Annotated in this window: 55 protein-coding genes and 1 tRNA gene; 14 read left to right on the top strand and 42 right to left on the bottom strand. The window is 60.2% G+C overall.

What is annotated here, in order from left to right; all coding sequences use genetic code 11:
- Nucleotides 1–98: 98 nt before the first annotated feature.
- Nucleotides 99–180, bottom strand: a tRNA-Tyr gene (locus HMPREF2849_RS01165).
- A 180-nt stretch (nt 181–360) separates the two neighbouring features.
- Nucleotides 361–1,416 (bottom strand): polyprenyl synthetase family protein, encoded by a 1,056-nt coding sequence (locus HMPREF2849_RS01170; RefSeq protein WP_016422037.1) that lies wholly within the window; start codon nt 1,414–1,416, stop codon nt 361–363.
- 118 nt (nt 1,417–1,534) lie between these two features.
- Between HMPREF2849_RS01170 and HMPREF2849_RS01175 the strand changes: the two genes are divergently transcribed.
- Complete coding sequence (locus HMPREF2849_RS01175; RefSeq protein ID WP_168168064.1) at nt 1,535–2,887, top strand: geranylgeranyl reductase family protein; 1,353 nt, start codon at nt 1,535–1,537, stop codon at nt 2,885–2,887.
- A 51-nt stretch (nt 2,888–2,938) separates the two neighbouring features.
- Here the strand turns inward: HMPREF2849_RS01175 and HMPREF2849_RS01180 are convergent, their stop codons facing one another.
- The 5 genes from HMPREF2849_RS01180 to HMPREF2849_RS01200 all read right to left on the bottom strand — a co-directional run bounded on the left by HMPREF2849_RS01180 (nt 2,939) and on the right by HMPREF2849_RS01200 (nt 8,486).
- Nucleotides 2,939–3,631, bottom strand: coding sequence for a demethylmenaquinone methyltransferase (locus HMPREF2849_RS01180; RefSeq protein WP_070767423.1), 693 nt, complete (start codon nt 3,629–3,631; stop codon nt 2,939–2,941).
- Nucleotides 3,632–3,641: 10 nt separating this feature from the next.
- A complete protein-coding gene (locus tag HMPREF2849_RS01185; protein ID WP_070862488.1) occupies nt 3,642–4,850 on the bottom strand; it encodes a glycosyltransferase family 4 protein in 1,209 nt (402 codons plus the stop codon).
- A 4-nt stretch (nt 4,851–4,854) separates the two neighbouring features.
- The gene (locus HMPREF2849_RS01190) at nt 4,855–5,346 is read right to left on the bottom strand and encodes a DUF3592 domain-containing protein (protein WP_070566364.1); all 492 of its coding nucleotides are present in this window, start codon (nt 5,344–5,346) and stop codon (nt 4,855–4,857) included.
- A gap of 43 nt (nt 5,347–5,389) precedes the next feature.
- Complete coding sequence (gene menD / locus HMPREF2849_RS01195; RefSeq protein ID WP_168168065.1) at nt 5,390–7,114, bottom strand: 2-succinyl-5-enolpyruvyl-6-hydroxy-3-cyclohexene-1-carboxylic-acid synthase; 1,725 nt, start codon at nt 7,112–7,114, stop codon at nt 5,390–5,392.
- Nucleotides 7,115–7,460: 346 nt separating this feature from the next.
- Entirely contained in the window at nt 7,461–8,486 is a 1,026-nt protein-coding gene (locus HMPREF2849_RS01200; protein ID WP_070862489.1) for an o-succinylbenzoate synthase, read from the bottom strand.
- Between the two features lie 13 nt (nt 8,487–8,499).
- Here HMPREF2849_RS01200 and HMPREF2849_RS01205 point away from each other — a divergent pair, with 13 nt between their 5' ends.
- The gene (locus HMPREF2849_RS01205; protein WP_016422029.1) at nt 8,500–9,480 is read left to right on the top strand and encodes a 1,4-dihydroxy-2-naphthoyl-CoA synthase; all 981 of its coding nucleotides are present in this window, start codon (nt 8,500–8,502) and stop codon (nt 9,478–9,480) included.
- A gap of 108 nt (nt 9,481–9,588) precedes the next feature.
- Here HMPREF2849_RS01205 and HMPREF2849_RS01210 read toward each other — a convergent pair whose 3' ends face one another.
- From HMPREF2849_RS01210 to HMPREF2849_RS10900, 5 genes are all read right to left on the bottom strand, one after another.
- Nucleotides 9,589–10,248, bottom strand: coding sequence for an ABC transporter ATP-binding protein (locus tag HMPREF2849_RS01210; protein ID WP_080969612.1), 660 nt, complete (start codon nt 10,246–10,248; stop codon nt 9,589–9,591).
- A 179-nt stretch (nt 10,249–10,427) separates the two neighbouring features.
- Nucleotides 10,428–11,564, bottom strand: a complete 1,137-nt coding sequence (locus HMPREF2849_RS01215; protein ID WP_016422027.1) for a FecCD family ABC transporter permease — start codon at nt 11,562–11,564, stop codon at nt 10,428–10,430.
- An 8-nt stretch (nt 11,565–11,572) separates the two neighbouring features.
- Nucleotides 11,573–12,694 (bottom strand): ABC transporter substrate-binding protein, encoded by a 1,122-nt coding sequence (locus HMPREF2849_RS01220; protein WP_224783767.1) that lies wholly within the window; start codon nt 12,692–12,694, stop codon nt 11,573–11,575.
- Nucleotides 12,695–12,908: 214 nt separating this feature from the next.
- Complete coding sequence (locus HMPREF2849_RS01225) at nt 12,909–14,309, bottom strand: MATE family efflux transporter (protein WP_065421727.1); 1,401 nt, start codon at nt 14,307–14,309, stop codon at nt 12,909–12,911.
- Nucleotides 14,306–14,554 (bottom strand): hypothetical protein, encoded by a 249-nt coding sequence (locus tag HMPREF2849_RS10900; protein WP_241482443.1) that lies wholly within the window; start codon nt 14,552–14,554, stop codon nt 14,306–14,308. The genes HMPREF2849_RS01225 and HMPREF2849_RS10900 overlap by 4 nt, the downstream gene beginning before the upstream one ends.
- Nucleotides 14,555–14,560: 6 nt before the next feature.
- Here HMPREF2849_RS10900 and HMPREF2849_RS11275 point away from each other — a divergent pair, with 6 nt between their 5' ends.
- Nucleotides 14,561–14,710 carry a hypothetical protein gene (locus HMPREF2849_RS11275; RefSeq protein ID WP_241482441.1) on the top strand — a complete coding sequence of 50 codons (150 nt, stop codon included), beginning with the start codon at nt 14,561–14,563 and terminating at the stop codon, nt 14,708–14,710.
- Nucleotides 14,711–15,164: 454 nt separating this feature from the next.
- Here the strand turns inward: HMPREF2849_RS11275 and HMPREF2849_RS01235 are convergent, their stop codons facing one another.
- The 7 genes from HMPREF2849_RS01235 to arfB form a co-directional block, all read right to left on the bottom strand.
- Nucleotides 15,165–15,917 (bottom strand): ABC transporter ATP-binding protein, encoded by a 753-nt coding sequence (locus tag HMPREF2849_RS01235; RefSeq protein ID WP_016422021.1) that lies wholly within the window; start codon nt 15,915–15,917, stop codon nt 15,165–15,167.
- Nucleotides 15,914–16,864, bottom strand: a complete 951-nt coding sequence (locus HMPREF2849_RS01240; protein WP_016422020.1) for an ATP-binding cassette domain-containing protein — start codon at nt 16,862–16,864, stop codon at nt 15,914–15,916. Before HMPREF2849_RS01240 ends, HMPREF2849_RS01235 begins: the two co-directional genes overlap by 4 nt.
- Nucleotides 16,861–17,688, bottom strand: a complete 828-nt coding sequence (locus tag HMPREF2849_RS01245; RefSeq protein ID WP_016422019.1) for an ABC transporter permease — start codon at nt 17,686–17,688, stop codon at nt 16,861–16,863. Before HMPREF2849_RS01245 ends, HMPREF2849_RS01240 begins: the two co-directional genes overlap by 4 nt.
- The gene (locus tag HMPREF2849_RS01250) at nt 17,681–18,619 is read right to left on the bottom strand and encodes an ABC transporter permease (protein WP_224783768.1); all 939 of its coding nucleotides are present in this window, start codon (nt 18,617–18,619) and stop codon (nt 17,681–17,683) included. Before HMPREF2849_RS01250 ends, HMPREF2849_RS01245 begins: the two co-directional genes overlap by 8 nt.
- Nucleotides 18,620–18,754: 135 nt before the next feature.
- On the bottom strand, nt 18,755–20,425 hold the full coding sequence (locus HMPREF2849_RS01255) for an ABC transporter substrate-binding protein (protein ID WP_016422017.1): 1,671 nt from the start codon (nt 20,423–20,425) through the stop codon (nt 18,755–18,757).
- A gap of 220 nt (nt 20,426–20,645) precedes the next feature.
- The gene (gene pdxY, locus HMPREF2849_RS01260; RefSeq protein ID WP_246822076.1) at nt 20,646–21,572 is read right to left on the bottom strand and encodes a pyridoxal kinase PdxY; all 927 of its coding nucleotides are present in this window, start codon (nt 21,570–21,572) and stop codon (nt 20,646–20,648) included.
- Between the two features lie 41 nt (nt 21,573–21,613).
- Nucleotides 21,614–22,057, bottom strand: coding sequence for an alternative ribosome rescue aminoacyl-tRNA hydrolase ArfB (gene arfB / locus HMPREF2849_RS01265; RefSeq protein ID WP_070862490.1), 444 nt, complete (start codon nt 22,055–22,057; stop codon nt 21,614–21,616).
- A 139-nt stretch (nt 22,058–22,196) separates the two neighbouring features.
- On the opposite strand from arfB, the gene HMPREF2849_RS01270 reads away from it, so the two are divergent.
- The 6 genes from HMPREF2849_RS01270 (at nt 22,197) to HMPREF2849_RS01295 (ending at nt 27,991) form a co-directional block, all read left to right on the top strand.
- On the top strand, nt 22,197–22,979 hold the full coding sequence (locus HMPREF2849_RS01270; protein WP_048759274.1) for an SDR family oxidoreductase: 783 nt from the start codon (nt 22,197–22,199) through the stop codon (nt 22,977–22,979).
- 16 nt (nt 22,980–22,995) lie between these two features.
- Nucleotides 22,996–23,676 carry an alpha-ketoglutarate-dependent dioxygenase AlkB family protein gene (locus HMPREF2849_RS01275; protein ID WP_070862491.1) on the top strand — a complete coding sequence of 227 codons (681 nt, stop codon included), beginning with the start codon at nt 22,996–22,998 and terminating at the stop codon, nt 23,674–23,676.
- Nucleotides 23,677–23,709: 33 nt separating this feature from the next.
- A complete protein-coding gene (locus tag HMPREF2849_RS01280) occupies nt 23,710–24,939 on the top strand; it encodes a sensor histidine kinase (RefSeq protein WP_070862492.1) in 1,230 nt (409 codons plus the stop codon).
- 52 nt (nt 24,940–24,991) lie between these two features.
- Nucleotides 24,992–25,699 (top strand): response regulator, encoded by a 708-nt coding sequence (locus HMPREF2849_RS01285; protein ID WP_070862493.1) that lies wholly within the window; start codon nt 24,992–24,994, stop codon nt 25,697–25,699.
- A gap of 118 nt (nt 25,700–25,817) precedes the next feature.
- The gene (locus tag HMPREF2849_RS01290; RefSeq protein WP_070862494.1) at nt 25,818–26,561 is read left to right on the top strand and encodes an ABC transporter ATP-binding protein; all 744 of its coding nucleotides are present in this window, start codon (nt 25,818–25,820) and stop codon (nt 26,559–26,561) included.
- The gene (locus HMPREF2849_RS01295; RefSeq protein WP_070862495.1) at nt 26,558–27,991 is read left to right on the top strand and encodes an ABC-2 family transporter permease; all 1,434 of its coding nucleotides are present in this window, start codon (nt 26,558–26,560) and stop codon (nt 27,989–27,991) included. The genes HMPREF2849_RS01290 and HMPREF2849_RS01295 overlap by 4 nt, the downstream gene beginning before the upstream one ends.
- A gap of 34 nt (nt 27,992–28,025) precedes the next feature.
- Here the strand turns inward: HMPREF2849_RS01295 and HMPREF2849_RS01300 are convergent, their stop codons facing one another.
- Together HMPREF2849_RS01300 and msrA are read right to left on the bottom strand one after the other, a co-directional pair.
- The gene (locus HMPREF2849_RS01300; RefSeq protein ID WP_070653442.1) at nt 28,026–29,207 is read right to left on the bottom strand and encodes a YkvI family membrane protein; all 1,182 of its coding nucleotides are present in this window, start codon (nt 29,205–29,207) and stop codon (nt 28,026–28,028) included.
- A gap of 99 nt (nt 29,208–29,306) precedes the next feature.
- The gene (gene msrA / locus HMPREF2849_RS01305) at nt 29,307–29,963 is read right to left on the bottom strand and encodes a peptide-methionine (S)-S-oxide reductase MsrA (RefSeq protein ID WP_070862496.1); all 657 of its coding nucleotides are present in this window, start codon (nt 29,961–29,963) and stop codon (nt 29,307–29,309) included.
- 148 nt (nt 29,964–30,111) lie between these two features.
- Here msrA and menE point away from each other — a divergent pair, with 148 nt between their 5' ends.
- The 3 genes from menE (at nt 30,112) to HMPREF2849_RS01320 (ending at nt 33,423) form a co-directional block, all read left to right on the top strand.
- The gene (gene menE, locus HMPREF2849_RS01310; protein ID WP_070862497.1) at nt 30,112–31,278 is read left to right on the top strand and encodes an o-succinylbenzoate--CoA ligase; all 1,167 of its coding nucleotides are present in this window, start codon (nt 30,112–30,114) and stop codon (nt 31,276–31,278) included.
- Nucleotides 31,279–31,356: 78 nt separating this feature from the next.
- A complete protein-coding gene (locus tag HMPREF2849_RS01315; protein WP_016422005.1) occupies nt 31,357–32,253 on the top strand; it encodes a 1,4-dihydroxy-2-naphthoate polyprenyltransferase in 897 nt (298 codons plus the stop codon).
- Nucleotides 32,254–32,262: 9 nt separating this feature from the next.
- The gene (locus HMPREF2849_RS01320) at nt 32,263–33,423 is read left to right on the top strand and encodes an alpha/beta fold hydrolase (protein WP_049192983.1); all 1,161 of its coding nucleotides are present in this window, start codon (nt 32,263–32,265) and stop codon (nt 33,421–33,423) included.
- On the opposite strand, the gene HMPREF2849_RS01325 is transcribed toward HMPREF2849_RS01320, so the two are convergent.
- On the bottom strand, nt 33,420–33,779 hold the full coding sequence (locus HMPREF2849_RS01325; protein WP_016422003.1) for a DUF4229 domain-containing protein: 360 nt from the start codon (nt 33,777–33,779) through the stop codon (nt 33,420–33,422). The genes HMPREF2849_RS01320 and HMPREF2849_RS01325 overlap by 4 nt on opposite strands.
- Before the next feature lie 193 nt (nt 33,780–33,972).
- Here HMPREF2849_RS01325 and HMPREF2849_RS01330 point away from each other — a divergent pair, with 193 nt between their 5' ends.
- On the top strand, nt 33,973–34,239 hold the full coding sequence (locus tag HMPREF2849_RS01330) for a hypothetical protein (protein ID WP_016422002.1): 267 nt from the start codon (nt 33,973–33,975) through the stop codon (nt 34,237–34,239).
- On the opposite strand, the gene rfbA is transcribed toward HMPREF2849_RS01330, so the two are convergent.
- From rfbA to HMPREF2849_RS01415, 17 genes are all read right to left on the bottom strand, one after another.
- Complete coding sequence (gene rfbA, locus HMPREF2849_RS01335; protein ID WP_016422001.1) at nt 34,236–35,111, bottom strand: glucose-1-phosphate thymidylyltransferase RfbA; 876 nt, start codon at nt 35,109–35,111, stop codon at nt 34,236–34,238. The two genes, HMPREF2849_RS01330 and rfbA, sit on opposite strands and share 4 nt — an antisense overlap.
- A 20-nt stretch (nt 35,112–35,131) precedes the next feature.
- Entirely contained in the window at nt 35,132–35,821 is a 690-nt protein-coding gene (locus HMPREF2849_RS01340; protein WP_016422000.1) for a dTDP-4-dehydrorhamnose 3,5-epimerase family protein, read from the bottom strand.
- A 102-nt stretch (nt 35,822–35,923) separates the two neighbouring features.
- Nucleotides 35,924–36,916, bottom strand: a complete 993-nt coding sequence (gene rfbB, locus HMPREF2849_RS01345; protein ID WP_016421999.1) for a dTDP-glucose 4,6-dehydratase — start codon at nt 36,914–36,916, stop codon at nt 35,924–35,926.
- Nucleotides 36,917–36,968: 52 nt separating this feature from the next.
- The gene (gene ccsB, locus HMPREF2849_RS01350) at nt 36,969–37,979 is read right to left on the bottom strand and encodes a c-type cytochrome biogenesis protein CcsB (RefSeq protein WP_016421998.1); all 1,011 of its coding nucleotides are present in this window, start codon (nt 37,977–37,979) and stop codon (nt 36,969–36,971) included.
- A 172-nt stretch (nt 37,980–38,151) separates the two neighbouring features.
- A complete protein-coding gene (locus tag HMPREF2849_RS01355; protein ID WP_070862498.1) occupies nt 38,152–39,840 on the bottom strand; it encodes a cytochrome c biogenesis protein ResB in 1,689 nt (562 codons plus the stop codon).
- Between the two features lie 14 nt (nt 39,841–39,854).
- Nucleotides 39,855–40,715, bottom strand: a complete 861-nt coding sequence (locus tag HMPREF2849_RS01360; protein ID WP_070862499.1) for a cytochrome c biogenesis CcdA family protein — start codon at nt 40,713–40,715, stop codon at nt 39,855–39,857.
- 23 nt (nt 40,716–40,738) lie between these two features.
- Nucleotides 40,739–41,353 (bottom strand): TlpA disulfide reductase family protein, encoded by a 615-nt coding sequence (locus HMPREF2849_RS01365; RefSeq protein WP_016421995.1) that lies wholly within the window; start codon nt 41,351–41,353, stop codon nt 40,739–40,741.
- Between the two features lie 55 nt (nt 41,354–41,408).
- Nucleotides 41,409–42,107 carry a histidine phosphatase family protein gene (locus tag HMPREF2849_RS01370; RefSeq protein ID WP_076772585.1) on the bottom strand — a complete coding sequence of 233 codons (699 nt, stop codon included), beginning with the start codon at nt 42,105–42,107 and terminating at the stop codon, nt 41,409–41,411.
- A gap of 7 nt (nt 42,108–42,114) precedes the next feature.
- Nucleotides 42,115–43,461 carry a glutamate-1-semialdehyde 2,1-aminomutase gene (gene hemL, locus HMPREF2849_RS01375; RefSeq protein WP_049190552.1) on the bottom strand — a complete coding sequence of 449 codons (1,347 nt, stop codon included), beginning with the start codon at nt 43,459–43,461 and terminating at the stop codon, nt 42,115–42,117.
- Nucleotides 43,462–43,496: 35 nt separating this feature from the next.
- Nucleotides 43,497–46,088 (bottom strand): heavy metal translocating P-type ATPase, encoded by a 2,592-nt coding sequence (locus tag HMPREF2849_RS01380; protein ID WP_016421992.1) that lies wholly within the window; start codon nt 46,086–46,088, stop codon nt 43,497–43,499.
- A 19-nt stretch (nt 46,089–46,107) separates the two neighbouring features.
- A complete protein-coding gene (locus HMPREF2849_RS01385; RefSeq protein ID WP_016421991.1) occupies nt 46,108–46,488 on the bottom strand; it encodes a hypothetical protein in 381 nt (126 codons plus the stop codon).
- Nucleotides 46,485–47,129: a hypothetical protein gene (locus tag HMPREF2849_RS01390; protein WP_016421990.1), complete on the bottom strand. Its 645-nt coding sequence runs from the start codon at nt 47,127–47,129 to the stop codon at nt 46,485–46,487. Before HMPREF2849_RS01390 ends, HMPREF2849_RS01385 begins: the two co-directional genes overlap by 4 nt.
- A 45-nt stretch (nt 47,130–47,174) precedes the next feature.
- Complete coding sequence (hemB, locus tag HMPREF2849_RS01395; protein ID WP_016421989.1) at nt 47,175–48,233, bottom strand: porphobilinogen synthase; 1,059 nt, start codon at nt 48,231–48,233, stop codon at nt 47,175–47,177.
- A 47-nt stretch (nt 48,234–48,280) separates the two neighbouring features.
- A complete protein-coding gene (locus tag HMPREF2849_RS01400) occupies nt 48,281–49,948 on the bottom strand; it encodes a bifunctional uroporphyrinogen-III C-methyltransferase/uroporphyrinogen-III synthase (RefSeq protein ID WP_070862500.1) in 1,668 nt (555 codons plus the stop codon).
- Between the two features lie 204 nt (nt 49,949–50,152).
- Entirely contained in the window at nt 50,153–51,085 is a 933-nt protein-coding gene (gene hemC, locus HMPREF2849_RS01405; protein ID WP_070566381.1) for a hydroxymethylbilane synthase, read from the bottom strand.
- A gap of 15 nt (nt 51,086–51,100) precedes the next feature.
- Nucleotides 51,101–52,543 (bottom strand): glutamyl-tRNA reductase, encoded by a 1,443-nt coding sequence (locus tag HMPREF2849_RS01410; RefSeq protein WP_083307895.1) that lies wholly within the window; start codon nt 52,541–52,543, stop codon nt 51,101–51,103.
- Nucleotides 52,544–52,767: 224 nt separating this feature from the next.
- Nucleotides 52,768–53,010 (bottom strand): glutaredoxin family protein, encoded by a 243-nt coding sequence (locus HMPREF2849_RS01415; protein ID WP_070566382.1) that lies wholly within the window; start codon nt 53,008–53,010, stop codon nt 52,768–52,770.
- Nucleotides 53,011–53,174: 164 nt separating this feature from the next.
- On the opposite strand from HMPREF2849_RS01415, the gene HMPREF2849_RS01420 reads away from it, so the two are divergent.
- A complete protein-coding gene (locus HMPREF2849_RS01420) occupies nt 53,175–54,299 on the top strand; it encodes an HAD family hydrolase (RefSeq protein ID WP_070566384.1) in 1,125 nt (374 codons plus the stop codon).
- A gap of 241 nt (nt 54,300–54,540) precedes the next feature.
- On the opposite strand, the gene HMPREF2849_RS10905 is transcribed toward HMPREF2849_RS01420, so the two are convergent.
- From HMPREF2849_RS10905 to proC, 3 genes are all read right to left on the bottom strand, one after another.
- Nucleotides 54,541–54,642, bottom strand: a complete 102-nt coding sequence (locus HMPREF2849_RS10905) for a 30S ribosomal protein bS22 (protein WP_003855542.1) — start codon at nt 54,640–54,642, stop codon at nt 54,541–54,543.
- Nucleotides 54,643–54,883: 241 nt separating this feature from the next.
- The gene (locus HMPREF2849_RS01425; RefSeq protein WP_005509751.1) at nt 54,884–55,075 is read right to left on the bottom strand and encodes a helix-turn-helix domain-containing protein; all 192 of its coding nucleotides are present in this window, start codon (nt 55,073–55,075) and stop codon (nt 54,884–54,886) included.
- Between the two features lie 263 nt (nt 55,076–55,338).
- Entirely contained in the window at nt 55,339–56,148 is an 810-nt protein-coding gene (gene proC, locus HMPREF2849_RS01430) for a pyrroline-5-carboxylate reductase (RefSeq protein WP_070595090.1), read from the bottom strand.
- Between the last annotated feature and the right edge of the window lie 36 nt (nt 56,149–56,184).

Below are 56,184 nucleotides of genomic sequence, written 5' to 3' on the forward strand. Positions count from 1 at the left end.
CCGGAAAAGACACACTTTTCTTTACTTAACCCCCGCATCCCCATCAACGGGCCCTACAAAAAAATCACCGCGAGAAAATTCTCGCGGTGATTTCACTGTGCCAGATGATGGATTCGAACCAACGAAGGCAATGCCGACGGATTTACAATCCGCTCCCTTTGGCCGCTCGGGCAATCTGGCGTGCACTCTTAAACGGTGCGAATGGAATGCTACCCACTACTCTGTCATTTACACAAATCGGCAGGTCGAGAGGATATTTCCCTACCTGGATTCACCCCTCAGCAGAACTCACCCCAGAGCAGAGCTCACCTCAGAGCAGTGCTCACCCCTAGGCCCATCTCGCCGATGGAGCTCAATCCACTACCCCACGCGCTCCACGGTGTAGCGAGCAACGTGACGCAGGGACTCCTTGGCCGCACAGTCAGGAAGGTCAGCGATGACGCGGTCGGACTCATCCAGCAGTTCATTGACCTTCTCCATCGCGCGAGCCACACCGTTGGTCTGAGCCAGGAGCTCGAGGGCCTCGTCGACAAGCGCGTCGTCGGAGACTGGGCCGACAAGAATCTCACGGAGACGGTCAGCGGCTGGGGTGTCCTCCTGCAGCGCGTAGAGAACCGGCAGTGTGAAGACGCCCTCGCGCAAGTCAGTGCCCGGAGTCTTGCCGGACTGATCGGTATTGGAGGAGATGTCGATAATGTCGTCGACAATCTGGAAAACGATACCGATTAGTTCGCCATAGCGGCGCAGTGCGTTGGAAATCTCGGCCGACGCACCGGCGTGATAGGCGCCGAGATAACCGGCCGATGCGATGAGCACACCGGTCTTTTCGGCAATGACCTTCAGGTAGCGCTCGATGCGCTCTTCAATCGGCAGGTCCAAGTCGTTGAGGCACTCGCGCATCTGGCCTGTGACAAGAACACCGAAGGTCTCAGCGAAGTGAGCCACGCTCTCGGAGCCGAGCTCTGCCAGCAGGCGGGACGCAGCAGCGAAGAGGTAGTCACCGGCCAGAATGGCGACGGTGTTGTCCCAGCGCGAGTTTGCGGAGGGCACGCCGCGGCGCTTATCCGCTTCATCCATGACGTCGTCGTGGTAGAGCGTCGCCAGGTGCGTCAGCTCCAGCACCGTCGCGGCGGTGATGACCTTATCGCTCTCCGGGTTCTCCCCGAACTGCGCGGCCAGCATGGTAAACATCGGGCGGAAGCGCTTACCACCAGCGTGAGCTAGGTGGGAAACCCGTTCGACTAGGAAGTCCTCGCCGCGCCCCAGCTCGGTTATCAGGAGGTCCTCGCTCTTGCGCATTCCCTCGGTGATTGTTGCTTCCAGCGCCTCATCAACGAAGTGAGAACTAGTGGCGGTGTGCTCACCAGTGCCCTGAGCACTTCCGGAACTAAGCCCGGAGTAGTCTCCAGTACGCATTCGAGACCTGCCTAACTGACGATAAAAGATAAGAAACTGCTAAATAAACTACCTTACGAGCATAGTGGCTAGCAGACCAGTTCCCATATTTGTTTCAACGTCGTTATACGCTGGGGCAATGACCTCAAGCCCGATTTCGCGAGTTTCCCCCACGTTCGACGGCACCGTCGCTCTACCCAGCAGCACTGACGTGCTCATTGTTGGCGCAGGCCCCACCGGCTCCGCAGCCGCAATTCACGCCGCCCGCGCCGGTTTTTCGGTCACTGTGGTCGACTCCCAGCGCTTCCCGCGCGACAAAACTTGTGGCGACGGGCTCACTCCTCGTGCCATCGCTGAGCTACGTCGTCTAGGGCTTGACGACGAGCTCCTGCGCCGCAACCGCAACCGCGGACTCAAGCTGCACGGCTTCGGCGGCTCCATCACCGCACCTTGGCCAGATGATGCCTCCGGCACTTTTCCCGCTGTCGGATCCGCGATGCCGCGAGTTGAGCTCGACACCTTCTTGCTCAATGCCGCCGCCGATGCCGGTGCACAGGTCTTCGATGGGGTCGCTGCGCGGAAGGTAATTCTCGGAGCGCTGAACACTGGCGGCACGCGAGGGCACGGTGTGCGCGCGGTGGAGCTTTCCGACCGCGAGGGCAAGCCACACACCATCTCGGCCCGCTGGTTGCTCGTGGCCGATGGGGTCCGCAGTACCGTCGGCAAGCAGCTGGGGCGCGCGTGGCATCGGGATAGCGTCTTTGGCGTGGCCGCGCGGTCGTATGTCAGCTTCGACAGCTCGGACGTAGCGGATGACTGGATTCACTCGCACCTGGAACTGCGCAGCTCCGATGGGCAGACGCACCCGGGCTATGGCTGGATTTTCCCGCTGGGAGAAGGCCGGGCGAATGTGGGGTGTGGGGCGCTGGCGACATCGGCACGCCCGGCGCGCACGAATGTGAAGAAGTTGCTGCGCGAGTACCACGGACAGGTGCGCGATCAGTGGCAGATGAGCGAGCCGGAGCACGTGACGTCGGCGCTGCTGCCGATGGGCGGTGCTGTATCGAATGTGGCGGGGCCCAACTGGGCGTTGCTCGGTGATGCTGCGTGCTTAGTCAACCCGCTCAACGGTGAGGGCATTGACTACGGCATGGAGTCGGCGCGACTGGCAGTGGAGCTGATTAGTTCGATTGGTGCGGGCCGCGATGGGCTGACGCACTCCTGGCCCGCCCTCCTTCGCGAGCACTACGGCACCGGCTTCTCGCTGGCTCGCAAGTTGGCGCTGACGCTGACGTACCCGAGCTTCCTTCCCACGGTCGGCCCGCTGACCATCGGCGCCCCGTGGGGAAGCCAGCTCATGGGTGTTGCCGCACGCCTGATGGGAAACCTGGTCACGGAACACGACCGCGACGTAGTGGCGCGACTCTGGCGCGCTTCGGGGAGAGCAGCGCTGGCCTCCGATAAGTGCTTCGGACGCCAGCCCTGGCAGTAGGAATCGCTTTACGACGGACCCTGCGACCCAGCCCGACTGAGAGCTAGCGAGCTACTGCACGGGCTTGGTTGCCGAGTGCAGCGCTGCGATACCGAAGGTGAGATTCTGCCAACCGGCATCCTCCCAGCCAGAGGCATTGATGTCGCGGGCAAGCTGCGGCTGGTTTGGCCAGGCGCGAATCGACTCCGCCAAGTACACGTAGGCCTCCGGGTTCGAGGAGACAACCTTGGCAATCTGCGGCAGTGCCCGCATCAGGTATTCCTTGTAGAAGGTGCTGAACACCGGCATCACGGGGGTGGAGAACTCGCAGACTGTTAGCTGGCCTCCGGGCTTGGTCACGCGAGCTAGCTCAGCGAGGCCCGCCTTGTAGTCCACGATGTTGCGCAGACCGAAGCTGATGGTCACCGCGTCGAAGGTGTTGTCCGGGAATGGCAGCTTCATGCCGTCACCGCAGACCTTGGGAACATCGCGGTGTGCACCGGCCTTGAGCATGCCTCGGGAGAAATCACAGGCAACGACGTATGCGCCAGACTTTGCCAACTCCACTGATGAAACAGCCGTACCGGCGGCCAGGTCGAGGACTTTCTGGCCAGGCTGCAGGTTCAGGCGCTTTGCCGTGCGCACGCGCCAGTAGTGGTCAATGCCACCGGTGAGCACGGTATTAGTGATGTCGTAATTCTTCCCCACGCCATCGAACATCGAGGCGACTTCGCTGGGATTTTTCGTTAAATCAGCCCTAGACACGATGTCCAGATTACGCGACCGACTTCTGACGCGTAGCAGCACCTGCATGGGAGGCATCAATCGCATCTGCTGCGACCTTGCTTGACGTCTCGGCCGCGGAAACCCCAGAAACCTCCTCGTAGTGGCGAACCAGGTCTGCACACAGTGCTTCCCAGGTGCGCTCGGTCACGGTGTCGCGGCAGCGGTTGCGCAGCTGCTTACGTGCCAGCTCATCGTCAACGAGCAGCAGCTTGTCGACCGCCTCAGCCAAATCGCGGGTGAAAGTCTTGGGTTCCAGCAGGTAGCCGTTGACGTCGTTGGTAATCAGGTCGCGCGGGCCGCCTGCGTTCGGAGCGATGGCCGGCACACCGGAGGCGTGGGCTTCCTGTACCGCCTGGCAGAAGGTTTCAAAGTCACCGGTGTGGACGAACACGTCCAGACTGGCGAATGCCGCTGCCAACTTATCGCCGGTGAGCTGTCCGGTAAAGACGGCATTCGGCATCTGCTTCTGCAGCTTCTGCAGCTCCGGGCCATTGCCGACAATGACCACCTGGATATCATCGCGGCCGTTCAGCGCCGCCAGCCGCTCTACGGACTTCTCCGCCGCGAGCCTGCCGACATAACCAACAATCGGCTTGCCCTCCGGGCTCCACTGCTTCCTGAGCTCTTCACTACGCTTTGTCGGGGTAAAGCGAACCGCATCAACACCGCGGCCCCAGCGGTAGACGTCACGAATTTTGTGATTCTGCAGGTCCTCAATAGTCGGCGACGACGGCGCCAGCGTTCGGGCGCAGGAGTTGTGAATCACGCGCGTCCACAACCATGCTGCCGTGGAGAGCCCCGCCAACTTGTAGTTCTTGGCAAAACCCGCAACGTCCGTCTGATAGATGGCCACAGCCGGGATGCCCAGTGCCTTGGCAGTCAGCGCGCCCGCACCACCGAGCACAAATGGCGAAGCCAAGTGGACAACATCCGGCTTAAACTGCGTCAGCGCCGACGCTACCCGACGGTTCGGCACACCAATCGGCAACGAATCAATCAACGGCACCATCACAGTGGGCACACGCTCAATGCGGTAGTCGCAGTAGAACTCTGCCTCTTCCTGCCAGTCCCGAGCACCCGGCGCAATCACCAGCGCCTCGTGTCCTTCACGGCGTAAGTGTTCCAACACCCGCAGCACGGAGTTTGTCACTCCATTGATGTTGGGCAAGAAGCTTTCAGCAATGATGGCAACGCGCATGGTGCTAGTTTTCCATCTCGTCGGAAAGCGAAAGTGACCCTCTGTTTACCTTTTGGGGATCTCTTTGTAAACGACGGGTTGCGCGCAACGACGACCACCACAACGGCGCGACAACGAGAAATGTAACCACAGCGATACTGGTCGCCGGGAGAAGTGACAGCGTCCATGTGCGCCCGGCGACGCGGACGACATTGGGATCAGTGCGGTCGTATTCGACGCGGACGCGCTGCCCCTCTTCCAGACCAACGGGATAGAGCAAACCGGTTGGTGGCGACTGAAAATCACCATTCTCGTCGACGAAATCAACCGTGGTGCGAAGGAGCTCGACCGAGCGCACATTGGCTACGGACTGCCCCATGTTCGACTCGATATTGCGGTCATTAATGAAACAGCCAACCACCATGGCCAGGCACGACAGCAACAGGCAAATCATCAGAAAAAGCAGTACCTGACGAAGGAAGCGCGGCCAATTGGCCAGGGCAGCTTTCCACTGCATGGCGGTCGCGACCTCCTATTTTTCTGTCCCTGATTGTTTCCAGCTAGTGCTTATCCAGCACCCCAATCTCCGCATTGTATGCCAGCTTGTGATGCAACTGCCGACGCGTCGCACGCGTGGTCGCCACCTCAATGACGCGGATGCCATCGACGTCGGTATCCGGGTGCAACTGCGCGAGCAGATCTGGGAGGCGGTCAACGCGCACGTGCTCGACCCCGTAAGCCTGGCAGATGCCCTCAAAGTCCACGTCCTGCGGGGTGCCGAAGATGCGCTCAAAGCTTCCCCGCAGAACCGGGCTGCCCGCCTCCAGCGTCTCGAAAATACCGCCACCGGCATCATTGGCCACCACGATGGTGAGGTTTTCCGGCCTCGGCTCCAGCGGCCCAATCGCCAGCGCTGCGGAGTCGTGCTGGAACGTCAGGTCCCCCATAAGCGCAATCGTCCGCGGCGGGCGGATCTCGTCGGCATGCTCGCGGTCGGACGCCAGCGCAATACCGATTGCCGTGGCCACCGTGCCGTCGATACCCGCGGCACCTCGCCCCGCATACGTGTTCACCCCCGGGAATGGCAGGCCCGTGTACGACGCATCGCGCACCGGGTTCGACGCGCCCAGCACCATATTGTCACCCGTGCGCAGGCTATCCGTCAGAGCCGCCGCCACATGAAATCCGGTCAGCGGTTCCTCCGCTTCAATCGACTCGGTAAGCGTCTCTCGCACGGACTTCACCGCCAATTCGCTGGCAGCCTCACAGATTTTCGTCCACTGCGGGTCCTGCTCCCCCAAAGTCTGCACATGCTTTACGACGGCCCTTGCGTTCGCCGTCACATCCGGGAACTCCACCCCAAAACCGTGGTTTTCCGCTTCGGAGACAACGGTCAGCTCGATATCCGGATTGGCCAGCAGCTTAGAGATACCTCGGTGCAGCGTCGGCCTGCCGACCAACACAATCTGCTCCGGCGGAATCTGCGCGAAAGTGCCCGCCGCAAGCGGGTGCACCGGGTGCGCCGGCGCATATGCATTCGGCTCAGCGATGGTTGGCAAATCCTCCAGCGCCGGCAGGTGCGGGGCATTCGAACCCGCAATCACGAGTGTGCGGCGGCTGATGTCAATTGTGGCTGTGCTAGCCGCGTTGGCCGGGCCGGTTGCGGTGGCGGCCACGCCGACGTTGTTGCTGTTGGTAGGCGCAATCGTGGTCCAGGGGCCGCCATCGGCGCGGCCCTCGGGGATGTCGGCGACGGAGTCGTCGTCAGGCACGAGCGGTTCGACAAAACGGACGTTAAGGTGGCCGGCGCCGGATGCCATGGCGGCGACAACGCGATCGATGCGGGCGCGGATCTGCGCGGCGGTGGCCTTCGTGACCGGGGCGGTGCCGTCCAGATCGAACTCGACGACGGAGGCATCAGCGAACAGGCGGTCCTGGACGATGGTCTGGTTCGCGCCAGTGCCTCGATAATGCGCGGGGCGGTCGGCGGTCAGTGCCAGCAGCGGAATGCCCGACGCGGTGGCTTCCACCATGGCGGGCACGAGGTTCGCCACTGCTGTGCCGGACGTTGTAATTACCGGGGTCACCTTGCGGGTGCGCGAGGCCAGGCCGAGGGCGAGGAAGGCGGCGGAGCGTTCATCGATACGTACGTGGAGGCGAACCTTCGCCGCGTCGGCGGCCTGGACCAGAGCGCGGGCGAGCGGGGCGGACCGGGAACCCGGGCACACCACGGCATCGACCATGCCGAGACGCAGCAGCTCATCGATGATGAGGCCCGCTACCACTGCGGATGGGGCCGCGGGGGCCGCGGGGGCTGTATGGGCTGCGGAGGTGTGGGGCGTGGCGTCGGTTGCCGAGGCTGGGGTGCCAGCATCGGTGGCGGCGGCATTGGTGATGTTGGTGCCCTGAGCGTGCGTAGTCTGGGAGGTGTCCTGGTTGTCGTTCACACTCAATAGGCTACTTGTCAGGTCGGATATCGGGCTCGTTGGGAGTTACTGACCCCGTTTATGACAGTTTGGAGCCGTTTTTCGAACTCAAAGTGTCATAAACGGGGTCAGTATCTCTGGATGCTCCGTGAGTTGGAGCAGGTTGTAGAGCAGCTACAGGTGGGATAGGCCGCCAGGTGCGCCACTACAGGTGGGCGTACGCCGCGCGGAGGCGGTCGAACCACCAATCGCGGCGGGGATCCGGCGCGGCGAGCTCGGCCAGGCGGGAAGGGTCGGGCGCGGGGTTGGTGACGGGCAGTCGGCCATCGATAAGTGGGCGGGGCTCGATGACGTCCTCGATAAACAGCGAGGACGTGGCCAAACCCGCCGCGTTCGGCTCCGGCTGCAGCTCGGTAGTAGGCAGGGCCGCCGCCGCGAACAAGCCGGCAGCCATGCCAACGCCGGTGTCCAACGCGCTGGCGACGGTCACCTTCATCTCCAGCTCCTCGGCCAACCGAAGCAAACGGCGTGGCCCACCAAGTGGCGCGACCTTCATTACGCCCACGTCAGCCGCCTGCTCGCGCGCAACCAAATACGGATCCTCAGCCTTGCGGATCGACTCATCGGCCGCAACCGGGCAAAACTCCCCCACTGCGTCGCGGACCTCGCGGAGCTCGGCGACAGTCGCAACGGGCTGTTCCATATACTCCAGCGGGCCCAACTCATGAGCGGCGCGGATGGCCTGCTCCACCGACCAGCCACGGTTCGCATCCACCCGCACCACAGGTTCATAGCCATAGGCTTCGGCCACCGCGGTGCGGACGGCGGCTACGCGCTCGATGTCGTCGTTAAGCGATTGGTCGCTCTCTGCGACCTTGACCTTGAACGTGCGGCACCCGGGGTAGCGCCCCACGACCTCCGGCACCTGCTCGGGCGTGACAGCGGGGATGGTGGCGTTGACCTCGACGAACTCGCGCTTCGGGGTGGGCAGGCCAACGTATGCGCATTCGATGGCCGAGCGCAGCCACGCGGCAGCTTCGGGCGCCTCGTATTCCAGGAAGGGCGCGAACTCGCCCCAGGTGACGGGGCCGTCGATGAGGAGCGCCTCGCGAGTGGTGACGCCACGGAATTTCACTGCCATGGGCAGAGCCACGACGTGGGCGCGGCCGAGGATGTCGTCGATTGGCGGAAGCTGGATGTTGGGCGCAGCGGACACAGACATACCCCTCATGCTAGAGACCTTTATGCTGGAAGCCATGACTGATACCGCGAAGTACTCGACCGATAACCCCTTCCGCCCCGAGCAGTGGAAGACGGTTGATGGTTTTGAGGATTTGACCGACATCACCTACCACCGCCACGTCGGCGAGGGCCGCGAAAACGGCATTGTGCGTATTGCGTTTGATCGCCCGGAGGTTCGTAACGCATTCCGCCCGCATACCGTCGATGAGCTCTACCGCGCGCTCGACCACGCGCGTCGCACCCCGGATGTCGGCGTTGTGCTGCTGACCGGTAACGGCCCGAGCACCAAGGACGGTGGCTGGGCATTCTGTTCGGGTGGTGACCAGCGCATTCGCGGTCGTTCCGGCTACCAGTACGCCACATCCCACGAGCATGACGACGCTACCGCGGACGCATCCACCATCGATACCGCGCGTGCCAAGGTCGAGGGTGGCCGCCTGCACATCCTGGAGGTGCAGCGCCTGATTCGCACTATGCCGAAGGTTGTCATTGCCGTGGTCAATGGTTGGGCCGCAGGTGGCGGACACTCCCTGCACGTGGTGTGTGACCTGACACTGGCATCCCGCCAGGAGGCCCGCTTTAAGCAGACCGACGCTGACGTGGGATCTTTCGATGCCGGCTATGGCTCGGCCTACCTGGCGAAGCAGGTTGGTCAGAAGTTTGCCCGCGAGATTTTCTTCCTCGGCCGTTCCTACGACGCTGAGACCATGCACCGCATGGGCGCTGTCAACGAGGTCGCCGACCACGCTGAGCTGGAAGATGTCGCGGTGGAGTGGGGCCGCATGATCAACGGTAAGTCCCCAACGGCGCAGCGCATGCTGAAGTTCGCTTTCAACCTGACCGATGACGGACTGATGGGCCAGCAGGTCTTCGCGGGCGAGGCTACTCGCCTGGCGTACATGACCGACGAGGCCGTCGAGGGCAAGGAAGCGTTCCTGGAAAAGCGTGACCCGAACTGGGACGAGTTCCCGTTCTACTACTAGGGGCAGTTAGGGGGGGCGCCGGCTGGGGCGCTCGTCGGGCCCTGCACTTTAGCGCTCATTCGTGGCTGTAGAACAGCCGAGAGCGTGCGCTACAGTCACGGGTCTGCGCTAGAGTGCCTCCGACGCTTCGACCGCCAGCCCGCCATTGCGAGTCGGGAGCACCGCACCTTCTACCTGATAAACCTCTCGCAGCATAGCTTCATTAATGACCTCTGCCGGAGGCCCTGCACTGCTGACCCGACCATCGGCTAGAACAACCACATGTTCGCAAAAGCGCGCCGCTTGCCCCAGGTCATGAAGTGTCATCACTACCGCGCAGGGCAATTCCCGCGCACACTTGCGTACCTGCCCGAGAAGCATCAATTGGTTACGCAGGTCGAGTGCGCTGGTGGGCTCGTCGAGAAGCAATACCCGAGGTCGTCGCACAACCGCCTGCGCAAAACTCACCAACTGCCGCTGTCCCCCAGACAACTCAGACATCAGCCGCGATGACAACGCAACCAACCCAAGTCGTTCAATGGTGGCCTGCACTTCTGCCCGCACTGTGGATCCGACACGCAGTGCGGAAAACCCAGAAAACGACTGTTGCCGGGCAAGCAGGACGCTTTCGTACACGGTCAATGAGCTCAGCGGCGGAGGGTCCTGTGGCAAATATAGAGATCTTTCAGCACGTACCTGCCCCGAGCAGTTTTCAAGGCCCGCCAAACACCTCAGCAGTGTCGATTTGCCAGCTCCGTTGGGACCGACCAACGCAGTCACGCTTCCCATCGGAAGAGGCCCAACGTCGACATTGTGCAGGACATGATGGCCGTCGTAAGCAAAAGACACTCCTCGCGCGCTAAGAGCGGACGATTCTGGAGGGGTTTCGCCGAGGGGTTTACCGTCAGGTTTACTGGGGCTGTCGTGATGACCATGTACAGCGTCGTTCCCGACAAAGCGACTTGCCTTTAGCCAACCCACATTTTCCTCCTCTGGCCAGCGATAATCGCGACAAATACGGGCACTCCTACAATTGCGGTAATAATGCCTACGGGAAGAATTACACCCGGTTGAATCACCTTCGACACTGCCGATGCCGCAACCAGAAGCAGCGCCCCTACCAAAGTCGAAGCAGTAAGAAAATAACGTTGATCTTCGCCTACCAATAAGCGCGCAACGTGTGGGCCGACGAGACCGATAAATCCAATCGTACCGGCCATCGACACAGCGGTTGCCGCCATAAAGGACACCACGATAAGGGTCAGCGCACGCAGTCGATCAACGTCTACGCCAAGGGCTTTTGCGCGGTCATCGCCCATCCGGAATGCAGTCAGCGACCAGGCATTGAGGTAAAAGAAGAGTAGCCCCATCACGAATATCACCGCGAGCAACGCAATCTGCGTCCAGTTCGAGCGGGTGAGACTACCCATCGTCCAGAACACAACCTGTTCCAACTGCGTCTCCGAGGCCAGGTATTGCATCAGGGCCAGTAGAGCGTCGAAAAAGAATACAATCGCGATACCGAGGAGAATCATCCCCTCGACTCCTGGGCCACGAAATCGGGAAAAGAGCAGAATCGCAGCGCAGGCCAGCATCGCGAACACCCACGCAGTCCCGGCCATCCCCAGCACCGCACCGATTCCCTCAGAAGCGAAGCCGGTGACCACAGCCAGGGCAGCACCGAATCCGGCCGCCGCTGACACGCCCAGGGTGTACGGCTCGGCCAGGGGATTTCCCAGAATTGTCTGCATTTGTGAGCCCGCCGCTGCCAGCGTCGCTCCGACGAGCACTGCAGTCACGGTCATCGGAAGCCGAATGTCGAAAACAATCTGGTGGTCAATGGGTCGCGCACCAACCGGATGGGTCAATGTATGCAAAACTTCGCTGGCAGGCATGCTACCGCCACCGAGTAGAAAGTCAGCAAGCGATGTCAAAGCCAACACCACAGTAATCAGAGCGATTATCACCCACTTCTTCCGTGCTGCGCGCTGATACCAGTGAAAAGTTGACTGCACCATTACTCTATCAGGGCTGACTTCCTGCTCCCCGCGAACGGCGTCTCCGCTCCCCTGCGTTGTTGCCAGGTTTCCGTGCGAAACTTGCATGTTCGACATCACTCCAGCCCAGTCCAGAAGGTGCCCGAGGCCTCGATTGGCAGGAACTTATCGTGCAGGTCCTGTACCTCTCGTTCAGTGTCAATGTCGCCGAACAAGTCCGGGTGCATGGCCTTTGCAAACATCTCGACTGCCAGGAAGTTATATGGCGAATCGTAAAAATGATGCCATGCGACGAAAGTACGCTTACTTTTCACCGCGTCGACTTCACGCACAGCGGGCTGCTTACCGACGACATCGTGAAGGGCCTTTTGCGCCTCTTCCTTCGATTCCGAGTAACCCAGCGGTACGTAATTTCCTTCCTTGACCGGAGTCTTACCCTGATCCCAGTCTGCGCCTGTGGCAATGATGACTTCAGGATTCTTCCCGGCCAATGCCTCTGGCGATACCTGCCCTTGCTTCGCATCAATCATTTCGTCGCCAAGGTTTAGTCCACCGGCAAAATTGACAATCTGCGCCAGGTTGGACTTGGCGAAGGTTGAGCAGCAGTCAAAGTAACCGGGTGCTCGCCACAGGAATGTCGGTGTCGGTGCTGGTTTCTTCTCGGCAAGGCGGTCAGCGACCTTGTTGACCTTCTTCTCGTAGTAGTTGATAAAGTCTTCCGCCTGCTTTTCACGCCCCAGCAGTTGTCCCATCATTCGAATACTGGGCTCGGTGTTTTTCACTGGGTCAATGAAGTAGTCGACAGTCACCGTCGGCACGCCTGCCTTTTCTAATCCATCAACGATTCCAGCATCTTTAGCCGCGTCGAAGACACCCGCATTTACTACGAAGACATCGGGTCGGGACTCCAGAGCCTGTTCCAGCGACATAGTGTTGTTGTAAATCTCGCCTGTGGTCGGGATGTCCTTGATTTTGGGGAACTTCTCAACGTAGCGGTCGTAAGTGGCTTTGTCGTTTTCCTTCAGGTCCTCTGGCCAGGCAACGATCTTGTCAGTTGGATTGTCTGGGTTCAGAAGCGCCGTCGTGTAAAGCATCTTCTGCCCGCCCATCAGGATTCGCTCGACATTCTGCGGGACTTTAACTTCGCGTCCTAGCGCATCGACGACGGTACGCTTCTCACTGCTAGCGGATGCGTCTCCATTTCCATCTGAGCAAGCGGCGAGAAGGACGAGCGACATGCATAGGAGTACCGCGAAAAGCACCCTTGCGGGGAAGTCACGCAGTAGCACGCTTGGAGTAAGAGGAGAACTAACCTTCATTTTCTTCTTTCCGGAGCAGGCGGTCAGTCGACCGCATATTCAGCTCCTCGGATCCCCTTCGGTAGAGGGAAAACGTCATCTTTACGTGGATGGTTCAGACTATTTCTGGATGGGTGTTACGAAGCTTCGGCCGTCACACGGAACTAGTGGGTTGCAGGTGACGCTGCAGAGCGCGGTAAAGCAGAGCAGCGGTCGTGGAAAAGCCAAGGATGAGCCCAACCCAAACGCCATATCCTTCCCAACGAAGGCCAAGGCCAAGAATCAGGAGAGCTGGAACCCCCACCGCCCAGTAGCCCCAAAGGGTCGCACTGAGACCCGACTTCGTGTCGCGCAGCCCACGAAGGAGCCCCACCAGCACGTTCTGGGAGCCTTTAGCGAACTGCTGAAGCACGGCAAGGCACAACAAGATTGTCGCTATATGGCGTACATCGGGATTGGCACTAACGTTGGAATCAGTAAGGAACAGTCCAACGACGTACTTGCCCAGTAGCAACCAGAGCAAACCGACGACGGCAAGATAAATACCCACTGCGTGCAAAACCCGACGTGATACCTGTTTGACTGCCTCGGCACCATCCGCTAATGCACGGCTGACCAGTATAGATCCTCCGTGCGAGAAGCCGATACATACTTGGTAGACGATATAAGCGAGTTGGTTAACAACGGTGTGCGCTGCCAGCATGACTGGGCTAACCAGGCCCATCGCTAGACCTGCGATAGTAGTAATCGCAGCTTCAGAGCCGTAGGTAAGCGAAACTGGAATCCCAAGCCGAATAATGCGCCTCATGCATGCTGCGTCGCCGGGCCTCGGAATGACCGCGAAGAATTTCCGTAGCTGACGGTCTCTTTGCAGCAAGCCAGCAAAGGACAGCAGGGTAAAAACCTGGACGCAGGTGGTCGACAGACCGATGCCCACCAGTCCCCATGCAGTTCCCCATTCATTGACACTTGTTAGCCGGAGGAATCCAGCGTTGAGAGCAGCGTTGACAACGATGGAGATGAGCGTAACCACCAGCAGAGAGCCCGGCCGACGCATGCCGACTGCAAACTGCCGCAGGACATTGAGCCAAATCATCGGGATAAGGCCTGGTGCAAGCGCGACCGTCATCGAGAACGCTAGCTCGGCAACAGTGTCGTCGATGGGCAAGATGAGTGCAAGCGCACCAAATGAAATCACGATGAGGCCACCAATGATTGCAGTTGCGGTACCGACGGCCATGCAACTGCGTACCGCTTGGCGGATTCGCTCAGCCGCAACTTCCTCGCCTGTCTTTTCCCACTCCGACGCGGCCTCGGCTACTAGGTTGCCTCCGGCGGTGACCATACCGACACACATGGTGCGAATCTGGTTGTAGAACTGCATTGCGAGTCCGCCGCCGGCAATTGCCACTACACCGAGGGTCTGCAGCATCAGCACATCGGTCGTGGTTAGCGCAACCCCCGCTAGCTGAACGCCCGCGATGGGTAGCGCAAGCGAATAGACATCACGGTAGGACACGGTTTGCTGGCCAATTGCACGAGCTGGATTTATCACCCGGCCACCTCGAAGGAACTAGCAATGGCACGAGAATCACCATAGGCTCTGAGCATTCGCGAAACTTGACGCTCCATAACTTCTGAATACAAATGATTTTTCTGAAGCCAATCAGTATCAAAAATTGTGTCGAGATATTTCTCACCAGCATCACAAACAATGACGACCATTGTTGTTCCTGCCTGAAACTCGTGTAGATGACGCAAACCTTCGTAGATTGCAGCACCTGCTGTGCCTCCAACCATGAGCCCATGTTCCCTAGCCAACACTCGGGCCACAGCGAATGCCTTGACATCGCTAACTTTGACTCCATGGTCGATGAGGTTGTAGCGGGAGTTCGCGAGGCTCCAACTTTTTGGCAGTCCATTAGCGCGTATGGCATGCCGCTTTCATCGTCGTAGAGACTAATGGTGGTGTAGTACTTATCTGGGTTGTCGCTTCCGTGGCGATAAGAGGTCTTGTATCCAACGAGATCACGGTTGGCATCAAAACCGAGCATCGAAAAAGCAATCGAGTCCCGGCTCTCAACCGGTAAGTCAATCATCATTTTTGTCGGGCACTGCGAGGAACCTTCCGCGAATGCCAAGTATCCATCTTCTACTGCACGGATAACCAGCGAAGGTTCGAGTTCGATATCTTCCAAGTCCGATCGGGTCAAAAGTCGAAGCCTTGGAGTTTTTGAATCAATCAATAGAAGTCCTTCAAGCAAGTAACGATTGATAGCCAACCATTCAATCAACAACAGGATAGCCTACAATATCCACCATAGGTATGGCTACCCTAAGTTCTAAATTCTATCGGCGATCACAGGCAGTGAAGGTTCAATGACTCCAAGCTGGGCGCTAAGTAATATCGCTACTCTAAGGCGACGACGCCGTCGCACACGGCGGCGAGAAGCCTGTGTTCATGGCTAATCATGAGAACACCGCCGCCAGATACGGCGAAATCCCGGATGACCTCGACGATTGCCGCGGAGTTGGCGGCGTCGAGCATGGCGGTCATCTCGTCGCAGATGAGGTAGCGTGGACCGGCGGCCAGGGTGCGAGCGACTGCGGCACGCTGGAGCTGCCCGTCTGAGACCTGGCTAGGGAAGCGATCGAGAAGGTCCGGAGTCAGCCCAACGTTTCGGATGAGCTCGTCGATGTCCACACTTTTCCCGGTTCGCTGACCATCCCGCCGCCCTTGCCGCCCCTGTCGTGCGGCTGAGCGAATGGTGCGCCCCAAAGTCATCCGCGGGTCGCAGGACCTTCGGGGAGACTGAAACACCATCCCAATCTGGCCACGAACCCGCTGCCCGGCGCGGCTGCGCACAGCGCCGACCGGCACCCCGTCGCAGAAGCACTGCCCTAAATCGGGCACTTCCAGGCCTGCGAGGATACGGCCGAGCGTGGACTTGCCAGCCCCCGAAGGCCCACGAAGCCCGACGATCTGCCCTGGATCAACCCTGATGGAAACGTCCGATAAAACGACTCTCGCAGAGCCGTCCTTGGCGCCGAATGACTTCGACACGTTCTCGGCGACCAGCGCTTTGCCACTCGCCTGCGCGTCACAGCTCACCGAAGCCTGCTCACTCACCAACGCCTTACTCACCACAGCCTCCTCGTTCATTTCCCCGCCTCCTCGAGCCTGCGCGCGTAGCAATAGTCCTCGTCCAGGTTCGTCAAGCTCGGCACCACGCCGGGCATCGGCCGCATGCCGTTTTCGGGCAGCGCTGCGAGCAGGTCGCGCATGTATTCGCTGGCTGGGGCCTCAATCACCTGTTTTGCCGGTCCCGTCTCCTCAAGGCGCGATGCGTACATCACTGCAACTCGGTCGGCGATGCCGCTATCGCGCAGCTCGGAAATGTCGTGCGTAATTAGCATGACTCCCACACCACTGTCGGCGATTTGGCGAAGCATGCGCAGCAGGGCCATGGTCAGGTCGGGGTCGAGGGAGGCCGTCGGCTCGTCAGCAATCACCAGAGCAGGGTCGCCAGCCAGGGCGAATGCCACTGCTGCGCGCTGCGCCATACCCCCGGAAAGTTCGTGGGGATACAGCGCCGCGACCTCCGCATCCAGGCTGACTCGCCGCAGCATCTCCTCCACCGTGTGGTTGCGCCCCAGAACGGAAATTGTTTCTTTTAGCTGTGCCCCGACCGTGCGCACCGGTGTCAAAAACGTCGCCGCCGACTGCGGTACTAGCGCGATTTGCCGCCCCGCCAGCTCCTCGTCAGTGCGAGCAAGGCCCGCGCCGGTACGTCGCCGCGCCAGAATTTCGATGGGCTCGGCGTTCCTCTCCGCTTCTGCACCACTGTCAGCTGCCCCTTCGCGCGGATAGAAACGCACCTGCCCCTCTACTCTCGCGTGCGGCGGCAGCATGCCAACCACCGCCGAGGCAATAATCGACTTTCCGCAGCCCGACTCACCCACAACCGCGACGACCTCTCCCCTACCCACAGTCAGGGACACGCCCGTCGCGGCATGCACCACGTCACCACCGCGCAGGGGAATCCGCACTGTCAGTCTCTCAATGTCCAGCAGCTTCTCTCGCTTGCCGACGCCCTCCCGAGCACTCACACCAGCACCTCCTGTCCGGTCACCCGCTCCTTCAAATGCGTGCCGACGGCCGCAATACACAACGTTGTGGCGACGAGGAAAAACGAGGGAAACACCAAAATCCACCAATGGCCGAGAAGCAGGGCGCCCTCGGCGTCGGCAAGCAGAGTCCCGAGAGACGGCTTGTGCGGCGGCAGGCCCACCCCAAGGAAAGACAGCGTCGACTCGTGCCAGATTGCGTGCGGGATCAGCAAGATAAGGCCGACCAAGGACTGCCCCAATGCCGCCGGAACAACGTGCCGAGCTAGCACGCGTGCGCGGCTCATTCCGGACAGGAGCGCGGCCTCGACGAACTCGGCGCCCCGCAGATGCAGCACGGACGCACGGACCGTTCGGGTGATGGTCACCCAGTGCGTCAGTACCAGGGAGATGATGATTGCGGGGACCGAGCCTCGGAAAAGGCTGACGATGAGCAGCCCCAGTAGCAGGTGCGGCAGCGCGTTGGTGACGTCGGCGCTGCGCATAATGACGCGGTCGACGCGCCCGCCGAGCATGCCTGCGGTAACGCCGAGGACGATACCGACGATCGCCGAGCACACTGCCGTGACCAGTGCAATGAAAAGGGAAATGCGCATTCCCGCAGCAACTCGAACGAAAACGTCGTGCCCCTTCGAATCGGTACCGAAGAAGTGCTCAGGCCCCGGGGCGACACCGGAATTGGCGAAGTCGGTGAGCACCAGGTCGGAGTCGTGAAACAGCGGAGTTAAAAAGGCGTAGGCAGCGATGAGGACCAGGCACGCCACGGCCACGACCGGGGCGACCGGCCTCTTTGTCGTTTTAAGCATCTGCATCCACCCGTGGGTCGAGGACGACGAAGGCGACGTCGGCAAGCAGATTTCCGAGCAGGACGATAGCCGTCGTCGCGATAGTGAGAATGCTCAGCAGCGGAAAGTCCAAGCTCTGAGCCGATTTGACCAGCGCGGTTCCGAGCCCAGGCCACGCGAAGACCGCCTCCACCAGTGTCGATCCGACGACCAGCTCAGACAGTCGCGCGCCGATGAGCGCGAGGAAAGGCGGCACTGCGGTCGGCAGGATATGGGAGAAAATAATCGTTCGGCGCGGAATGCCGCGGACCTGCGCTCCGGTGACCGCGCCGGAGTCCATGACCTCGACGATGGACTCACGCAACGACAGCACCAGCCACGGCACCTGCGTAATCGCAAGAACGACAGCTGGCAGCGTAAGGTGCGCCACCGTAGAGGAGAAAGTCACGGGCTCGCCCGGGTAGGTCAGGCCTCCGGTGGGAAATAGCTTCCAGGCCAACGCAAAAAGGCCGAGGCCGCCGAGTGCAACGACGAAGGGCGGGGTCGCCTGAATCACCGTCGAGATCGACAGGACTAGCCGGTCTAGCACTCCCCCGCGCCGCACCGCAGCCCACAGTGCCAGAACGAATGACAGCGCGATAGCTCCGGCAAGTCCGCAGGCGCCGAGCAGCATCGTCCACGGCAGACGCTCGGCGAGCACCTGCGTCACCGGCTGTGAGTAGGACCTCGAAATGCCAAGGTCGCCCACCGCCAGGCCCTGCAGCCACACCAACCACGACTCCCACCAGGGCCTATCCAGCCCCAACTGGTGAGAAATCGAGACTCTCTGCGCTTCGGTCAGGTTGCCCGCCTGACCTTTGAGATACGCATCCAAAGGGTCGAAGGGGCTCACCGCCGCCAGCGCGAACACTGCTGCCGTCACCGCCACAACGATGGGAACGGCTACCAGCACTCGCCTCACGACGATTCCTGCGACCTGCCGTTTCCGGCTCTTGAAACGGGGTTGATGCTCAGAGGGGTGTAGACGCGGGTGTGAGTGCGGGCGCGAGCGAGGGTGAGGACGTGGGTGTGGCTCGGCTTTTGTCATTTACTTGTGCCATGCCCCCAGGTTGAACCACGGGCCGAAGTTCAGGCCGTGGGCATGGGGCTCAAGGATGGCATCCGGGTGCGTGTAGCCACGGTCGCGCTCGACATAGACATGGTCAACGTAGACCAGCTGCAGCATGGCGGGCTTTTCGGCGTAGAGCTTCTGAATCTTACGGTAGAGCTCGTCTCGCTTGGCCTGGTCCGCTTCGACGCGCGCCTGGTCGAGCAGCTTGTCGATCTCCGGGTTGACGTAGTCGGAGCCGTTATCCCACTTGGCACCGGCACCCGGCTCAGCGTACTTGGAGTGCAAGATTGAGTAGATCTGGCCGTCGACGGAGTACGGGGTACCGCCTCCTCCCAGCATGACCGGGGTCTTGGCGTAGTCCTCGCGGGTGACAGACTTGGAATCACGGGCGACCGGATTGACCTCAATGCCGACCTTCTTCAGGTCGGAGGCTGCGGCCAACGTCAGGTCTGTGCGGGCGTGATCGCGGTTCGGGAAGTAGATGACATCGAACGCGGCGCGCTGGCCGTCCTTGACGCGGATGCCGTCCGAGCCCTTCTTCCACCCGGCGTCGTCGAGAAGCTTCTCGGCCTTCGCGGTGTCGTGCTTGATCTCGGCGGTCGGGTCGTAGGCGTCGCCGTAGAAGTCCGCGAGGAAGGTGGAGTTCGGCTTCGCGTGGCCCTTCATCACGTCTTTCGCCATGGCCTCACGGTTGACAGCCAGGTTGACCGCATTGCGGATTGCCTGGTCACCGGTGACCGGGTTGCCCGCTGGAAGGGTGATTCCGCGCCAGTCCGCCGAATGCGCCGACTCGACCTTGAATCCCTCCTGGCCTTCAAATTCCTGCGCCAACGCCGGCTCCATAATGGTTCCGTCGCCCTCGCCGCCGCGCAGCTGCTGAGCACGGGAGTTTTCGTCCTGATTGACTCGGTAAATGACTTTCTTCAGCTCAGGGGCCCCGCCGTGATAATCCTCGCGGGCCGTGAAGATGGCCTCGTCGGCACGCAAAGATTCGAGCTTGAACGGGCCAGTTCCCACGGGCTTGGTATTGAGATCTGAGTCCTCGGCGGGCTTCAAATCATCGAAGTTGAAGGCCTCCGACGGGGCGATGCCGTTGAGGAGCTGGTGATCGAATTCCGCGTACGGGATATTCAGCTCGAAGACGACCTTGTCTCCGTCGGCGTGCACCTCATCGAGCATTTCCCAGTTCGGAGCCTCAGAGGAGGCCGAGCGCTCGTCGAGGATGGCCTTGTAGGTCGCCACGACGTCCTCCGGCCCGAAGGTGGTCCCGTCGGAGAAGGTGATTCCGTCCTTGATTGGAACGGTCCACGTTTTGTTGCCATTGCTCGGCTCGGCGGGGCCGGAGGCTAGCAGAGGCTCAAAGTCGACGGGCTTCGTGGAGGTGTCACCCGACACCGGCTTGAGCCGGAAAAGGCCCTCGTAGACCGGGGAATCGCCGGACCTGCTGTAACCAGCAACCGGGTTGTATCCGCCGGTTTCGTTGTTATCCAGCAGGACCAGGGTCTGCTCGGCGCTGGCGCCGGAGTCCCCGGCGGCACCGGAGGCGGACTTATCATCGGGGTTCGAACAGGCGGTCAACCCGAGGCCACAAATCGCAAGTGCAGAGACCGAGACAGCCAGGGTTCGCCCCGTGCGGGTAGAAAACATTTACTCCCCTTTATTGAAGGATAGGCACAACTAAGTAGTAACCGTTTTCATTATCTACTCATTGGAAACTTTATTTCAATGGTTCAAAATCTTTTCTTCTTGTTGCGCAAATGTTTAGAACCCAGGTAAAAGGCAGAAAATCCCGAAGACCTGGTACGACGATGGCGGCAACACATAAGTGCTGCCGCCATCGACTCCCCCCATATTCGCTTATAAAGCGCTACGCTACCTTCGTAACCTCAAAACGCTGCTCCGGGTGGACGTAGGCCTCCTGCGCACGAACGAGCTCCAGCTCGCCAGAGCCGGACTCGTGCGTGACCTTTAGCAGCTCAAAGATGCTGGCCGCGGTGTTGCCCAACGCGACCGACAGGTCACCGTCAATACCGCGACCGCGCAGCAGGTTGCCCGCAAACAGCGCAGCCGTGACATCGCCGGAGCCGTTGCGCTTTAGCGGCAAGTATGGCGTCGCCACCAGCCATGCGCCCGAGCCGTTGACGGCGAGCATCTCAATCTCACCCTCCTTGCGCTCCGGACGCAGCACGCTGGTGACCAGCACGGACTCCGGGCCCATCTCACGAGCAGCATGGGCTGCCGCAATGGTGGACTCCAGGTCGTTGACCTCGCGGCCCGTCAGGTATCCCAGCTCAAACTGGTTCGGCGTAATCACGTCTGCCACCGGCACAACCTTGTCGCGCAGCAGCGGCGGGATGTCATCCGAGACGTGGCAGCCGCTCTTGGCATTTCCCATCACCGGGTCACACGAGTAAATGGCCTTCGGGTTGCGCTGCTTGGCCATCGCCACGGCCTCGATGATGACATCCGCAATATCGCTACCGCCCTGGTAGCCGGAGATAATCGCATCGACGTCGTCAAGCTTGCCCAGCTCATCGATACCCTTGATAACCTCGCTCACATCCATGGCCGGAATCATCGGGCCGCGCCACTGGCCGTAGCCGGTGTGGTTGGAGAAATCGACGGTGTGGACCGGCCACACTTCAAAACCTGCGCGCTGCAGCGGGAAAACAGCAGCGGAGTTACCCACATGGCCGTAGCTCACATGCGACTGGATGGACAGGATCGAGGGCACGCGGTTGAACTCCGCGACGGCTTCAGCTGCCTTTTCGGTAGGGGCCTGATTTTCGCTCATTCCTCTATATTGCAACGAATGCGCGAAAATCCCATATTCCCCTAGTAGGAGCTGGGTCGGCGCCTGCTGGCTTTGAGCTCAGAGCGGCGTTGCTTCTGCGCTTTACGACGGGCAATCGAGGCCCGACTTGGTCGAGTCCGCCGGCGCCTCGGAGGCGGTGGCTGCACGGCTTCCCGAATGAGATCCGCCAAGCGACGCCGGGCTTCCGCGCGGTTGCGCACTTGGGAGCGCTGCGTGGTGACCGACACGGTGAGTGTGGTGCCGTCGAGTCGGTGGCTGAGGTTCTGGAGAGCGCGGCGGCGGTGGACGTCGGAAAGCACGCTGAGCTCGGCAATATCGACCGATAGCTGCACCTTGGAGTCCGTGGTGTTAACGCCCTGACCGCCCGGCCCTCCGGAGCGTGCGAAGCGTTCAGTGAGTTCCGCCGCGGGGATGACGAGGCCCTTTGGGATGCCGGGACCTGGTGGGATGTTCAGGGGTTTCATGATGGCCAGTGTAGAGGGCGCGTTTGTAATCAGGGCGCGTTTCCTCTAATCCGCAGTTAAACAACAAATACTCACCTAAGCTGGCAAATAACATTTATCCACTTATAAAAACAGCAAGAAAAGGCAGGATTGAGACACCATGGCCACTTCTGATTCCCCGTCCATTTTCATCTCCGGCGGCGCGCAGGGCATTGGCCGCGCGGTGGCCGAGAAGTTCCTGGCTGCAGGCTGGACCGTCGGCGTCTACGACATCAATGAGGATGCCCTGGCGAAGCTCAAGGCTGAGCGCCCGGAGGTAATCGTCGGCAAGCTGGACGTGACGGACTTTAAGCAGTGGGAGGACGCGCTTGCGGACTTCACCTCCCACACCGGCGGCAAGCTGACGGTGCTGGACAATAACGCGGGCATCATCGGCGATGGCGATATCACTGACCAGTCACCGGAGATTATCCGCGCGCAGGTGGACATCAACTGCACCGGCCTGACGCTGGGTGCGAAGGCGGCGCACCCGTACCTGAAGCGCACCAAGGGGTCTCACCTGGTCAACATGGGTTCGGCTTCGGGTATCTACGGTCAGCCGCACATCGCGCCGTACTCTGCGTCGAAGTTCTACGTCTCGGGTCTGACGCAGGCTCTGGATTTGGAATGGCGCAAGGACAAGATCCGCGTCGTTGCCATCATGCCGCTGTGGGCGAAGACCAAGCTGGCGGACGTTTCCGCTGGTTCGACCCGTCGTCTTGGCGTGCGCATCACGCCGGATCAGGTCGCTGATGCCGTGTGGAAGGCAACGCATCCGCAGAACTTCATTGAGCGCCAGCGCCACTTCTACTCGGTGTCGGCAGCGGACTTTATCCTGCGCTACCTGGGCAAGATTGGTCCGCAGTTCCTGTCCCGCCCGGTTAACGCAATCATCGCGGGTTAAGAGGCAAACTAGACCTATGCTCTTTGATCAGCTCCCGCGCGACGATGCCCGCATCACGCCGGGAGTTGTTCATCTTCCGGGGTGGCTTCCATTGGAGCGGCAGGCGGGCATCATCACGCAACTCCGTGACATCGCCCGCGACCTTGCCGGAACTCCCCTGGCCATGACTCGCCCACAGCTCAAAAGTGGCCAGATGCAGGTCTTCATGCTCCATCTCGGCCGCATGTGGGCCACAAATCCGTACCGCTACGTCACACACGTAGGCGGCGTTCGCGTCCCGCCTATGCCTGACAATCTGCTACAGCTCGCCACCGAAGCACTCGGCGCTGCCGCGCTTTACGACGAATCCCTCAGCCAGTGGCCCGCCACTTTTCGGCCCGACATGGCGCTGGTCAACTACTACCCACCCGGGGCCACCATGGGGATGCACCAGGATCGCAACGAAAACTCCCCTGCGCCAATTGTGTCGCTCTCTATCGGCGATGAGGCTCTGTTCCGCATTGGCGGAACTGAAAACCGCAACAAGCCCTGGGATGACGTGACTCTCGCCAGCGGGGATGTGATCGTGTTTGGTGGCCCCAAGCGGCTTGCGTTTCATGGTGTGCCCAAAACTCGTCCGGGCACTTTGCCGGAGGGGTGCGAGCTTAAAGAGGGGCGCATCAACATCACGTTTCGGCAAGTGGAAAACTCACACTAAACCGCGCAAGCCACCGACCGCTAGCCTAGACACATGCAGCGCACCGCTTCCTCCATGCACGCACAGGCTGCCACCACGCAGACTCCTGACCCACTCGACTGGCCCAGCCGGGTGCGTTTCTTTGTCGGCTCGTTCCCAGCTGCCGATCTCGCTATTGCGGCTGCTTTCCTGCTGTGCTGCTGGTTGAGCATGACGCCGCTATTTACTTATGGCCCGAGCTTCACTTATGTCACCAATGTGGTTCTGTCCGCGATGATTGCCGGCGCCGCAGCGTTTCGTCGTAAAGCAGTGCGTGCATCGTTTGTGATTACGTACAGTGCCCTAGCGGGTCTCGCCTTGCTGGTGTGGCTATCCCCGGTGAACCTTGGGGTAGACCCTATTATTGTTGCCGCCCCACTATCACTATGGTCTGTGACCAGGTGGGAACAGAATCGCACCTGGGGCATAGTTGGGCTCTTTTTAGGGTTGATTGGCAGTTTCCTCAACCCAGCGGTTCCAGCCTTCGGTTTTACTCCGGAACGGCTGTTGGTATTCGGTCTGCCCGCGGTGCTCATCACGGCGAGCGCGTACGCAGTGCCGCTGTGGCTGCGCATCAACGCCGAGGAACATGCCGCGGAGTTGGAGAACGTCGTGGCGCTCAACAAGTTGGAGTTGTCCCGGGAGCTTCACGACGTCGTGGGGCACGGACTCACCTCTATTAAGGTTCAGGCCCAAACAGCGCTGTACCTGGCGGAGATGAATGACTCACGAGCGGAAAGCGCTGCTGAAAAGACCACGCTGGAAGGCATCGCCCAGACCGCAGAACAATCGTTGCGAGATGTGCATGCGCTTGTCGATGCACTACGTGAAGGCGGCGAGATTAGCGCTGATCCGAATGAGATTCCACGTCTGGTTGCGGCTGTTTGTCCGCCGGGTCGCGATGTTTCGGTGACTCTGCCGGAGTCTTATGAGGCGCTGGCGGATTGGCCACTCGCGAAGCGACTGACTCTGGTGCGGGCAGTGACGGAGTTGGCCGCGAATATGGCCAAGCACTCATCGGGCGCTGGTGAGCTGGCACTGATAATCAATCCACCTGCCGACGCTGATGACAGCCCGGCGCGGGTTCATTTGGTGACCGCAAATCGGGCTGTGAGCGACGCCTTGGCACACAGGAAGCGAGCTGGTGCTGGCCTGATTGGTCTGGATGAACGCGTGGCGCAGCTCGGTGGCGAGATGACTTATGGTGAAAGCGACGGCATGTTCCGCGTCAGTATCCGCCTGTAAGCGGTTCAACCGAAGCAGGGCTGGCTGTCGAAACTGTCAAGAAAGACGAGCAATGGATGTAATTCGAGTATTAGTGGCTGAAGATCAGGCTCTGATTCGGCAGTCTTTCGCGCAGCTTATTGATGCCCACCCGCAGATGAAAGTCATTGGTGCCGTAGGCGACGGCGCCGAGGCTGTGCGTCTTGCCTCCGGTGCGGATGTGGTCGTCATGGACATTCGTATGCCCGTGATGGACGGTATCGAGGCCACGCGGCAAATCGTGCGAGGGGCATCGTCCGGAGGCGCGACCCACGCATCCGCTCCGAAAGTTCTGGTACTGACCACCTTCCGCGAAGAATCCCTCGTGCTCGGCGCTTTAGAAGCTGGGGCCGCAGGCTTTTTGCTCAAAGACTCCAATCCCCGTGAGCTGCTTTCGGCCATCATGCGTATCCACCGCGGTGAAGGAGTCATCGATCCGAAGGTGACGCCAATGGTGTTGCGACACGTTTCACCGCGCACGGCCCACTTCGAGCAGTCAGCAAGCGTTTCCTCGACACATGGCGCTGGCTCAGATCCCACCGACGCAGGAACCCAGTTCACACCCCGCGAACAGGAGATTTTGGACCTCGTCTGCCAGGGGCTTTCCAATGATGAGATCGCTCGCAGATTGGTGGTCGCCACGACGACCGTGAAAACCCATGTGAAAGCGCTACTAACAAAAACGGGCTCACGCAGTCGCGTGGATCTTGTCATTTGGGCTGCGAAAAACGGGCTGCTGTAGCTTCTCCTCACTGGTTCCGTCATCCTCGCTATCGCCTCTCCTCCCTAGGGAGGATATTTCCGCCATCTCATCCTCAGGGAGGGCGCGAATCGTGCCAAGCACTCCTATTACTTAAGGCATGAACGCACCAACTCCTACCTCAGACCCTTCCGCAGATGCCGCCGCTTCCCTCCTTCAGCTGCGCGGCATCACTGTCTCCTACGGCAAGAACGAACCTGTCCTAAACGGCCTCGATATGAGCGTCCGTGCCGGCGAGGTCTACGGACTATTGGGACTCAACGGCGCAGGTAAGTCCACGCTGATGAGCACTGTGCTTGGGCTAATTCCCTACTCCGGTGAAATCAGTATTGCGGGACGCCCGTGGTCCGTTGCCGACCTAGACCGCATCGGCGCCTCCATCAATGGCCCGGCGTTCTACCCGCAACTCTCGGCCACCGACAACCTCAAAGTGCACGCACATCTGACCGGCACGGACAAGAGTCGCATCGGCGAAGTCCTCGACATGGTGGGGCTGCACTCGGGCAACAAGCGCGCCCGCGCATTCTCCACTGGCATGAAGGTTCGGCTCTCCCTGGCGATGGCACTGCTCACCGACCCCGACATTGTGCTTCTCGACGAACCCACTAACGGCCTCGACCCCGAAGCTATCGTGAGTCTGCGCACCTTGTTGCGGAATCTCGCCGATAGCGGCAAAGCGGTTGTGGTGTCTTCGCATCAGCTCGGTGAGGTCGAAAAGAGTGTTGACCACCTGGGAGTTCTTGCTGGTGGCCGGCTGGTCTACGAAGGCCCGCTGACTGACTTTGCGGCTGCTGGTCAATCCCTCGAGCAGGCTTTCTTTGCCGCAGTAGGTGTTGCCCGATGAGCGCTCAACCGCACACACGCACTCTTAACACGCGCGCTGTTCCTACGCGCCACTACTTCCGCGCCGAACTACTGCGGGCGAAGTGGTCGCTCACCATGTTCCTGCCCATCATCATGGTGGCAATCGCTCTGGTCAGCATGGTTTTTTCTAGAGGTGTCGATGCCACCGCCATGGCGAGTGCCCACATCTACTCACTTATCCTGCTTCCTCCCCTGGCTGCTATTACGTCCGTCATTGGCCAAAACCGTGAAGAAAAGCTCCGCCACGGCGGCCTAATCTGGCGCAATATCTCGAGCACTCGAGTGCTCCTGGCACGCGCAGCCACTGTCATCACCTCCACGGCCCTCGGCCACGCACTGATGGCCGCTCTCCTTGCCCGGAGCGTGAGCACCGCATTGCAATTCACGATCTTCAACACGTTGTCATTCTTCGTGTTCTGGGCATACGGCCTTGCCCTATGGCGCCTTGTGCCACGCGCAGCTCTCTTCCTTGCGCCGCTGACTGCCATCGCTTGGGCCATCGCAGGAACACTGGATGCCATGAGCCCAAACTGGCAAGTTCTCCCGTGGACCTGGGCAATCCGCCCAACGTTACCTATTCACGGTGTGCAGGCTAATTCCATCACGGCTCCGGCAGACAGCGAAATCTGGGACATTGCCATCCTGCCGCCCGCGCTGCTGCATTTACTCCTCGGACTAGGCTTCTTTGCCATCGCATTGGCTGCGCACGGAAAATCTCTCAGCTTGCCGACGGGCCGGGAACGCAGCACTTCGTCGTTAAGCCATGGCATGAGCGCGACCCTGCCCTGGCGCACCTGGTGGAGCCTCGCAGCACTGATGCTTGCCGGGCTTGCGGTCGTGCGTGTGGTGTGGAACCCGGAGTATGCGCTGGGGCTGCTGAGTTTCGTCTGCGTGCCGACGGCCGCAACCGTGGTCGCCATCATGACGTGGACCTCGCAAGCTGATGCCTGGCCAGCGCTGATGTATCGGCGCTCGCGCGGGAGCATCACACTTCGCTTGTTTGCCTTGGATATGGCGTTTCTCGTACCGGTGCTCGTGGTTGCGGTGATTATCAGCGGCGCAGGCGGCGAGACCAATGGCCAGACCGGCATTAACCCCTGGCCGTACCAGGCGGTCATCGCGCCTCTTGTGGCCGCAATGATTGTGGCCGTGACCGGATTGATTGCGCGTCGCAGTGTGGCGGCCGCAATCTTTGTCTCGGTCGCGCTCGGCGGTTGGGCTGTGATGGTTGGCGGTGATGTCCTCAGTGCCTCACCGCTGTGGTGGACTTCAGAATGGGGATGGACCTGGGTGGTCCGTGATTACCCCGAGCGGTGGCCGCTGATGGTTCTGGCATCCGCCATTGTGACCGGGGCATTCGTGACCTGGGCGCGGGCAACGTCACTGAAAGCAATCCGCTCTCGAAGCTGACAGCGACGCTGACTGTAGCCACGCGCCAGCCCACCTACTCCTCGATAGCCTCGCGGACCTCTTCGACGCTGAGGTTGGAGTCTTCGATTTCCTCGCGAGCTTCCTTCTTCCGACCACGGCGAACAAGGCGGAAGATGCGCTTACGGCGAGAAGTCTCTTCGCTGATGCGCTCACGACCGCGCAGCCAGGCAATGAGCATGACGGTAATGAGCAGCAGCCCGATGTAGCCCAGGATTGGGTAGACCCAACCAATCAGGTTCTGGAAGCCCATGAAGCTCAAGGCGAAACCGAGCAGAACCAGACCAACGTAGACAATCTTGAACTTTTCCGGGTGATTTGCGGTGACGCGACGCCCCAGTGCGTAGAACATGCCAAGTGCCGTGTTGAAAATCATACCGAGAATAACCACGGCCATTGCCTGACCAAGCCACGGGTGCAGGCGGTTAATAACGGTGAGCATTGGCACGGCATCGGTTGCGACAGTACCAACAGTGTGGAACAGCGTGATGGTGGTAATCAGCAGCATTGCGGAGTACACCAAACCGCCAACGAAACCACCGGCACCTGCGGCGCGGGGATTGAACAAGTTGCCGCCAATAACAATCGCCATGGAGACCGCAACCATCAGGTTAAAGCCGACGTAGTTCACCGCGGCGACAACCCAGTTCGGCAGAGTGGTCGGGACTTCCGCAACGGCAGCTGCCTGCTCCGCGGCTGGGGTGGCATCGGTAAACGCCAGCGTATAAATACTGGCCAGCAGGATAAAGCCGACGATAAACGGCGTGATGGAACCGATCACGGTGGTCACGCGGTCAACATCGAGGAAACCGGCTGCGATGGTCACTAGCACCATCATCACGGCACCAATCCACACGGGGATGCCCCACTGCTGCTCCATGTTGGCACCGGCACCGGCGAACATAACGAACCCCGTGGCGAAGAGCGTGATAATCACGCCAATGTCCAGTACGCGCGAGAAGATGGGATGCGATACGCGTCGGAATACTTCGCCGTGCTCGCTGGCCTGGAAGTAGCTTCCCAGCTGCAAAATGATCATAGCCATCAGGCTCATGATCACCGCTGAGAGAACGGCACCCCAGACACCATTGATGCCAAAGGCGACGAAGTATTGCATGATTTCCTGACCCGTCGCAAAGCCCGCGCCGACGACTACGCCGACGAAAGCAAATGCAACGCGCAGTACTTGCTTCACCACAAGGGTTCACTCCTATTCAACTATCTGATTGATATAACCACCTTACTTTTCTCAGTGAGTTTTACTAATCGCGATTAAGCGTTCTACGAAATTTCGCCTTTAAATCCCGCAGGCCACGCCGGTCGAATGCACCGGGCAGTAGCCGTTCGGATTCTTAAACAAGTACTGCTGGTGCTCGTCCTCGGCTCGGTAGTACTCCCCTGCCGGAGTCTCCGACAGTGGCTTAATCTCCGTGGTGATGGGGCCCAGGCCAGCGTCGGCAAGCTTCGGCGCGTACGCATCGGCGATTTCCTGCGCCCGGCGCGCTTGCTCGGACGTCGTCGTGTAAATCGCGGAACGGTATTGCGTGCCGACATCATTACCCTGGCGGTAGCCCTGCGTGGGATCGTGGGCCTCGAAGGCCTTGGCAATCAGCTGGTCGAAGCTAATCTGCTCCGGGTCGTAGACGACCTCCACAATCTCAGTGTGGTTGGTCCGGCCGGTGCAGGACTCGCGGTAGGTGGGATTCGGCGTCACGCCACCGGCGAACCCGACCGATGTGCTGAGCACGCCCGGTGTTTCCCAAAACAGCTTCTCAGCACCCCAGTAGCAGCCAATACCGATGTAGACGACCTCCTGGCCATCCTCCCATGGGCCGGTAATCGGCGTGCCGAGCACTGCATGCGGCTTCGGATTTTCCAGCACCGGGTGCGAGCCGCCTTTCAGCGCCTCTTCTTCCGGCACCAACTGCGCTGACCTACCAAAAATCCAACCCATCTTCGATGCCTTTCTATCGATGTTTCTATCTACGACTGTCTATGCTCTGGGCAACACGCCCGCGTCCACGATTGTTCCGCCGCTGCCGCCCGCGCCGCGCTCATGTTTCTCACGCCTCGTCACCAGAGGCTACGGAACAACTCCGGCTATGGTTTGGGTTGTGCGTACGCTCAGCCTGCTTTCCGTCAATCCCCACGACCCGACCGCTATCCTGCCCGACCTCCGCGCGGCGCTCGACGGCGAGGTCTCGCTGCTCCCCGTTCCGCTTCACGACGGCACGCGCGCCTCAATCTTGCGGAACTCGCAACGCGCAGGTGAGCCAATTGATGAGTCCATCGCACTTGTTGTCGGCACTTCCGGTTCCACCGGCACACCGAAGGGTGCACAGCTGACGGTGGATAACTTGGTATCGTCCGCGGCGGCTACACATCAGTGGCTCGGCGGTGAAGGACAGTGGCTGCTGGCGATGCCGGCCTACCATATCGCTGGCCTGCAGGTCCTCATCCGTTCGCTGCTCGCGGGCACGGATCCGGTGTGTGTGGATGTGACAGACGGTTTTGATGTAGCCGCATTCGCCGACGGCGCCGAGGCCCTCACTGGTGCCGGTGCCGGTGCCGGCGACCGCGCCTACACTTCGCTGGCTCCCATGCAGCTGGCGAAGGCCATGGAAGAACCCTTTGGCGTGGCAGCCCTGCGTCTCTTCGACGCCATCCTCGTCGGCGGCGCGGCCTTGAACCCACAGGTGGCAGCGCGCGCGGAAGAGCTCGGCATTAACGTCTTGACCACCTATGGTTCTTCCGAGACGGCCGGCGGCTGCGTCTATGACGGGCAGCCCATCGAAGGTGCACAGGTCGCCATCGAAAATGGTCGCGTCTGGCTCGGCGGGCCGATGATCGCACACGGTTACCGCAATGCGCCCGGTCACGAGGCCTTTTCCAAACCTGGTTGGTTCGCCACCTCCGATGCGGGCGAGATCCGCGGCGGTCGGCTCATCATTACGGGACGCTTGGACACCATCATCGACTCCGGCGGGCTGAAACTGCACCCCGAAGTCCTCGAGCGTGAACTGCTCGCCATCGACGGCGTTACGGGAGCCTGCGTGGTCGGCGTGCCACACCCACGGCTCGGCCACGCCATTGTCGCAGCGTATGAAGGAACCGCTGAGCTCGGCGATGTCATGGACGGCCTCGGCGATTCTGAAGACGCCGGGCGCATCAATCACTGGATGATTCCGAAGGATCTGCGTCGCGTGGAGGCCCTGCCACTGATTGGGCCGGGCAAGGTCGACCGGAAGAAAGTCGCGGCGCTCTTTTAATCTTTTACCTTCCAGCCTTTAAGCCACTCGAACCCGCATTAGTTCAAGGCATTTGGTGTCACGTCCTATTATTAATTCATGTCTGAAGCACCAAAGAGTCCTGCAACGGCGTCGTTAAGCGATTGGCTGGAAGGCGCGCGCCCCCATACCTGGGCGAATGCGTTTGCGCCGGTCATCGTCGGTGTCGGAGCAGCATCGACGCACGCGCCGATTATCTGGGGACGTGCGGTGCTCGCGCTGGTTGTCGCGTGGGCGTTGATTGTGGGCGTGAACTTCGCCAACGACTACTCCGATGGCATCCGCGGCACTGACGATGACCGCTCGGGCCCGCTGCGCCTGACGGGTTCTGGTCTGGTCGAGCCGAAGGTTGTGAAGTACGCGGCGTTCGGTTCCTTTGGTGTCGCCGGTCTTGCCGGTGTGGCGCTGTCCCTGATGAGCGCGTGGTGGCTCATTCTGGTCGGTGCACTGTGCATCGCGGCTGCGTGGTTCTACACCGGCGGTAAAAATCCCTACGGTTATCGCGGACTTGGCGAGGTCTCGGTCTTCGTCTTTTTCGGTCTCGTCGCGGTGCTCGGCACGGAATTCACCCAGACGGGCTCGCTGTCTTGGGTCGGCCTGGCCTGCGCAATTGGTATTGGTTCGGTGTCTTCTGCCGTGAACCTGGCGAACAACTTGCGCGACATCCCCACCGACGCCGCTACCGGCAAGATCACCTTGGCAGTTCGCCTGGGCGACTTCCGCACCCGCATCGTCTGGCAGATTCTCTCCCTCATGCCCGCGCTGGCCAGCAGCTTTATCGCTTTCTGGCGCCCATGGGCGCTGGTGGGTCTGCTCATCGTGCCGCTGTGGGTGAAGGCCTCCGAGCCAATTCGCATGCATAAGAAGGGCAAGGAGCTCATCCCGGTACTGGGGCTTACCGGCAAGATGATGCTTGCCTGGTCCGTCATTACGGCACTCGCACTCGCGCTCAGCTAGGGGGTACCGATGGACTTCCGCACACTGACGCACAAGGCGCTTGACGACGTCCAGGAGGCCGCAACCCGAGTTGGCGACACAGCAGCCAAGGCTCCAGCTTTCGCCCGCAGCGCTGCTCTGCGTTTGACCAAATCGGGACGCCGCCGACTGGCGCTGGAGCACGGTGCGCTGCATTCGCAGACCCGTGAACCGGGACTCACCGATCTCACGTCAACCGGCGTGGTGCATATCAAGACCGCACCGGTCACGGCCGAGATTGCGGCCAAGGACGACGAGCGGAAGGCCAGCGACAAGCCGGATGCTGTCACCACCGATATTCCGGTGCACTGGTACGAGGTTGAACCTAGCGAACCCGCCAAAGAACCCGTGACCATCGTCTTCGTCCACGGCTTCACCCTGGCTGGTGAGTCCTGGTACCGGCAGTTCAACGCGCTGCGCAAGTCGCACCCGGAAGCACGCCTGTTGACTATGGATCTGCGCGGCCACGGCCAGACCGGAGCGGTTCCGGCTTCACTCTGCACGGTCGAAGGGGCTGCGGCCGATGCGCTGGCCGTGATCGCCGAGCGTGCCGCGACCGGAAAACTCATCGTGGTTGGGCATTCGCTAGGCGGTTTGATTGCACTGCACATGGTGCGGGCTGCCGAGGAAAGCATTCGCCGTCGGATAGCAGGCGTAGTGTTGATTTCCACGTCTATCGACAAGCTGGCCGCCCAGGGTGTGCCGCAGATTCTGGCGTCCCCGGTGGCGGATGCGGCGCGCAATGCAATTGAGTCCTCGCCGAAGGAGATTCGCAAGTTCCGCGAGGCAATCGCGTCACTGATGGCGCCGTCGTTGGCGGTGGCGGTGTTCGCCCGGCGCACGGACTACGAGATCATCGAGTTCCACGCGGCCATGATTAATGAAACACCGCTGGAAACTTTCGTGGGATATCTCGACGACCTGCAGGATCACGACGAGTTCGCATCCGGGCCTTACTTGGAGGGCTTGCCAGGAGCGGTACTGGTGGGCACGAAGGACGATGTCACTCCGCGCAAGCAAGCAGACCTAATTATGGAAAAGTGGCCGGACGCCGAACTGGTTGAAGTCGACGGGGCCGGCCACATGTTGCCGCTCGAGGCTCCGGAAGCGGTGAACCGGGCTATCGAGCGGGCCCTGGAGAAGGTGCGCTAGTTTTCCTCGCGGTCCTTAATCTGCTGCGCAATGTATTCCTTGTGCGCGCGGCGGTTCTCCGACCACACTGCAACAGACTCATTGGCCTGGACGCGCAGCTTCGGGAACACAAAAACCGACAGCGGCATCGCAATAATCAGTGCGAACACAGCCGTAATTGCAGCCGGAATCTGCACATTAACGAGGTAGATAATCACGAGCAGAATGAAGAACAGCACTAGGAATAGCAGCAGACGAGCAAGGCCGTACCAGAACAGCCCCTTCATGGCATTGCCGCGACCAGCATTCTTGGTCACCGGAGCTGCTGGCATCTGAGCCTCAGAAGCCAACTTGTCCTGCTCTGCTGGATTGGTCATTAAACCCTCACCTCTACGTGTTACGCCTGTGCTGTGCCCGGGCGTTGCTAGCGTCCATGGCTGTTCGTGTCCAACGTTCCTTTGTACCCTAACGAACTCTGTACGCCGTACCGCATGCAGTGCGATACCCCTCGTGGGCACTACGGGACTCGTTGCGTATTCTAGTCGGTAAATCCAGGAGGTTAGCTATTACATGGGTCGGCTCATTCTGCTGCTGTTCATCATCCTTGTCGTAGTCATGCTGTGGAAGGCATTTGGCCCCGGCAGTCGCGGCAACGGCATGCGACGTATTTCCGCTCCGCAACCGGAACCCCGTCCGCTCGCTCCCGACGATGATCCGGAGTTTCTCTGGAAGCTCAAGAAGGCCGAATTCGATCGCCGTAAACGTGAGCAGGAGCTGCAGGAGCGGCGCGAACGGGAGCAGGACGACAACCCCGATAATCCCGGCGAAACTGACTAAACGTCCTTGCCACGCAGCAACAACTGCTGTAGATATTCCCCGTAGCCACTGGCGCTGAGGGCGTCGGCACGCGCGCTAAGCGCAGCATCGTCAATGAATCCCATGCGCCACGCCACCTCTTCCGGCGAGCCAATCTTTAGCCCCTGCCGCTGCTCAATCGTGCGCACGAAATCACCCGCGGCCATCAGATTGTCCACCGTGCCCGTGTCCAGCCATGCCGTGCCGCGCGGCAGCACCTCTACCTGCAGTTTCCCGCGCTCCAAGTAGGCGCGGTTAACATCCGTGATTTCCAATTCGCCGCGTGACGACGGTTGCAGCGAGCGAGCTATCTCAACAACCTCGGCATCATAGAAGTACAAACCAGGCACCGCGAAATGGCTGCGTGGTTTCTTCGGTTTCTCCTGGATCGCCACGGCTTTGCCGCTTTGGTCGAAGTCCACGACTCCATAGGCTGTGGGATCTGCGACCCAGTAGGCGAAGATCGCTCCGCCATCGACGTTATGGAAGCGGCGCAGCTGCGTGCCCAAGCCAGCACCGTAAAAGATGTTGTCGCCGAGGATGAGGGCAACGGAGTCATCGCCGATGTGGTCCGCACCGATGATGAACGCTTCAGCGAGACCACGGGGCTCGTCTTGGGTGGCAAAGGTGAGGGTGAGGCCCCACTGCGAGCCGTCGCCAAGCAAGCGTTCAAACTGCGGGGCATCATGTGGCGTGGTGATGACGAGGATGTCCCTGATTCCCGCTAGCATCAGCGTGCTCAGCGGGTAGTAGATCATCGGCTTGTCATAGACGGGAACCAGCTGCTTGCTTACGCCAAGTGTGATGGGAAACAGCCGAGAGCCCGTACCACCTGCGAGGATGATGCCCTTCATAGTGCTCGCGCCTTTCTGCCTTACTGCCCGGCCGCTTCGTTGGCGATTGCCCACTCGTCGCGAGCCATGTTCTCAAGATCCTTGCAGTCAAACTCACTGGGGAGCTTATTGCCCTCGGCCTCGAACTGCTCGATAGTCGGAGCCTTCTGATCGCGCTCGGAGAGAATCATGTCCGCGTCGGTGAGACCACCCTTGGCCAGCAGCGCAGCCAGGTCAATTCCGAGAGTCGGGTCCTGGATGCTAACAGCACGCTCTGCCTCCGGGTTGTAACCGGTGGAAGTGAGGTAAGTGAGCACAGAGTCGTCGGCAAGCGAGACGAAGCCATGTCCGATGCCGTTGGGCAGATAGACCACTCGGCGGGTCTTGCTGTCGAGCTCGAAAACCTCGACCTTGCCGAAGGTATCGGAGCCGCGACGCAGGTCAACCGCAATGTCGAGGATGTGGCCCGCGGGACAAGTAACCAGCTTCGCCTGGCCGGGGTGGCCATCTGGCGCGGTGCTGACGTCAGCGAAGTGCAGGCCACGGACAACGCCTGCGGCGGAGACACTCATGTTGGCCTGCTCCGGGAAGAACGGGTAGCCCGTGGCCTCGGCGAATGCGTCGAGGCGATACCACTCGTGGAAACTACCGCGGCTGTCGCCGTGGATGACCGGTTCGAAGGTGAAAACGCCGTCGATAGAAGTGGGCTGGAATGTGCTCTTAGGGCTCATGGGTAACAAGTGTAGACGGGGCGCCCGGGCTGAGGCTGTGGCACGCGTTGAGTGTGCACTGAGTGTGCGTTGAGGGTTCGCTAGGCATGCCCCAGCAGCGAACTACAACTCCTGCTCGCGCTCCGCGTAGCCAGCCTCAGCGGCATCGTAGGCCGCCGCCCACCAGGACTCGTTGGCGCGATACCAGTCGATGGTCTCGGCGAGCCCCGCGGAAAAGTCTTGGTAGCGCGGCTGCCAGCCAAGGCTGCGGATGGATGCGGGGTCAATCGCATAACGACGGTCATGCCCCGGGCGGTCAGTGACATGGACAAAGTCGGACCGCTCACGACCGAAGCCCTCCAGGATGTCTCCGACCACGTCGAGGTTGGAACGCTCGCCATCGGCACCAATCAGGTAGGTCTCCCCCACCTCGCCAGAATCCAAGATTGCCCAGACCGCGTCGTTGTGGTCATCGACGTGAATCCAGTCCCGAACATTCTCGCCAGTGCCGTACACGCGAGGGCTACGACCGCGCAACAGACCACAGATCTGGCGGGGAATCAGCTTCTCCGGATGCTGCCTCGGCCCGTAGTTGTTCGAGCAGTTACTAATCGTCGCAACCAACCCGAAGCTGCGCACCCACGCCCGGACAAAGTGATCCGCTGAAGCCTTGGAGGCCGAGTAGGGGCTGGAGGGTTTGTACGCGGTGGCCGTCGTAAAGCGTGCTGGATCGTCGAGAGCGAGATCGCCGAAGACCTCGTCGGTGGAGATGTGGTGAAGGCGGACGTCGTGGGTGGCGCAAGCCTTGGCCAGATTCACGGTGCCCATGACATTAGTGGTGACGAAGGGATCGGCATCCACCAGCGAATTGTCGTTATGGCTCTCTGCGGCGAAGTGGACGACCACGTCGAAGCGGGGCACGAGGCGATCGATCAGCTCCGCGTCACGAACATCGCCGCGGATGATTTCACAGTCCGCGCCATCCAAGCTCGCAGGGTTCGCGGCATAGGTGAAAGCGTCCAGCACCGTGACATTCACATCGGGCCGTGTAGCCAGAGTGCGGAGAACGAAGTTGGAACCAATAAAGCCGGCACCACCGGTGACGAGAACGCGCATGGAAGCGATTCTAGTTCACCCGGCGATGCCGGCTTTGTACAAGTGTGAAGACTTAGTTCAGACCAGCGTAGGAGTGCAGGCCCGAAACCACCTGGTTGATGAAGAAGAGGTTGAACACCATGGTGGCAAAACCGAAGATGTTGATCCACGCGGCCTTGGTATTACGCCAACCCGAAGTCGCGCGAGCGTGCAGGTACAGGGCGTAGATAATCCAGGTAATCAGCGCCGTGGTCTCCTTCGGGTCCCAGCCCCAGTAACGACCCCATGCGGACTCGGCCCAGATAGCGCCCAGCACAATGCCCAGACCGAACAGTGGGAAGGACCAAATAGCGGTGCGGTAAGCAATCGCATCCAGCTTTTGAGCATCCGGCAGCGGCGCGACCAGTTTGCCCAGGAAGCCCTTTTCCTTGCCCTCGCGGTTGTACATCCGCAGCATGTAGAGAATCGAGGCAACACCGGAAATCAGTGCGATACTGCACCCGATAGAAATAATCGAGACGTGAACCGGAATCCAAATCGACTGCAGTGCCGGCACCACCGGAGCAGCCTCAACATATAGGTTCTTACCACCGTAAAACATCAGCGCCAGAATCGGAGCCAACAGCCACGGCCAGAACACACGCATGGTTTCACGATGCAGTACGCCAGCTGCAATTGCCATAGCAAAGAGGATTGAAACTGATACGTACTCGTAGAGGTTGCCCCACGGGAAACGCTGCACGGCCAGGCCACGCAGCAGCACCGATGCAAAGTGCACGGCCACCCCGACGTAAATCAGCATTTCCGTCACAACGCCGAGTCGGTTCGTCAGCACCTGGTTCTTAGGCTCGCTTGCCGACGACTTCGTCGCCGACTCCCCCGAGTCAGCAACACTAGCGGTGGTAGCTCCCTCACCCGCACCGGCGGCTACCAGCTCGCGTTCCGCAACCTGGCTTTTCGCTTCAGCGGCCGCGATACGACGACTGTAGTAGGCAATGGAAATAACAAAGGCCACAAGATAAAAGGCGAAGGCCGTGAAGTACGACCAGTCCGAAAACTGCGCCAGTGTCTTATTGACGAGCATGTACTTGGCTCCAAAGTGTGGAATTAGCGGAATACTTCTTCAAACCCTAGTACTAAAGCAGGACTAAGCAAAAGGGGACCGGGGACACGGGGGACGCAAAAATGCGCGGAGGCGCAATTCTCGCCCCCGCGCATTCACCCTGCAGTAATGATGGACCAGACTTAGTGGTCAGTTAGCTTTTGTCCTTGTCGTCCGCGCTCTCGTCGGTCGCAGCATTGTTGTCAGCAGCATCCTCGTCATCACTGTCACGTTCCAGGATGTCATCTACGATGTACTGGAACTCCTCGCCCCAACCTGCCTTGTCGGTGCGGGCAAGGCCACCGAACTCAACGCGAGTGCGGCCATCTTCCAGCGGGAACATGCGCACCCAAACACGTCGGCGCTTAATGCCCAACGAAAGAACCATGCCCGCCAGTGCGGCCACAGTTGCCACCAGCACCCAGAACTGCGTGGGATCGTGCGAAACCTGCAAGTTGACGAATTCCTTCGCACCGAGGAATTCAATCTTGGTGCCGTCGGCAAGCTCGGTGGATTCGCCCTGCTTGAGGTTGACGCGGGCTTCCTTAGCCAGCTGACCCGAGTGCATCAGATCGCGGTCGAGGGAAAACAGCCCCTGCGAACGACCGGTGTCCAAGCCCGCGTCGCCGCGGTAGATGTCGACAGCCACGGCCGGGTCTTGCATCGCCGGGTAAGAGGACTGCAGCAGAGCACCCTTTTCACCAGTAAACTCCGCGGTCGGAGCGAACAGTCCCTCGATTGCAATCTGGTTCTGGCGGCGCTCGAACAAGTCCGGGTACATGCCTGCTGGTGGGTCGAAGCGCAGCGCACCAGAGGACAGGAAGAAGGTCGGATCATCCGGACGGAACTGGACAATCGACGTACGCGACTCGCCATTCGGCCAGGTCACCTTGAACGCAGGCGCAAAGCCGTGCCCCTGCAGGTAGACGCGGTCACCGGCGATGCGCAGAGGGTGGTTGACCTGCAGCGTGGTCTTCTCCCACTCATCGACAGGCTTACGCATATCCTCTTCTTCTGCGAATCGGATGTGCGAGGTAAACATCTTGGCCTGGCCGTTCGGCAGGTAATCGGCCGCGAAGTCCTCTACCTGAATACAGAACGGGTTCAGAGTCGTACCGTCGAAGGTGTTTCCCGAGCGCAGCGAGTCATAGTTCGCCGCAGCGGTGTTACAGAACGGAACGCCCACCGCGCTGTTGACGTTGTCATCAGAAATTTCGGTGCCGGTGTTGGTCAGCAGAATGACCTGGCCCTCGTAATAGATCATGCGCCCCAAGCCGACGATGATAATCAGCAGCGCAATGCCCAGGTGGAACACCAGGTTGCCAAACTCACGCAGGTATCCCTTCTCCGCGGAAAAGGATCGTGCCCCAGCGCGATCTTCATCTGCTGGAGTCTCGGTCAACGCCCACTTGTTCAGGCGCTCACGCACCCGCTTAGAAACTTCGTCCGCGGAAGCATCGACCACGGCTTCGTCGTGAAGCGGAAGACGCGCCAACCGTTTCGGCGCCTTGGCCGGTGGCGTCTTCATGGCCTTGTAGTGGTCGATGGTGCGCGGAATAATGCAGCCAACCAGGGAAATCAGCAGCAATGCCACGATGGCGACGAACCAGACGGACGAGAAGACATCGAAAAGCTGCAGCTTATCCATGATCTCGGCGGTCTTGCCGTTGGCGGCTAGATACTGGTCGACCTTGTCCTTATTCAGCGAGCGCTGTGGCAACAGGGCGCCCGGAACCGCTGCGAAAGCGAGGATGAACAGCAGAATCAGCGCTGTGCGCATGCTGGTCAACCAGTTCCAGACCTGCTGGAAGGGCTGTCGTACCTTATTCCAATTCACCGACATCGAAAAATCTTTCACTAAATTGGCGTTACCGTATCAGTAATAAAAGCGGCCTGAACCCAGGCAACAAAAACATCCCACAGTCCCGTGACCAGGGCAATTCCGACCAGCACCAGCGCCACACCACCGATGAGCTGAATAGTTCGCGAGTGCTTACGCAGGAAGTCCACTCCACGCATCGCGCGTGCCGACCCCAGCGCCACCAAAATGAACGGCAGCCCCAGCCCCAGGCAGTAAGCGATAATCAGCGCCACTCCCCTGGCCGCGGTCATACCCTGCGTGCCCGCGGACACCGAAATAATTGCAGTCAGCGTCGGGCCCAGACACGGCGTCCACCCCAGCGCGAACACCGCGCCAAGCAGTGGCGCTCCCAGCCACGTGGTCCAGCGCTTCGGCGCCATGCGGGTGTCCTTCTGCAGCGCCGGCACCATGCCCATGAAGGCGAGTCCCATCACGATGGTCACCACGCCACCGACAATCGTCAGCGTGCGCGCCTGCAGACGCAGCGTGGACACGAGCCCGAAAATTGAGGCCGACCCCAGCACGAAAATGACAGTGAAGCCCAGCACGAACAGCAACGCAGCCAGGCCGACGCGGGCAGTTGCGGAACGCTTGCCACGCCCTCCATCGCCGTCATGCTTATCGACGGAGGTTGCGTCCGCAGTGCCCGTCGTCAAGCCCTGGCCCTGCGCCCCCGATGCTCCGGAAATACCGGTGAGATACGAGACGTAACCGGGCACGAGCGGAATGACGCACGGGCTGGCAAACGAGACGAGACCAGCCAGCGCAGCAGCGAGCAGGCCTAATAGGATGGGACCGCCGGTGGCGGCGTCGGCGAACTGTTGGCCGATGCCATCGGCAGAAAAGATCGTGTCCATGGCAAGAGTTGACATGCCGGGGCCTAGCCCTCCGCCTTCACTTCATTAACAGCCTTCATCAGCATGGTGTGATCGACCTCGCGGAGGAAGACCTTGGCCGGGCGGTGCTGCTTGTCCAGAATGATGGTTGTCGGAATCACCGAAGCCGGGATGCCGCCGAGTGCGCTGGCGTTGACGAAGGCCGGGTCATAGATGGACGGGTAGGTGATGCCGTTGTCCTTCACAAAGTCGATGGGAGCCTGGCGGACATTGTCGCGGACGTTGATGCCGAGAACGGTGCCGATACCTTGCTCTTCCATCTGTTCCTGGACATACTGCAGGTCATCCGATTCGGATCGGCACGGTGCGCACCACTGCCCCCAGGCGTTTAGGACCACAATCTGGTCCTTGAAGTCATCGAGGGAGATTTTCTTGTCGTCGTCCTCTAGAGAAGGACCGAACACCTTGCCGACCGGTTTGCGCTCCTCGGGTGCGTAGTCAATGATCTGCTGACCCCCTGGAGAAACAAACTCGAACTGACCGCCGACGGCAACGGCATCGTGTCCCACTGAATCTCCGGGGTTACATGCTGCGAGCGACAGAGACAGAGTTGCTGCCGCTAGCGTTGCTGCAATTCGGGACGATGAGACCTTGGCCACTTGGGGTGCCACCTTCCGGGGGTCAGTGAAACTTCAACAAAACTATTTATTCACCTTACAGGTGACCGGCCGGTTCACTGTAGCGCACGTCGACAATGGTGTCGCCGACGAAGACCAAGGAGGTCACGCTGGCCAGATCGCACTGCCTAGTTGCCGGGTTGTGGGCGAGCTTCAAGTACCGCGCACGACGCTGAGCTGCAATGATGCACAGCTGGTGCGTCACCAGCACCGCTTCCGCTCCTTCGGCGGCCTCGCGGGCTCGCTCGATGGCGTGGAACATACGGTCCGCGATCTCCTCGTAGGGCTCGCCCCAACTGGGCACGCTCGGACGACGCAGCCGTGGCCAGTACTTCGGATTCCACAGTGCGGAGTCAATGCCCTTGATGTGCAAACCCTCAAAGGAGTTGCCAGCCTCCAGCAAATCTTCATCCAGGGTCGGCTTCATGCCGATTATCTCGGTGAAGGGCCGTGAGGTTTCCTGCGTGCGCTGTAGCGGGGAACAGGCGAAGTAGCGGATGTCGTGGCCTTCGAAGGACGAGGCCGTGGCCGCTGCCTGACGCTGACCGCGCTCAGACAAGTGCCAGCCGGGCAGGCGACCGTAGAGAATCTTATCCGGGTTATAAACCTCGCCGTGGCGGACGAGATGTACGACCGTGGTCTTGGCGTGCTTTGTTGCACGCTTAGACGCCTGGTTTTCCGGCTGTGTCGGCTGCGATTCCTGCTGTGCTGCCTGCGAATTGGTCTTGTTCGGCACGTGTCACCTACTCCGGCTTGGCGGTTGCCGCCGCCTCGGCCGCGCGGGCTGCTGCACGCTCGATAATCTCGAAGTCGGCGTCGGTCAGCGCAGCGGAGACGAACCAGGTCTCGTAGCAAGAAGCCGGCGGGTAGACACCATTGGCCAGTAGGGCGTGGAAGAAAGCCGGGTAGCGGAAAGTATCCGCTGCCTGCATCTGCTCAAAGTTGTGCCCCTCGCCCTCGGCGAAGCGTGGCGAGAGCATCGTGCCCGCACGCTGAATGTGGTGGGCCACGCCCTGCTTGGTCAGGGCGTCGGACAGAATCGTGGCCAGGCGATCTGCGTTGGCTGCGACGGTGTCATAGACATCCTTCGTGGCATTTTCCAGGTTGGCCAGGCCAGCTGCCATAGCGACCGGGTTACCGGAGAGTGTGCCTGCCTGGTACACCGGACCGTTCGGAGCCAAGTACTCCATGACGTCGCGGCGACCACCGAAGGCAGCTGCCGGCAGACCACCGGAGACGACCTTGCCGAAGGTGGTCAGGTCACCGGCCACACCATCAATGCCGTACCAGCCGTTGTAGGAAGCGCGGAAGCCAGTCATGACCTCATCGAGAATCAGCAGTGCGCCGTCTGCGTGGCAGACTTCCTTCAACTTCGCGTTGAAGTTGTCCTGCGGTGCGACGGTACCCATGTTGCCCGCTGCCGCCTCAGTGATGACACAGGCAATCTCGCCCGGGTTCTCAGCGAATGCGGCCTTGACGGCCTCAATGTCGTTATAAGGAACAACAATGGTGTCGGCAGCCGATGCACCGGTGACACCCGGCGAATCCGGCAGACCAAAAGTAGCGACACCGGAACCGGCCGATGCCAGCAGCGCGTCGACGTGACCGTGGTAGCAGCCGGCGAACTTGATGATCTTGGAACGGCCAGTGAAACCGCGAGCCAGGCGTACTGCGGACATGGTGGCCTCAGTGCCGGAGTTGACCAGACGCACCTCATCTACCGACGTGCGCTCAACGATGTGACGAGCCAGGTCGGTCTCAGCCGTCGTCGGAGCGCCGAAAGACAAACCGCGAGTGGCGGCGCTCTGAACGGCCTCCACCACTGCCGGGTGCGCGTGGCCCAGAATCATTGGACCCCACGAGCAGACCAAGTCCACATATTCGTTGCCATCAACATCCACGAGACGAGAGCCCGCGGCGTGGTCAATGAAACGTGGGGTGCCACCGACGGAACCGAAGGCGCGGACCGGCGAGTTCACGCCACCCGGCGTCACTGCCTGAGCCTGCGTAAAGAACTCTGCCGAACGATCGGTGAGCTCAACGTTTTCTGGGACATGAGGAGCATTAATGTCTTGAGTCACGGTGACCATCGTAGACGGCCACTCGGATTAAGGGCTACCCTGCCCTACCAACGTCCCAGCTTCACCCTGAATAGATGCTTGCGGCGAGAGGACACTCGACGGGATCGCCAGTCGATCCACAAGCTGGAGAAAATCATCAAAAGCGATGCCAGCAGCGGGTGAATCATACCGGTCATACCCAGCAGGATGACCGCAACGTTGTAGAACCACGCAAAGTAGATGTTGGAGTCCATCATCCGCACCACAGCACGCGCGATTTCAATGGCCTCCGGAATCGACAACACGTTGTTACGCAGTGCCACGACATCGGCGTAATCAACATCAAGATTCTGATTGCCTTCGGTGTTGTCCATCAAAACACCCACGTCAGCGGCACGCAGAGAGTCCCGGATGTCCTTGTCGCCAACCATCACGACAGTCTCGCCGTCACTGTGGACCGAACGCACCGCAATGGCCTTGCGGGAGGCAATGATGCCCGCGAATACTCGTGAGATATTCAGCCGGTCAGCAAAACGACGGGCTACTGGATACGGATCTCGCGTGATCATCATGGTGTCCACGCCCATATCCTCAAGCTGGTCAATGCTCTCGACCGCATCGGGCTTAATGTCCTCACCAATGGTGATGACACCACGGACCTTGCCACGCCACGACACCACCATCGGAGTACCGCCACTGAGCGCAGCCACGGCCATTTTCTCGCTGAGTGCAGTGAGATCACGCGGACGCCAAACACGCCCCTCAACAAAGCGCATCTCCAACTTGTCGTCCGAGTCCTTCACCGGGATCTCTACCTGGCCAACGAACGCACCGTCTTCCGCAATTGCGACGTGTACAGTCTCAATCCAGTGCGGCACCTCGCCACCGCCGGAACCGGCGTCGCGGGATACACGGCACGCGCGCACGATTGCCGCTGATGCCGGGTGGTTGCTCTCCATCATGAGAGCGCCCGCCACACGCAGAACCAGATCCGGATTTTCATTGCGCTCAGCGGCGACACCGAGCACGTGGGTGTCACCCTCGGTCAGCGTTCCAACTCGGTTAAAAATCACCACATCGGCAGCGGCCAGCTTTCGGAAAGTCTCATTGCCACGAATCAAGATTCCGTTACTAGCACCGGCCAGAATCCCGATGCGCTGCACGGTCGACGTAGACATTGCCAATGCCACCGGCGCGATGCCCGAGAGCATAGCCAGCGCCACCGCGAGGGCACCGCTCATCGTGCCAGTCGCCAGCCACCAGCCGCAAAAAGCCACGCCCGCCAACGACAGCGTCCATGGCACCAGCTCTGATGCCGAGTGCACTGCGGTCTGGTGCATCACCGTTTCTTCTCGAACCGCTTGACGAAGCCAGCGCGCTATCGATGACGCCCGGGTCTTGAAACCGGTGCGTTCCACGCGCACCTTGAGCTCCGAATCCAGGTTGATTGCACCGGCCCAAACCTTGGAATTGACCTTGACCTTCTGCGGTTCAACGCCGATACCGAGTAGCTGCGCATCCATCGTGGACGCACCACCGATGACTGAGCCATCAACCGGAATCACCGAGTGCGGTGGAACCACGATGTCATCACCGATATTGAGCTCCGCGACCGTCACCTCCACCCGTTTCGGCTCCGCGGATTTAGCGCTCTTGCGCACGACTGTCACGTTTCGCTCAGCTGGAATGCGCAGGTTGCGCAAGATTTGTCCAGTACGCACCTTGTTGTAGCGCGTAAACATGCGACCTGTTAGCAACAGCACAGTCAGGCCGCACGCAACGTCGAAAAACACCTCTGCCGAGGCGCTTTCCCGGTAGTTGAAAGCAAACCAAGTGGGCGCAGTGGTATATCCAATCTGTCCCGCGGGACCAAAGATAAGCTGCGCTAGCGACCACAGCCACGCCAGCAGGATGGCAATGGAGCTCGCCCCATCCAGCGCCGACATCCGCCGACGCAGGGACGCCGCCATTGCCCGGTGGAACGGCCAACCACCCCACCACACCACAATCGTGGTCAGCACAAGACACATCCACTGCCAACCCGGGAACTGCCAGTTGACGTTCAACGACGTCACCAGCACCGGAATCGATAGGAACAGGCTTCCCCAAAAGCGTTGCTTGGTCACCAGTTCACGCGCCGTGAACAGTACTTCCGCGCCACCGCCGCTTCGGCGCAAGGCCGCTTCACGACGGCGAATGCGCTCCTCCTCATTCTGTTGAGCGGCAGCCGGAACAGCGGGACGGCGATGTTGTGACACATCCAGCCGAGTTGCACGACGCCGAAGCGTGCTGCGCGTGAGGTACGACTCGACCCCAATTTCGCGGAGAGCTTCGATGAACTGATTCGGATCGATGGTATCGGGCGCGGTAATCCACGCGCGTCCGGGCTTGTAGACCACAGAGGCGGTCACATCTGGAAAGGATTCCAAAACATGCTCAGCACGCTCAGCGCTCTCGGCGTTTTCCAAGTTTTCCAGGATGAGTGCGAAAGCTGTGTTGGACTGGCCTCTGCGGTGTGCAAGCCGCTGATGGGCACTTTCTTCGTCGATGTCCTGACGGCTTCGTGGCAATGCCTTACGAGCAGCGACCTTGGCATCCACAATCGCTTGTTCAACGCGATTGTCCAGAGAGAAATCAAACTCACCGGTGTCACTCATGGCCTTTGAAACTTTCCGTCTAATCCTGTGGCTGGTTGGCGCGCGTGAGCGCTAATTCACGATAGAGCAACAGTAGTCCACACGCCATCGCCAGGCTGGGCGCGATAACCCATACAGTCAGCGCTCCAGCCATAATGGCAAAGAACATGGCGAGAGCCGTGATAATCACCATGATGAGCAGGCAGTTCCGGGAGAGTTTGAACTCAGTGGCCGTCGGCAAGCAGCCGCTACCAATAAGCGAGCAGACCAGCGTCACACCGGCGACGATGTAGATATCGCGGCCAACGGCGGCGGGAGCCTGCGAATAGTCGCCGGTGACCAGTATCAAGCTCAGGACAATCTGGGCGATGAGCGCGACGAAGAGCACCCACTGCCAGGGCCGACTCGGCAGGGACATCATCGCTTGGACTCCTCAGGCTGCTTGGATTGCTTGGGCTGTGACTGGCCCAGCTGCTGTTGCCGCTTTGGATCAGCGCCATGCTTCGACGCTCTCGGCAGATGCGATTCCGGAGCGGACGGGGTCCACGGTTTCGACGGGCGCTGATGATCGAAGTAGTCCTTGGATTCCTTCGAAGCGGCGAGCACTAGACCCGCTACCGCGGCAGTGGCCGAGGCGATTCGCACAATTCCGCTGATAAGAACGAGGGATGCCGGCACTCCCGATTCTGAAGCCGTAGAAGAGAAGAAGGACATCAGCGCCGACAGTGCCAGGTAAAGCGAGCCGATAACCAGCACGGTGCGAGCACCTTCGCTCCCCTTGCGCATTCGCTCGATAATGGCGAAGAACGCGATGCAAAGCCCCACTGCGAAAAAGAACGCGATAACGATAGTCGCCTTCATGGCAGCATCAATCTGGCCCTCGCTGAAACCCGGGAAATTCTCCTTAGCGGTTGAGGGGCTCATCAGCATTTCCGGATGCAGCCAGTAGGTCACCGTAGCTACCGCAGCGACGAGCAGCTGCAACACGGCCGTAACCCGCCACGCCTGCCTAGCTCCCTCGACCTGCTCGGGAATTGCGGGCTTCTTCTCTTCTTTAGTCATCCGTCCACTTCTCGATATTTATTACTGCACGTTCACCCGAGCGAATTAGAACTGGGCGCGCAGCTTCTTCGCCAAGTCCACCGCTGCGTACGTCAAAATCTGCTCCGCACCGGCACGGCGAATGCTCAGCACTGCTTCCATCATCGCAGCATCCAGGTCAATCCACCCGTTGGCGGCAGCGGCGTGAATCATCGCGTACTCACCAGAGACCTGGTAGGCGGCAACCGGCACCGGCGACATATCCGCGACCTCGCGCAGAATATCCAGGTAGCTCATGGCCGGCTTGACCATCACCATGTCCGCACCTTCGTCAACGTCGAGCTGCACTTCAAGCAGGGACTCACGACGGTTTGCAGGATCCTGCTGGTAGGTACGGCGATCACCCTGTAGCGAGCTGCCCACAGCTTCACGGAATGGACCGTAGAAGGCGGAGGCGTACTTTGCCGAGTACGCCATGATGGAGACATCCTCATGGCCAGCGGCATCCAGGCCCTCGCGAATTGCGGCAATCTGGCCGTCCATCATGCCCGAAGGGGACACGATATGGGCACCGGCGTCGGCCTGCGCAACGGCCATCTTGATGTAGTTAATCAGCGTGCGGTCATTCTCAACGACCGTGTTGCCGAAGCGATCCGTGCCCAGCACACCACAGTGGCCGTGGTCAGTGAACTCATCCAGGCAGGTGTCGGCCATGATCAAAATGTCATTCCCGAACTCGTCGCGGAGACGACGCAGGGCACGGTTGAGTACGCCCTCCGGATTCCAGGACTCAGAGCCCTCGCCGTCCTTGTCCGCATCCAGCGGGACACCGAAGAGGTCAACTGCCGAGATACCTGCCTCAACAGCCTCGCGCACAGCTTCTACCAGGGAGTCCTCGGTATGCTGCACTACCCCGGGCAGGGAGCTGATGGGCTTCGGCTCATCAATACCATCTGCAACAAACATGGGCAGGATGAGATTTTTCGGAGTCAGTGTCGTCTCCGCCGTCATCGCACGCATCACCGGGTTGGTGCGCAGCCTGCGTGGGCGACGAATCGGGAGAGGAAATCCAAACTGTTCGAGATCGATTTCGCGGGATGATTCAGAAGCTCCAGATGTAGTCATAAAGACAACCTTAATCAAAACGCGAACTCGCTCCGGTACGCCCCTGCTCAGTCCTTGGTTTTACGCGAACGACGACGCTTCTTGCGCGGTGGTGGCAGCTGCCCTGCCGCCCGCAGTTGCGCAACATGCTCTGCCAGCGCATCCACCAGCTCCGGGATGCTTGCGCGCTCCGGCACGACATCTACCCGCAGGCCGTACTCGCGAGCCGTGGCTGCGGCCATCGGCCCGATGCAGGCAATGATGGTGCGAGCATGCGGCTTACCCGCGATGCCGACCAGGTTCTTCACCGTCGACCCCGAGGTAAAGCACACTGCGTCGAAGCCACCGGACTTAATCATGTCGCGGATATCCGCACTCGGTGGCGCTGCCCGCACGGTACGGTAAGCGACCACATCATCAACTTCCCAGCCCAGGTCAATCAGACCGTCGACAAGCACATCGGTGCCGATATCGGCGCGCGGCAGCAGCACGCGGTTGACCGGATCGAGATCCTCGATGTACTCCGGGAACACGTCGACAATGCCCGCGGCGTTCTGACGAGTGTCGTCCGGAAGCAGCTCCGGGGTAATGCCGAGATCACGGATGGCAGCAGCGGTGCGATGGCCGACTGCTGCGATGCGGACCCCGGCGAAGGAGCGCGCGTCCAAGCCGAATTCCTGGAACTTCTCCCACACTGCGGTGACGGCGTTGACGGAAGTGAAAACAACCCACTGGTAACGGCCGTCGACAAGCCCCTTGATGGCGCGTTCCATCTGCGCTGGGCTACGTGGTGGCTCGATTGAGATGGTCGGGACCTCAATCGGGATGGCGCCGTGCCCAACGAGACGAGCACTCATCGGCCCTGCCTGCGCCTTGGCGCGTGGGACCAGCACCTTCCATCCGTAGAGGGCCCGGTTTTCCCACCACGAGTACTTCGAGCGATTGTCCACGCCCTTGCCAAGTGTGACCACCAGCGGACCGGTCAGGTCTCCCGAGAGCTGTGCCAAGGTGCCCAGCGTGACATCGTAGGTGCGCTGCAGCCGAGTCGTACCGTTGACAGTCACCGACACTGGCAACGACGACGGCAGACCGCGTTCACCGAGTTCGGAGGCAATAGCGGACAGGTCATCCTGCACAGCCTGCAGCACCAGCGGCTGCGGTGCCTGTGCCAGCTCGTCCCAGTCCACATCGGCGCGACCGAGATCGGTCTCCGTGTACGTCGAGCCCAACGCGATACCGGCAAATGCCGGGACGGTGGAGGGCACGGACATACCAGGGACGATCTGGAACTCAACCTCGGCGTGCGAGACCTCGTTGATTTCGGCCAGCAGCGAATCGTTGGTCAGCGGATTTCCGGCCACCAAACGCACTACATCATTGCCTTTGGCTGCTTCTTCGACGAGCAGGGCGGCCATCTTCTTGGGATCGTCGATAGGCTCGCGCAAATCTGCAGCGGTCGGCGGTGCCGGGCGCGGCGGCTTACGACGAGATCCCTTGGCCTTGGCGGCGGCGCACATGCGCTCGTACTCTTCCTCGGCTTCCTTCAGCAGCTCGGGAGGAACAGGCACATCGGTTGCGACGAGCTCTCGAACCCCCGGCATGACATCGGCGTCGACGTAGGCGATAGCGGTGTCTGCGAGAATCTCACGGGCGCGAAGCGTCAGCAGGTCGGGATTTCCAGGACCAGCGCCGACGAACAGGATGCGTCCCGTTGCTGAGGGGAGGGAGGTGTTCATCGTTGCGGAGTGATTTCTTTTCTATTGGTTGTTCACTTTTCGTGCCGATGAGTCTCTAAGGAAGAAAGCGGACATGCGCCAACGCATGTGAGGGGCAGGTAGACACCTGAATCTCACATGCGAGCACACGAAGGAAACCCTTATCCCAACGGCATGCATACAGGCCTATTAGCATAAAGGGTTTGAGCCAAATTAACTAACCGGCTACTTTTGAGATTCCCGCAGGGTATCGCCCATTACCTCATGAGCACCCCGTTCAAGCAGGGCCGCCGCAACCTTCCGGCCAAGCTCATCGGCCTTATCCACGGTTGCGGTAGCGGTCTCGAGCAACTGGCGCGATCCGTCGACTGCGAACACCCCCGCCCGCAGGGTGAGTTCACCGCTATCGCTCACGGTTGCGTAGGCCGCAACCGGGGCGGTGCAGCCTGCTTCCAGCTCATTGAGTACAGCGCGCTCAGCGACAGCGCGGGCATGGGACACCGGGTGGTCAATCTTCCGCAGAATATCCACAATTTCGCGGTCAGCAGTGCGGCACTCCAGCGCCAGGGCGCCCTGGGCCGGGGCCGGCATGAGGACGTCCATGTCCAGGGATTCCGCAATCTCTCCGAGGCGCCCCGTACGCTCCAGTCCGGCGCGAGCCAGAATGACAGCGTCCAGGTCCTCAGAGACGCGCCCCATGCGGGTTTCGATGTTTCCACGCAGTGGTACAAGTTCCAGGTCGGAGCGCAGCGCACGCAGCTGAGAGACACGACGCGGCGCGGAGGTACCCACTCGAGCACCCTCAGGCAGGTCCATCAGCGGCGTGGCATCGCGGGAAATCAGCGCCTCTCGCGGATCGACGCGCTCCGGCACGGCTGCGACCATCATGTCGTCTTCCGGCAACGTCGGCAAATCTTTAAACGAGTGCACGATAATGTCGCACACCCCCTCGCGGAGAGCATGACGCAGCGCCTGGGTAAAGACACCGATACCAATCTTTTCCACCGGGTCGTGGCGGTTATGGTCACCGGCGGTCTTTACAATCACCAGCTCTGCAGGCTGCCCCAGCTCAATCAGTGCATCACGGACGTGGCCGGCCTGTGTCGTGGCCAGTTCCGAGCCCCTGGTACCGATACGAATAGTCGCTGGGTCAGGCATGTTTCCCTCCGGGTGTTAATTTTTGGTGGTTTCAGCAACGCCTTCAATGATGGCACTACTGTCAAGACCATACTGCTCAAATCCCTGCATCCGCCCAATTCGGCCCTCTACCATGAGATCTGCGGGGATATCGGTGTCAGCATACAGGCCAGAGGGGGTAGATAGGGGCAGGTCGAAGAGCTTCTGCAGCGCAAGCGCGTAGTTGCCACCACCCTGCTGACTAGAAAGCTTCTTGACCTGCACCGTTGGCACATGCAAGAGCTTATCGACGACGCGGCGAACCGTGGACTCGACTTCGCGACGTTCCTTTTGCGTAAGACCTGGTGTCTTCGCCTCCAGGCGAGCGAGCTCAGCCGCCGCCACATCTGCCGCACGCTCACGCAGAGCGCGAACAGTCGGTGCTACCTCGCTTGCACGCTGCGCCGTGAGGTAGGACTCCAACTCTTCGGCCACAATGTCGCGCGCTGCAGCCTCATCATCACGGCCCGGGACCTCCGTGCGAGTCATCTGCAGCAATTCGATGTTGAATAGTGCAATCCCCTCAAGCCCGGAGACATCCTCCGCAACGTCGCGAGGCATAGACAGGTCGACGATGGCGAGCGGGCCGTGGTCGATGACATCAGCAGCTGAGACCACTGGTGCCATGGCTCCGGTGGCACTGACGAGAATGTCCACATCATCGAGGACATCAGCGAAATCATGCAACGCAATAGCAGTAGCGGGGATGCCCGCTTCGATCGAGTGGTTAGCCAGGTTCTGCGCCCGGTCAACGGTGCGGTTGGCAATAATCAGACGATCAATGCCGCAGCGCCCCAGGTAACTGGCGGCCAGCGAACTCATCGCACCGGCGCCGAGGATAAGGGCCGAACGTCCGGCCAGAATATCGGTACCCTCAGCGACGTCAACACCAGAGTTGAACCCAGGATGCAGCGCAGCAATCGCCTCGTCGATGGCCACGGAGACCATCGATGCGCCCGCATTATCGATCAGTGTTTCGCTGTGGACTCGCTTGCCTGTGTGCAGCGCCTTCTGCGCCAAGTCATGCAGCATGCGACCGACGGTGCCGGCTTCGTCCGCTTCCTGGTAAGCATTGCGAAGCTGACCGATAATCTGCTGTTCCCCCAGCACCATCGAGTCAAGACCAGCACACACCGAGAAAGCATGCTCCGCTGCGGCCTGTGCGTACCGCACATAGAGGTGCGGTGTCAGTTCATCGAGTTCGAGCCCAGTACGACCGACAATTTCACGGACCACGGCCGATAGCCCAGAGTGGAAGCCGTTGGCCACCACGTAGTACTCAACGCGGTTACAGGTCGACAACAGCATCGCTTCGCTGATCGCTTCATCCGCGACCAGCCGAGCCAAAATGGCCTCTCGCTCAGTTTCACCGACGGAGACCTTTTCAAGAAGGGTCACCGGTGCAGACCGGTACGACATTCCGACGAGAAGCACACTCACCGCTCAATCACCGCTCTATTGCTCCTTCACAGGCCCCGCTACGGGCTTTTTCACACAGCTATGACTGTTAACGCTAGACAACTCTGCCATCTCGTCACAACAAAGGCATACTTTACTTAGTCTCTACCTCGATGTTCGCAGCACTCCCCTACTTCTTTGCCGCTACTCCACATTCTGCCATGTCTCCGCAGCTCCTAGCAGTTCGGCAGAGTTGTCTCCCGAACTTATTCGGCCTCCGCTATCGCTTCCAGGAGTTCATCATCATCGATTTCCCAGCAAGCGATTTCCTCATCATTGACCAAAATCACCGGCACGCGATCGCCAAATTCCATGGCCAAGTTCGGATCGGTATCGACGTCTTCCACCTGGAACTGCGCATTTTGGTCCCGAACTAGCGGCTCAATCTGCGCAATCACTCGGTCGCACGAACCGCAGGTCTTCCTACTCATCACCGTCACAGTCACCATAACGGCCAGTCTAAAGGTCGACTGTTTCGCTTTACGACGTCCCCCTCCCCACACTTCCCCTGCAAAAGTGACTCTTCTTATCCTTGCCCCATCCGCTCCTTGAATCTCAGCGCGCAGCTTTGCCTAAAGAGCGGATACTATTCAACAAGAGCTTCCGATAACGGATGTCGGTTGCATACACCGTGGAAAGAGATTTTCGTGCCGTGAGTGAGTTCAGTGCCGACAACCGCTCCCCCTTCCCCATCGACATGCTGGGTGACCTTGCGTCCTCGCAGGGTAACGTCCGCAACTTCCTCGAGCAGGTAGTTCTCGCTCCGCTCAATGACGAAGCACAGGAGGAAGCTGGTGCTGCAGCGGCTGCCAATGCACTGGAAGCTCTCGGCGAGGTCTACGACGTCGGCGGCGAAGAACTGGCTACGGGATTTCGCAGTGTAGCTGGTGCCGAAGATGCCGCTGGCGGTGCACGTGTGCTCTCGCAGCCCATTCCAGGTGTCGAACGCGATCAGGGCGCAGCCGCTTTCTTCGATGTGGACAACACGCTTGTCCAGGGCGCATCAATCTTCCTCTTTGCCATGGGTTTGGTCGAGCGCGGCTTCATCAAGAAGCGCGATTTGGCCGGCATGATCTGGAAGCAGCTGAAATTCCGAATCTCAGGCGCGGAAAACGCCGCCGACGTAGCTAAGGCCCGCGAACAGGCATTGGAGTTTTTCGCCGGCCACGATGTGGATGAAATGGTCAAGCTCGGCGAAGAAATCTTTGAAGAAAAGATCAGCGACCGCGTTTACCAGGGCACCCGCGATCTTGCGGAATTACATATCCAGGCTGGCCAAGAGGTCTGGCTGGTCACCGCTACCCCGGTGCAGCTGGCCCAGGTTATCGCTAAGCACATCGGACTGACCGGCGCCCTTGGCACGGTCGCCGAGGTCAAAGATGGCAAGTTCACTGGCCGCCTGGTAGGCGATATTCTCCACGGCCCGGGCAAGAAGCACGCGGTGGCAGCTCTGGCGGCCTCCTCCGGGTTGGACATGTCTCGCTGCACGGCATACTCAGATTCCGCCAACGATATCCCCATGCTGTCCATGGTGGGCACCGCCGTGGCCATCAACCCGGACCGCAAGTTGCGGAATTACGCCCAGAAGATGGGGTGGACTATCTACGACTATCGCCACTTCCGCTCCGCAACCTTCGCCACGATGCGGTGGCTCTCGATCGGAGCACTGCTGGCAGGAGCTGTCGGGTGCGCGGTACTCGTCGGCAAGCGACTGTGGGACGCGAACAAGGAAAGCTAAGCGCTGCTAGGCGCACTCGAGAGTTAGTGACTGCGTTTATGACAAAAATGGCTCGAAAAATGGCCTGAAAGTGTCATAAACTCCTACAGTTTCACATTTGCAGCCCGTAATCGGCAGCCCGTGATTAGCCCCCCCCAACGACAAAACCCGCCCTATCTCAACGAGACCGGGCGGGTTCTGCTTTTAAAACGTGTACGCGACGCAGCACGCGCGCTCCTGCGATAACGGCAGGAATGCTGGCTTACTTGCCGAGCTTACGACGCTGCACGCGGGTACGGCGAAGCATCTTGCGGTGCTTCTTCTTCGACATGCGCTTGCGACGCTTCTTAATGACGGAACCCATCGGCTCGACCTCGCTATTCGTTGACGGAAATTTCTTTTCTTGCACAATGGCGGCGTACTCAATGCGGCCTTACAACCGCCGAGATGTCACGCCCTTTTTCCTTCCGCCTTCACAGCTAGATACTTCATGACTTGAAGACGATAGGAAACAGGGGCGCAGCACAGCACCATGTACTAATCGGATTAATCATAGCGGGGACATATGCGTTCAGGTCAAACAGCCCCGCTTAAAGGCAGAAAAATTAACCCGCGTTGTAGAAGGAGGAGTCCAGGTATTCCTTGACTGCGGACTCATGGACGCGGAAAGAACGGCCAACGCGCACTGCCGGCAGCTCGCCAGCGTGAACCAGGCGGTAGACGGTCATCTTAGATACGCGCATGATGTCAGCAACTTCCGCAACGGTCAGAAAGGTGCCTTTATCTGCATTCTGCATTAGTAAATATTCCCTTCAGCGCACGCGACGCGCTGCAGGCTTCCCCTCCTGCAGAAAATCGTGACACGCACGTGCTTTTCATATCCTACCGGTAGGCAAGGTGCCGGTGCGATTTTTGATAAAAAATAGGGGCATTGGCGAATGGTGTGACAGTTGTGACTAACCCATCGTCCCTGCGTATCGGATTAGCTACTGCCGCTGACCATTTCCAATGCCCCAAATATTGGGGTTACTTGTACACCCGCTTCCACGCGGCGAAATACTTATTTACCCATCTCGTTGGCCTTGTCATAGCAAGCCTGCAGCGCACGATGCACCGCACGACGAATGCCCTCTTCCTCGAAAACTCGGGTGGCCGCAGCGGTTGTACCGCCCGGCGAAGTGACATCGGCACGCAACGCAGTCGGGTCCGCGCCTTCCTGCATCATCATCTCGGCCGCACCAGCAGCCGTAGCCGACGCCAGACGCTTAGCCTGATCACGCTTGAGACCCAGGTTCACACCCGCGTCGGTCATCGCCTCGACAAACTGGAAGAAGTAAGCCGGACCAGAGCCCGAGACCGCAGTGACTGCAGACATCAGCGACTCATCGACAACCTCAACGCTGCCGACCTTCTCCAACAGTTCGACAACCTCGTCGGTCTGGCTCACCGTGACAAAGCGGCCCGGCGCGACTGCACAGACACCCTTGCCCACCAGCATCGGGGTATTCGGCATGACGCGGATCACCGGAGTACCGACAGCACAGACGCTTTCCATCTTGTCCAGCGTGATGCCAGCCGCCATCGACACCACGATGGTGTCGACCTCAGAGTCATCGAGCACGTCGGCAATCTGCTCGAGCATGTCGATAATCAAGTACGGTTTTACGCACAAGAACACCACGTCGGCACCGTCGACGGCCCCTACTGGGTCGTCGGCATCGACAATGCCGTAGGTCTCCTTCAGACCGGCCAGGCTCTCCTTGGTGCGCCCCACCACATAAATCGAGGAGGGCGAGACACCACCGTCGATGAGACCACCGACGAGTGCGCTACCAATCTTTCCGCCACCAATTACAGCAATTCTTGTCATGGACGCTAAGTGTGCCAAAACTGGCCCACACATGCG

Origin of the sequence: Corynebacterium sp. HMSC073B01 (assembly GCF_001838255.1) — a bacterium.
Lineage (GTDB): Bacteria > Actinomycetota > Actinomycetes > Mycobacteriales > Mycobacteriaceae > Corynebacterium > Corynebacterium jeikeium_D.

What these genes read in the sequence shown, in the direction of transcription:
- HMPREF2849_RS01290 (WP_070862494.1), top strand. Translation starts at nt 25,818, where the DNA reads ATGAACGCACCAACTCCTACCTCAGACCCTTCCGCAGATGCCGCCGCT.
- HMPREF2849_RS01425 (WP_005509751.1), bottom strand. Translation starts at nt 55,075, where the DNA reads ATGCAGAATGCAGATAAAGGCACCTTTCTGACCGTTGCGGAAGTTGCT.
- rfbB (WP_016421999.1), bottom strand. Translation starts at nt 36,916, where the DNA reads ATGCGCGTTCTCGTCACCGGTGGTGCCGGCTTTATTGGTTCCAACTTC.
- HMPREF2849_RS01380 (WP_016421992.1), bottom strand. Translation starts at nt 46,088, where the DNA reads ATGAGTGACACCGGTGAGTTTGATTTCTCTCTGGACAATCGCGTTGAA.
- HMPREF2849_RS01390 (WP_016421990.1), bottom strand. Translation starts at nt 47,129, where the DNA reads ATGACTAAAGAAGAGAAGAAGCCCGCAATTCCCGAGCAGGTCGAGGGA.
- HMPREF2849_RS01280 (WP_070862492.1), top strand. Translation starts at nt 23,710, where the DNA reads ATGCAGCGCACCGCTTCCTCCATGCACGCACAGGCTGCCACCACGCAG.
- HMPREF2849_RS01355 (WP_070862498.1), bottom strand. Translation starts at nt 39,840, where the DNA reads ATGTCGGTGAATTGGAATAAGGTACGACAGCCCTTCCAGCAGGTCTGG.
- HMPREF2849_RS01185 (WP_070862488.1), bottom strand. Translation starts at nt 4,850, where the DNA reads ATGCGCGTTGCCATCATTGCTGAAAGCTTCTTGCCCAACATCAATGGA.
- HMPREF2849_RS01295 (WP_070862495.1), top strand. Translation starts at nt 26,558, where the DNA reads ATGAGCGCTCAACCGCACACACGCACTCTTAACACGCGCGCTGTTCCT.
- HMPREF2849_RS01285 (WP_070862493.1), top strand. Translation starts at nt 24,992, where the DNA reads ATGGATGTAATTCGAGTATTAGTGGCTGAAGATCAGGCTCTGATTCGG.
- ccsB (WP_016421998.1), bottom strand. Translation starts at nt 37,979, where the DNA reads ATGCTCGTCAATAAGACACTGGCGCAGTTTTCGGACTGGTCGTACTTC.
- pdxY (WP_246822076.1), bottom strand. Translation starts at nt 21,572, where the DNA reads ATGAGCGAAAATCAGGCCCCTACCGAAAAGGCAGCTGAAGCCGTCGCG.
- HMPREF2849_RS01220 (WP_224783767.1), bottom strand. Translation starts at nt 12,694, where the DNA reads ATGTCGCTCGTCCTTCTCGCCGCTTGCTCAGATGGAAATGGAGACGCA.
- arfB (WP_070862490.1), bottom strand. Translation starts at nt 22,057, where the DNA reads ATGAAACCCCTGAACATCCCACCAGGTCCCGGCATCCCAAAGGGCCTC.
- HMPREF2849_RS01400 (WP_070862500.1), bottom strand. Translation starts at nt 49,948, where the DNA reads ATGAACACCTCCCTCCCCTCAGCAACGGGACGCATCCTGTTCGTCGGC.
- HMPREF2849_RS01210 (WP_080969612.1), bottom strand. Translation starts at nt 10,248, where the DNA reads ATGGGAAGCGTGACTGCGTTGGTCGGTCCCAACGGAGCTGGCAAATCG.
- HMPREF2849_RS01320 (WP_049192983.1), top strand. Translation starts at nt 32,263, where the DNA reads ATGGACTTCCGCACACTGACGCACAAGGCGCTTGACGACGTCCAGGAG.
- HMPREF2849_RS01200 (WP_070862489.1), bottom strand. Translation starts at nt 8,486, where the DNA reads ATGAGGGGTATGTCTGTGTCCGCTGCGCCCAACATCCAGCTTCCGCCA.
- HMPREF2849_RS10905 (WP_003855542.1), bottom strand. Translation starts at nt 54,642, where the DNA reads ATGGGTTCCGTCATTAAGAAGCGTCGCAAGCGCATGTCGAAGAAGAAG.
- rfbA (WP_016422001.1), bottom strand. Translation starts at nt 35,111, where the DNA reads ATGAAGGGCATCATCCTCGCAGGTGGTACGGGCTCTCGGCTGTTTCCC.
- HMPREF2849_RS01170 (WP_016422037.1), bottom strand. Translation starts at nt 1,416, where the DNA reads ATGCGTACTGGAGACTACTCCGGGCTTAGTTCCGGAAGTGCTCAGGGC.
- HMPREF2849_RS01330 (WP_016422002.1), top strand. Translation starts at nt 33,973, where the DNA reads ATGGGTCGGCTCATTCTGCTGCTGTTCATCATCCTTGTCGTAGTCATG.
- HMPREF2849_RS01315 (WP_016422005.1), top strand. Translation starts at nt 31,357, where the DNA reads ATGTCTGAAGCACCAAAGAGTCCTGCAACGGCGTCGTTAAGCGATTGG.
- HMPREF2849_RS01215 (WP_016422027.1), bottom strand. Translation starts at nt 11,564, where the DNA reads ATGCAAGTTTCGCACGGAAACCTGGCAACAACGCAGGGGAGCGGAGAC.
- HMPREF2849_RS01325 (WP_016422003.1), bottom strand. Translation starts at nt 33,779, where the DNA reads ATGACCAATCCAGCAGAGCAGGACAAGTTGGCTTCTGAGGCTCAGATG.
- HMPREF2849_RS01385 (WP_016421991.1), bottom strand. Translation starts at nt 46,488, where the DNA reads ATGATGTCCCTGCCGAGTCGGCCCTGGCAGTGGGTGCTCTTCGTCGCG.
- menE (WP_070862497.1), top strand. Translation starts at nt 30,112, where the DNA reads ATGGTTTGGGTTGTGCGTACGCTCAGCCTGCTTTCCGTCAATCCCCAC.
- HMPREF2849_RS01270 (WP_048759274.1), top strand. Translation starts at nt 22,197, where the DNA reads ATGGCCACTTCTGATTCCCCGTCCATTTTCATCTCCGGCGGCGCGCAG.
- hemB (WP_016421989.1), bottom strand. Translation starts at nt 48,233, where the DNA reads ATGACTACATCTGGAGCTTCTGAATCATCCCGCGAAATCGATCTCGAA.
- HMPREF2849_RS01190 (WP_070566364.1), bottom strand. Translation starts at nt 5,346, where the DNA reads ATGCAGTGGAAAGCTGCCCTGGCCAATTGGCCGCGCTTCCTTCGTCAG.
- HMPREF2849_RS01415 (WP_070566382.1), bottom strand. Translation starts at nt 53,010, where the DNA reads ATGGTGACTGTGACGGTGATGAGTAGGAAGACCTGCGGTTCGTGCGAC.
- HMPREF2849_RS10900 (WP_241482443.1), bottom strand. Translation starts at nt 14,554, where the DNA reads ATGGTTGGAGGCACAGCAGGTGCTGCAATCTACGAAGGTTTGCGTCAT.
- HMPREF2849_RS01275 (WP_070862491.1), top strand. Translation starts at nt 22,996, where the DNA reads ATGCTCTTTGATCAGCTCCCGCGCGACGATGCCCGCATCACGCCGGGA.
- HMPREF2849_RS01255 (WP_016422017.1), bottom strand. Translation starts at nt 20,425, where the DNA reads ATGTTTTCTACCCGCACGGGGCGAACCCTGGCTGTCTCGGTCTCTGCA.
- HMPREF2849_RS01245 (WP_016422019.1), bottom strand. Translation starts at nt 17,688, where the DNA reads ATGCTTAAAACGACAAAGAGGCCGGTCGCCCCGGTCGTGGCCGTGGCG.
- proC (WP_070595090.1), bottom strand. Translation starts at nt 56,148, where the DNA reads ATGACAAGAATTGCTGTAATTGGTGGCGGAAAGATTGGTAGCGCACTC.
- HMPREF2849_RS01205 (WP_016422029.1), top strand. Translation starts at nt 8,500, where the DNA reads ATGCTGGAAGCCATGACTGATACCGCGAAGTACTCGACCGATAACCCC.
- HMPREF2849_RS01175 (WP_168168064.1), top strand. Translation starts at nt 1,535, where the DNA reads ATGACCTCAAGCCCGATTTCGCGAGTTTCCCCCACGTTCGACGGCACC.
- HMPREF2849_RS01360 (WP_070862499.1), bottom strand. Translation starts at nt 40,715, where the DNA reads ATGGACACGATCTTTTCTGCCGATGGCATCGGCCAACAGTTCGCCGAC.
- HMPREF2849_RS11275 (WP_241482441.1), top strand. Translation starts at nt 14,561, where the DNA reads ATGTTCCCTAGCCAACACTCGGGCCACAGCGAATGCCTTGACATCGCT.
- hemC (WP_070566381.1), bottom strand. Translation starts at nt 51,085, where the DNA reads ATGCCTGACCCAGCGACTATTCGTATCGGTACCAGGGGCTCGGAACTG.
- hemL (WP_049190552.1), bottom strand. Translation starts at nt 43,461, where the DNA reads ATGGTCACCGTGACTCAAGACATTAATGCTCCTCATGTCCCAGAAAAC.
- HMPREF2849_RS01420 (WP_070566384.1), top strand. Translation starts at nt 53,175, where the DNA reads ATGTCGGTTGCATACACCGTGGAAAGAGATTTTCGTGCCGTGAGTGAG.
- HMPREF2849_RS01235 (WP_016422021.1), bottom strand. Translation starts at nt 15,917, where the DNA reads ATGAACGAGGAGGCTGTGGTGAGTAAGGCGTTGGTGAGTGAGCAGGCT.
- msrA (WP_070862496.1), bottom strand. Translation starts at nt 29,963, where the DNA reads ATGGGTTGGATTTTTGGTAGGTCAGCGCAGTTGGTGCCGGAAGAAGAG.
- HMPREF2849_RS01340 (WP_016422000.1), bottom strand. Translation starts at nt 35,821, where the DNA reads ATGAGCCCTAAGAGCACATTCCAGCCCACTTCTATCGACGGCGTTTTC.